The sequence below is a fragment of the Winogradskyella sp. 3972H.M.0a.05 genome, from assembly GCF_040493455.1.
Classification (GTDB): domain Bacteria; phylum Bacteroidota; class Bacteroidia; order Flavobacteriales; family Flavobacteriaceae; genus Microcosmobacter.
This window is the reverse complement of the sequence record NZ_JANFDA010000010.1, coordinates 1-57,671: the sequence shown is the minus strand read 5'-3', so window position 1 is coordinate 57,671 and position 57,671 is coordinate 1. Positions and strand designations below refer to the sequence as shown.

Below are 57,671 nucleotides of genomic sequence, written 5' to 3'. Positions count from 1 at the left end.
AAGCCACTTCAAACTTAAAATCAAAACTCACCAAACAAGAGCAAAATGTATTGGATTTAATTTTGGATAACAAGACCAATAAAGAGATAGCTGAAACCATGTTTGTGAGTGTAAGCACTGTAAAAACACACACCAATAACATTTACAGGAAACTAAACGTACAATCAAGAGACGAAGCTAAAGTATTGTTTAACAATTAGTTAAAAAATTCAACCCAGGTACTAGTACCGATTTCCAACCCTATTTACTGTACTTTTTTGACGAATTAATGTGATGTTTGTTTTCGAATTAATCATTAAAAACATTTAGATTATGAAACGAACAGTAAACACTTTTTTTGCAGTATTATTTGTAAGTGTAATGGGCTTTGTGCAAGCTCAAGATTTAGCTATGGCGGAAAAAATAGCCATCATTGATTTTGAAACCGAAGTTGTAGACTATGGGACTATCGAGCAAGGTTCGGATGGTATGCGAATTTTCGTCTTTACAAATACAGGTGATGCTCCATTAATTATTACAGATGTAAAGACAAGCTGTGGTTGTACTGTACCAAATTATTCTAAAGAGCCTATTCTTCCAGGACAAGTAGGTCAATTAGAGATTAAGTACAATACCAAAAAACTTGGTGCTTTTACCAAAACTGTTACAGTCTTATCTAATGCTAAAGAGGCGAAGAAAGTTCTAAAAATCAAAGGAACAGTAGTCGCAGCAAATTAGACATAAGTTTTAGTTAGTTATTAACCTCTAGGGATTAATGATAATCCTTAGGGGTTCTTTGTTTTATTGTTACCGTAAATAATGTAATTTTGCAGTCTGAATTTTTAGAGAAAAAGAGCATGCAACTTTCAGAACAAGAATTAGTAAGACGCGAAAAACTTAGTAAACTAAGAGAATTAGGCATTAACCCTTATCCTGCAGATTTATTTCCTGTAGATCATACTACCAAACAGGTTAAAGAAAACTTTGAAGAAGGAAAGAAGGTTATCATTGCTGGTCGTCTTATGAGAAAGAAGGTGCAAGGAAAAGCCTCTTTTACCGAATTACAAGATAGCGAAGGCCGTATTCAGGTATATTTTAATAGAGATGAAATTTGCCCAGACGAGGACAAATCAAAATACAATGATCTTTTCAAGAAACTCATCGACCTAGGTGATTTTATTGGTGTTGAAGGTGAGTTGTTTACCACTCAAGTAGGTGAACAAACTGTAATGGTTAAAGATTTTAAATTACTTAGTAAGGCTTTAAAACCATTACCACTACCAAAACAAGATGCAGAGGGTAACACATATGATGAGTTTAACGATCCTGAAATGCGTTACAGACAACGCTATGCGGATTTGGCTGTAAATCCTCATGTTAAGGAAGTCTTTGTAAAACGTACTAAGCTCTTTAATGCGATGCGTCAGTTTTTTAACGATGCTGGTTATTTTGAAGTAGAAACACCAATTCTACAGCCAATTCCTGGTGGAGCGGCTGCACGTCCATTCATAACACATCATAATAGCTTAGATATTCCATTATACATGAGAATTGCCAATGAGCTATATCTGAAAAGATTGATTGTAGGAGGTTTTGATGGTGTCTATGAGTTTTCCAAGAACTTCCGAAACGAAGGTATGGACAGAACCCATAATCCTGAGTTTACTGCAATGGAAATCTATGTAGCTTACAAGGATTATAACTGGATGATGGATTTCTGTGAGCAGCTATTAGAGTATTGTGCCATGGCAGTTAATGGCACCACTAAAGCTACGTTTGGTGAGCATGAAGTTGACTTTAAAGCACCTTATGCTCGTGTAACTATGGCGGATTCTATTAAGCATTTTACTGGATTTGATATTACAGGAAAGTCTGAAGATGAGTTGAGAGCAGCAGCTATAGAGATGGGCATTGAAGTTGATGATTCTATGGGTAAAGGAAAGCTTATCGATGAGATATTTGGTGAAAAATGCGAAGGCAATTACATTCAACCTACATTCATTACAGATTACCCAAAAGAAATGAGTCCTTTGTGCAAGGAACATAGAGACAATCCTGAACTTACTGAGCGTTTTGAGCTTATGGTTTGTGGAAAAGAAATTGCTAATGCTTATTCTGAGTTGAATGACCCGATAGATCAACGTGAGCGTTTCGAAGCGCAAGTAAAACTTGCTGATCGTGGTGATGACGAAGCCATGTTTATTGATCAGGATTTCTTGAGAGCTTTAGAATATGGTATGCCTCCAACATCTGGAATGGGGATAGGCATGGATCGTTTAATCATGTTCCTTACTAATAATCAATCTATTCAAGAAGTATTGTTCTTCCCACAGATGAAGCCAGAGAAGAAAGCTGTAGCAATGACAGATGAAGAAAAGGCTGTATTCAATATCTTAAAGTCAAACTCTCCAATAGACCTCAACGAGTTAAAATCTCAGTCTGGTTTATCTAACAAAAAGTGGGATAAGACCATAAAAGGCTTGACAAAAAACAGTTTGGCCAAGGTCAACAAGACTGAAGAAGGATTATTTGTAGAAATGGTATAGAATTATAATATGCTCAAATACCAACAGATAAAACTAACTTACGTTGTTCCTGTTTATTTAGAGCGCAATCTAGATGTTTTCCATTCGCTTTTGGATGTTTACGGTGCTTATAAACCTGAAGTTTTAAGGCATATACATTTTATCTTTATCAATGACTGTTCTCCAATAAAAATCTCAATACCAGAAGATTGTAAGTTAAATTACACCTTAGCTGAAATCACTACGGATATTAAATGGAATCAGGGTGGTGCTAGAAATTTGGGTGTTCATTTGGCTAGATCTCAAAAGCTTGTAGTTACCGATTTAGATCATGTTTTTCCTGAAGCGGTCTTTAAATTTCTTATAGAATCTAAAGTCCCGGAAAATATTTTCAAGTTCAAAAGAGAACGTGACAATGCAGAGAACAAACCACACTTCAACACGTTCTTCTTAAGTAAAAGCACATATTTCAAAAGCTTGGGAGTTGACGAGGAGTTTTGCGGACATTATGGTTATGAAGATGCTTTCTTTGTGATATTTCAGCAACGCTTGGGCACTAAAGTTTTGACTTATAAGAACAAAACTATTTTTAGTCATGAGCACAAACTATCTGATAAGGCACATCATAAACTTTCGAGAGATTTAAAACCTAAAAAACAACTATATAAAGCTAAGCGTGCTATTCTATTAGATAAAAATAGAGACCCATTTGATGCTCACAGTCGTCTATTCTTGAATTTTGACTGGCATATCGAAAACGAGCAAATTAAGTTGTAATTAAATCGATATACTGAAAACTAAATTTTCCTGAATTAAAACTTCAATTAAAGCCTTCAGGTTATCTGTTGGTATAGAATCTCTGTAGATATCGTTTTGTACGAGATTGGTAAAACACTGTCGTTCGTTGTCTTCCTTAAACTCTAAGAATAGTTCTCTATCTTTAGATTTTATTACAAAACCTTCCGCTTTAGATTCAACGAAATACGCTGGATTAAAAATTAGCTTCTCCCTTCCTTTACTCATTATACCACTTTTTTGAATTAATTTATAAACAGCTTCTAAGGCTCTATTTACAGTTATCGAAGTTAGGCAATTTCGATGCTCACAATTTATAGCAATATTATATTTACAGGTTAGATTGCATTGCCCTGGTTTTCCCCAAATTACTTCACGTTGTTTAGATAGTGCAGACCATGATCCAGGACCAGTCAACCCGTGAAAAGATACAAATGGAATATTAAAAACTCCTGCAAAATGCGTAATCCCTGAATCATTACCTATATGGAATAAGGATCCTTTTAGGCGTTCTTCAACTATATCAAGATTTCCTGTTTCTATCGTTACTCTTTCAAGGTTTTCAAAATGTGAAGATTCTGGGTCTTTTGGACCAAGAATAACAACACATGATAAATTCGAGAACTTTTTTAGAATAATCTCAATCAGTTCTACATATCGCTCCGTAGGCCACCATTTTGGTTTGAAACCAGCTCCAGGGTGTACTGTAAAATATGGCGCATCTGTATTTACCTTAGCCTTAAAGTATGGATATTCTTCATAACTAGTATCCGCATCTTGATGTAATGTCCCGATAAGATCTATGTAATGCTTTAGAGCATGTTGTTTCAACTTATTGTGAGTTGCATAGTCTACAACACCATCATTATTAAAGCGCCTACTTTTGGGATAGTTCCCAAGATTTATTTCTTTATCAAACTGTGATTTATCAATCTGATCTAAATCAGAAATATCTATATAATTAAACCCTTGGACATTTCTCTCAAACACCTTTATCAGACCTTTTGGCAATGCCATGGTAACTTGTTCTGATACCTCTTTTAATTTATTTAGCGCAGGAATTGCTATAAACTGATCTCCAAGACCTCCATAGCTTTTATAAATCAGTACATGTTTAAACCTATTCGCTTTTGGTCTTCCAGTTTTTATTGCCTCAACTACTTTCTCCCAAAAGAAACCAGGTGAATTCCTCATTTCCTCTCTGCCTTTATCAATATCATCTGGATAAAAATCGTATGAAAAAGTCCCTACTCTATCGTTAGATATCATTGTATTACCAGACAAAAAGGCCTCCGCTGCTACTCTACCTGAAGCTTCAGGCATATTTGGTTTAAAAAAGAAATACTCGGATTTAGACAATTCTTCTAGAGCAATCTCATTCGGCACCTTATCCGTTATGGTAATATTATCAGACAAAGTTCTACGAACTCTGTTTTGACCAAATACTTTAAAGTTTAGTTCTGGATGCGCCTTAGCATAGTCTATCAACTGATGACCTCCCTTTATAAAGTTTAAATGCCCTAGAAAAATAACTTCATTCTTATTTTTATCAGGATTGTTTTTTATGGATTCAACATTTATTGGAGGTGGTAACACTATTTTGTTTGAAACCGCTTCACCATAAAGCTTCTTATGATAATCGAAATGCATAGGTGATTGAAACACATTAAGAATAGCATTTGCGAATAAATTCCTGTAATTATGGAAACGATTTGTATCACAACAATTCTTAACTCTTGAAGCTACTAAGCAGTATAACGTTCTCTTAGCGCATAGCCCATAATCGTGTTCCCACTTTACATACGGAAGGTTTTTAGAGATAATGTAATCAATGAGCTCAAACTCATAATTGCAACGAACTAAATTGTTCAGGATAATGACGTCACAATCATTTATGAGAGATTTGGTAGCTTCAAAATCCAGTAAATCATCATATATCACTTCATAGCCTAGTGCAATGCCTTTGTCAATAATCTTCTTATTAGACAGCTCTGCACCACCAATAAAGTTCATTTCTACATCGTGTAAAAATGCAACCTTCATAAAAGAGAAAATTTAGGTAAGTAATCTAATTTTAGTAACCGTCATCGTAGTAACCATCATCATAATATCCATCATCGTAGTAACCATCGTCATAATAACCGTCATCATAGTAACCGTCGTCATAATATCCATCATCGTAGTAACCATCATCATAATATCCATCTGTAAACCCATCATTATTAGAATCATCGGAATCTGTAGAGCAAGAGTTTAAACTAATACCTGTAAGAGCTATAGTAGATGTAGCCAGTAATACTTTACCACCGCTTTTTAAGAAATTTCTTCTGTTCATAGTTACTAATTAGATTTAATGCTAGCACTAATATAGTATTTTTCTTTCATCAACATATTTTTTTTTCACTTTTCCCATGAAAACCTGTGATTTTATCGATTTATGAACTCATATTAGTATGATTTTATTATTTTAGGGCGCTATTGATCAGAAAAAAACCAAATCGATGAAAAAGCTTGGCTTATTTTTATGCATGATGGCATTGATTCTATCTTCTTGTTCTGAAGATGATGATGTCATAACTCCACAATGTACTATACCTTTTAACTTATCAGAAACAGACATCACTTCAAATGCTGCCACATTGCAATGGGATGACTCTAATGACACAGGGTCTTTTAGTATTGAATATGGTGTATCTGGATTTGCTCAAGGTACAGGAACTATTGTAAATAGCTCCGAGGCTATGCTAGCATTATCTGGTTTGACTGCGAATACGACTTACGACTACTATGTGCAAACTACTTGTGATGCTACGAGTATTAGTTTGTGGTCAGATGTTAAAAGCTTTACAACGTTACCAAATCCTGTTATACCTCAGCTTCTGACTAACCTATCAGAATTGAATTTATTTAACGGAGATCTTGCTGACTTGACCCCAAGCATTTATGCTTTTGAATACAAACTAAGCACACCGTTGTTTTCTGATTATGCACACAAGCAACGCATCATGGCGTTACCAATTGGCACAACATTAGAATATGAAGATGATGGGTTACCTATTTTCCCAGAAGGTACATTGATAGCCAAAACATTCTTTTATAACAATGACGAGAGAGACCTATCTCTAGGAAGACAAATTATAGAAACCCGAGTTCTTATATTGAGAGATGGGAATTGGGAAACCGGTGACTACAAATGGAATGCTGAACAGACAGATGCTGTTTTAGATTTTGATGGCAGCACAGTACCAATCACTTGGATCGATGCTGATGGCGACACCAATAACATCTCTTATGAAATTCCTTCTAATACAGATTGTTTCACATGTCATCAAACTTTTGATGCTGTAACACCTATTGGTCCAAAACTAAGAACTTTGAATTTTGATATCGATGGTGTTAATCAATTACAAGACTTTATTGATGCCAATTATATTTCTGGTTTAGCGTCTTCTGAAACTGTATCTTCTTTACCAAACTGGGAAGATGATTCGTTTACTTTAGAGGAAAGAGCTAGAGCTTATTTCGATATACAATGTGCGCATTGCCACATTGATGGAGGCTTCTGTCAATTCCAATCACCACTTCGATTGTCTTACGAAACAGCTTTTAACGATTCGTTTATCTTTCAACAGCGTTTTAGCATAGAGTTCAGAGTAAGCAATTATGAAGAAGGGTTGAGTATGCCTTTTATTGGTACTACAATTTTACACGATGAAGGTGTAGAATTAATGCTAGAGTACATAGATTCTTTAGAATAGAAAGACGTTAAAGTAATATTAAAGTCATTTGGTTCTTCTTTAAGTTGCTGTGATTATACTTAATTTCACGGTCTAACTTTTGAAACCGACAATTTTGAAGACTACTAGTATTAAGCTACTTTTCGTGGCTTGCGCTTTTTTGGCATTCTCATGTTCTACAGCTAAAAAAGCCAACAAAAACAAAACTGCTGCAGCTACAGCAGCTAAAAAACCCGCTAAAAAACCAGGCAAGAATGACATTCAGTCTTATAGCAAAGTAATTACTAAAAACGCTAAAACGGACAAAGGGTTATTTGATGTCCATAAAATAGACGATAAGTATTACTACGAAATCCCAGATACACTTTTTGACCGTGAGATGCTTATGGTAACTCGTATAGCTAAGACTGCGAATGGTATCGGTTTTGGTGGCGGAAAGCAAAACACTCAGGTATTACGCTGGCAGAAAAAAGATAAAAAAGTAATACTAAGAGTTGTATCTCATCAAGTTTATGCAGCAGATTCTTTACCAGTTCACGAAGCTGTTGTAAACTCTAATTTTGAACCTGTTTTATTTACATTCCCAATTAAAGCATTCAGCAAAGATTCAATGAATACAGTTATTGAAGCTTCGCCTTTGTTCAATAAAGATGTAAAAGCACTTGGTTTACCACAATTTAGAAGAACTCAATATAGAGTTACAAGACTAGATGGTGAAAAGTCATTCATCGAGACTGTAAAGAGTTATCCTCAAAATATTGAGGCACGCCATGTAAAAACATACAATGCTGGGCGTCCGCCTTCAAATTCGAGTACAGGAACAATCTCTATTGAAATCAATAACTCAATGGTTCTACTTCCAAAAGAACCTATGAAACGTCGTTATTTCGACGAACGTGTTGGTTGGTTTGCCAGAGGTCAAGTCGATTATGGACAAGAAGATCAGCGTAGTAAAACCTTAACTTATCTAGATCGTTGGAGATTAGAAGTTAAAGATGAAGACATTGAAAAGTTCAAACGTGGAGAGCTTGTTGAACCAAAGAAACAAATTGTATACTATATAGATAGAGCTACACCTGAAAAATGGCGTAAATATATAAAGCAAGGTATTGAAGATTGGCAAGTTGCTTTTGAAGCTGCAGGTTTCAAAAATGCTATTATTGCTAAAGATCCACCTTCTGTTGAAGAAGATCCAGAATGGAGTCCGGAAGACGTACGTTATTCAGTGGTTCGCTACTTAGCATCTCCAATCCCGAATGCTAATGGCCCTCACGTTTCAGATCCAAGATCTGGTGAAATCTTAGAAAGTGATATCAACTGGTATCACAATGTTATGTCTCTATTAAGAGGTTGGTTCTTTGTGCAGACTGCGGCTATAAATCCAGAAGCCAGAAGTCCTGAGTTTAAGGACGAAGTTATGGGACGCTTAATTCGTTTTGTGTCTGCTCACGAAGTTGGCCATACTCTTGGGTTACCTCATAATATGGGAAGTAGTTGTGCTTATCCTGTAGAAAAACTGAGAGACGCAGCCTTTACTAAAGAATATGGTACAGCACCATCAATTATGGATTATGCACGTTTTAACTATGTTGCCCAACCTGGAGATGAAGGTGTTGCTTTAATGCCAAATATTGGTATCTATGACAAACATTCTATCCGTTGGGGATATAGACCTATATTAGAAGCAGCTACTGCTGAAGATGAAAAGCCTATACTTAACAAATGGATCACAGATCATGCAGATGATCCAATGTACAGATTCGGACATCAACAAGCTGGTGACGTTGTTGATCCTAGCTCACAAACTGAAGACCTTGGTGATGATGCTATCTTAGCTAGTGATTATGGTATTAAAAACCTAAAGCGTATTGTACCAAACTTAATTGAATGGACTACAGAAGCTGGTGAAGATTATGACGATCTTGGAGATATGTATGGTCATGTTGTGTCTCAATTCAATCGTTACATGGGACACGTTTCAAACAACATTGGTGGTGTTTATGAGCATTATAAAACAGCTGACCAGGAAGGTGCTGTGTATACACACGTTCCTAAAGAACATCAAAAGAATTGTTTAGAGTTTGTTATCGACAACCTTTTTGAAACTCCAGATTGGTTGATCGATGAAAACATCTTCAACCGTATCCAATTTGCAGGATCAGTTGAGCGTGTACGTAGTACTCAGGCAAGAACTCTGAATAATATTCTTAGCCTTAGTAAAATGGCTCGTATGATTGAAAATGAAACCATGAATGGCAATGATGCTTACAAGCTACTAGACATGATGCGTGATCTTAGAAATGGCGTATGGACTGAATTACGTTCTGGAAGAACTATAGATACTTACAGACGTAACTTACAACGTGCGCACATAGATCGTTTGGCTTACTTAATGACAGCTCCAAACCAATCTGGCAGAAGCCCTAGTCCTTATGTAAAAAGAACCGCGTTGAACACTAGCCAGTCTGATGTAAGAGCTGTGGTTAGAGCAGAACTAAACACGCTTCAGAGAAATGCTAGAGCAGCTATTGGAAGAACAAGTGATCAGATGAGTAAAGTGCATTTGAGAGATATTGTAGAACGTATCGACGCTATTCTTAATCCTAATGGATAAAAATAGATTCTCATAAATGATTAAAAAGGCTTCAAGAAAACTTGAAGCCTTTTTTGTTTACTTTTGGTTTCCATGAGAGACCTCAACGAGAAAGCATTATACTTTTGTCATACCCACCCAAATCTATTCTTGCAAAAACACTGTGCAGGGTGTGGAAGAGGCATGTGTCATACATGCATTCATCATGACGAAAGATTGTGCCCAAGTTGTAATAAAGAATTATATAGATCGAGTTCCCATTACGAAAACAAGAATAGAGTCATCAGAGCTTTAGGTTTTGCTGTTATTGTCTCCTTGGCTGTCCCAGCATATTATCTGTATTATCAGTATTCAATGGATAATAATGAATTTGCAGCAAATTACTTTCTCGTGTTTTTAATTGGATTTTCTTTGGCTGGCATGCACTATATGATGCAAGACACAACATTTATTCAAGATATAAGAAGTATTCCTTTCATCGGATTCAAACTCGGGATAATAGTGCTAATATTACTCATAGTTTCAGGTGTCCCGATATTTTTCTTATTGTATAAAATCGCAATACTAGTAAAACATCATTGGTTTAATAAATCTTCTAAACCTTCGCGATAAATTTCAAAATCAACAAGATTATTATGCTCACCGCCTTCAATAGTAATAAAATTGATATCCTTACTCGAAGCATCCTTTAGTTTTTTACCTGAATTGTATGGCACTACATAATCTTCTGTACCATGAAAAATAGTTATAGGGCAATCTACTTCTTCGAGATATTTATAGGTAGGGATTTTATACTTTAAAAGTGCTTTTACTGGAAATATTGGAAATCTATATTTAGCCACATCAGCAATACTGTAATATGGTGTCTCCAAGATTAACTGACTACACGCATTCTTGGACGCTAGATGTGAAGCGACTCCTGTACCCAATGACCTTCCAAAAATGATAATATCTTCTACGTTAAACAGATTTGCCGCATAATCATAACACAATTGTGCGTCTTCGTACAATGCCTTTTCACTTAGCTTTCCTGTGCTTTTACCATAGGTGCGATAATCCATTACCAAGACATCATAATTAAAGTCTACGAATTGCTCGGTGATTTTTCCCCATCTTGAGAGATCTCCTGCATTTCCATGAAAATAAATAATAATACCCTTTGGGTTTTCAGCTTTAAAATGAATTGCATTGATAACGGCTCCATCTGTAGTATTAAAGTTCAGTTCTTCGAAACTATGATCGAATTCGAACTGATACTGCTGCTCTAAAACCGTTGGTCTAAAGAGTATAGTTTCCTGTATGAAATATAGTGCTGCTCCAAACATAACATAAATTGCGACTAATGAAAGAATTACCTTTTTAAGCCTGTTTTTTGGTTTTCTTTGAGGTGTGAATGACATTAATACTAGTCGTTGAAAGGTCTATTTCCTTATGTTTAGAATTCAAAATATCGTCCAACATCTTATGGTACGATTCAAAATTGTTAAGGTCTTTGTGCCCTCCACCAATGACAGTGTGGAGTTTGGTTAGTTTTGGGTTTATCTGAGATAGTTTTACACTGGTCTTATAAGGAATCAACTTATCATGTGTTCCATGAATAATATGAATTGGACATTGCACATATCGCAACCATTTGTATGTCGGCAAAGGATATTTTATCAACACAGATAATGGCATAAATGGCATATATCTCGCAGTAACTTTAGTGAGACTATAATAAGGTGCATCTAGGATTAACAACTTCGGCTGATTGATCGAAGCTAATTTAGCTGCAAAACCAGATCCCAAAGAACGACCATACACAATAATACGATCTTCGGTGGTTTGCTCTTTTAGTTTGTTATATACCTCTTGAAGGTCTCGCTTAATTGCTTTTTGAGAACGTCTACCTGTACTCTTACCAAATCCTCTATAATCGACCATAACTACATTATAGCCATGCCTTGTAAAATCTACCGCAAATTTCCCCCAACCTTTAATACTTTTTGAATTCCCTTTGAGATATAAAACCACGCCTTTACTTTCTCCTTTTGGGAAGAAACGTAATCCATTGATTATGGCACCATCTCTGGTTTCTAAGTTATACTCTTTTGTTTGCTGATTATCATAGTTGAACTGAAAATCCTTCGGAAGTTTTTCCGGCTTGAACAACATATAATCCTGCAAGTAATACAAGGCTACACTAATAGCAATGTATATTCCGAGAATTAATAGTAATGTGGATAACCAGTAAGGCATAATTTAGAAATGATTTTACAAGATAATTAAATTTACTTATATGGGAATAGCACGAAGTTCATTAGAATCGTGATGAAAAACATTATATAAAAAGCTCTATCCTTAATTCTCTGATTCGTTTTCTCTTGATAAAATCCGTGATAAATAATAAAGAAAATTGCTCCTAAAAGAATTAAAAATGGTATAGTAATTACTATTATTAAACTCCCTCCAAAACCAGCAACTGGAAGAATTTCTAACAGCACAAATGTTAAAAACCCTGAAAGCAGAAGTAGTATACATCTTAGCATATCTGATTTCATATTAAAAATACTTTAAAAAGATATCCGCAAAGGGATCTTGATTTATAACTAAATAATAAAAGAAAGCCCCCAACCATCCATGAAACAACCCAAGCACATATAAGTTCTGTTTTTTAAGATAAATCCATGTATAGAAGAGTGCTAACACAAACGTCCCAGCCATTAACCATACCGAAGGAAAATGAACAACCGAAAAGAGAACTGCAGTTAGGATTAAGATCAAGGGTTTTGATACATTGAAAGCTCTAAGATTTCCTGCAACTAAAGCGATAATTAAAAACTGCTGTATTGTTCCCCAAATAGGATAGCTTATGAGTATTGGCAAAATATGCCAAGTGGTATTAATGCTACCTCTAGCTAAACCTACAATAACAAAGATTACAAGAGATACGATTGCAAAAGGCAATACTAGTTTAAGTACCGAATTGAAATTGTCTGTTCTAAATCCCCAGGCTTTGAGTACTTCTGGATTTCTTCTACTGGTCCAGATTATATAGCCTCCCCAAAACAATATGGCTGCTATAACGAAAGGTAATCGCCAGTTGAGATAATCCATGAATAAGAACTTACCCAAAGCTGTAAGTGTCACAGCAATTAGCTCGAAAGTTCTTAAAGTCTTCGTTTGAGATGTCATATCGATTGTTTTTTTAAAACCTCACAGGCACTAACCAGACCTGTGAGGTTTCAGGTTAACCCAATCATCAAACAAAATAAATCGTGGTAGGGCTGTATTTTGATTTATTTCTTAAGAAATGATTAGTCCGATGATTTTTCTTTTGCAGTTTTATCGATATAAGCAACATCTCTAGTATTCTTTTGCACTGCAATTGCTGCAAAAAGACTTAATGTAAACGACATCCCATAGAATCCTTTTTCACTGAGTAGTAAGTCTGCATTCCAAAGTCCGATGACTAATAATACTATAGCCGCAATGGTTGTAAACCAACTGATACCATAATACATTTCTGTAACTTGTATATCCTCTAGCTTGTCTCTCACTGCCTTCTGAACAGAGATTACAGAAAAGAGTCCAAATAAGAGAATGGTAAAATAGTATCCTTTTTCATTGAGTTCCATATCAGAGTTCCATAATCCAACACAATAAGATATCATACCAATAAACAATGCAGTCCATGAGGCTCCAATAAATGCTGGTGTTGGTTTCTGATCAAAACCATTTTTTTCTTTCTTTTTAGCTTTTACGTTTTGGTCTTCTTTCAAAGACACTGTTGTTTGATAATTCATAACATTTGCTTTAATGATTATGACACAAAGGTTAGCCTTAACGAAAAAACATTCATATCAAATTTTAACAAAAACTGACGATATATTTTAGCTCACATAAAGATTTTATACTATTTTTAAAGTATTAATAGAATAAATAGTGATGATTAAATGACGAGTTTAAATGATATAATCAAGGCTCTTTCTGTTGACGAGCAACAGCGTTTCATTACTTATTTAGAGAAAAAGAACAAGCGACACGATTCCAAAAACATTCAGCTTTTTAAGCTTTTAGCTAAGCAAGAACAGCCCTCTGAAGTCATATATAAGAGTCTCTATAAAAGCGGAAATAAAAACGCCTATCATGCTTTGCGAAAACGGCTCTTATCGAGTCTCATCGACTTTATTGCTAACATCAACTTAGAGGAAGAGAATTCTACTGATATGCATATCATAAAGTACATCTTAGCCTCTAGAACATTTTTAATGCACAAACAATATGGTACAGCTTATAAACTTCTAGATAAGGCTGAAAAGTTATCGTTAGAGCATCAACTCTTTCCACTTCTCAATGAAATTTACCATACAAAGATTCAGTATGCCTATACATTACCAGAATTAGATCTTGATGATTTAGTTTCTAAATTCAACATTAACCAAAAACATCTTTACACCGAGGAACAACTCAATATTGTCTATGCTAAAATCCGCAGAACCCTAGCCAGGATTAAGTATAAAGGAGAGGTCATTAACTTCCAGAAGTTACTAAACAAAACTTTGGAAGAGCATCAAATAAGCATGCACGATTCCATGTCCTTTAAATCCTTGTACCAATTAATGACTATAGCGAGTATATCTGCGCTAATCTCTAAGGACTATCTAGAAATTGAACCTTTTGTCATCAATACGTACCAATCGCTTATTGACCATAAACAAAAAAGTAAGCAATTGTATTATCACCTTCATGTCTTGTACATGATTTCAAATACTTTATTCAGAAATAAAAAATTTGAAACATCTTTAGAGTATTTAAACTTGATGAAACAAGAAATGGTTCAAAATCGAAAAAAATATTTTAATCATTTCAAGCTTAAGTACGATCTTTTATTTGCTTTGAATTTAAACTATTCCAATCAACAACAAGACGCAATCTCTTATCTTGAAGCAGTAATTTCAAAAAAACATCAAGATTTAGAAGCACTTTTGGATATTCACTTGAGCCTAATCACATTTTATTTTCAAAACAATCAATACAAAGAGGCTTATAAATTATTTTCCAAGTTTTACCATACCGATAAATGGTATATTGAAAAAGCAGGTAAAGAGTGGACCATTAAGAAAAGCCTTATTGAAATACTATTACATCTTGAATTAGGTAACATTGATCTTTTTGAATCTCGCTTAAGAAGCTTTAGGAGGTCTTACAGTACATATCTAAAAAGTATTGGTCAAAAACGAGTACTCACGTATCTCAATTTAATAGAAATCTATTATCGAAATCCTGAATCGGTTACATCTGAAGCTTTTATTGAGAAGGTTGAACTTTCTTTTGACTGGATAGAAGCCAAACGCGAAGACATTTTTGTAATGAGCTTCTATGCTTGGTTAAAAAGTAAAATGGAGAAAAGGCATCTATACGATACTACTTTGCACTTGGTACAGCAGCACAGATTGTTAAACTAATTATAAAAACACATCTGCTTTTAAACCATTTGGAGGTAGGATTGTCTTAAACCCAAACATAATTAATCTTATTCCCCAAAAGGAATTACTTAAAACATCATTCAAATGAAAAAATTAATCATTATTGCTATAGCTTTTGTATCACTACAAGCCATAGCTCAAGACCGTCAAAAAGGAAGCAGAGAGGTAAGAAAGGAACGTATTCAAGATTTGACTCCAGAAGAACTCGCTCAATTAAAAACTAAGAAAATGACACTTCATCTAGATCTTGATGAAAGACAACAAAACAAAATCTATGATTTGGTTTTAGAGCAAGTTAAAGTTCGTAAGGCCAAGTTAGAATCGAGAAAGGGTGAAGATAAAAAAGAGCTAACAAAAGAAGAGCGCCTAGAACTTGCTAACGAAAAGCTAGATGCTCAAATCGCTTTCAAAAAGCAAATGAAATCCGTATTATCTGACGAGCAATACGAAAAATTTGAAAAAAGTTTTTCTAGAACTAACAAACGTAAAATGAAGAGTTCTAGGAAAAAACAAAAGCATTAATAACGTTAATCTTTAAAAAGTGTTTGTTTATCGATGAACACTTTTTTTATATTATAATTTTAAAAAAATCCTTACTTTAGACGTTCCAATTATTCTTTTAAACTAAAAATCATGAAAAAAATACTAGCGCTATGTGTTTTTGTACTAGGGTTGGCTTTTACCACTCAAGTATCTGCACAAACTACTGAAATTGAAAAAAAGGCACACATAAAAACTGAGGAGCTGAGAAGAACGGTTAAATTTAATGATGAGCAAAAGGCTCAGGTATATGAAGTTCTTCAGAAATATTATAATTACCTAAACAGACCAAACGCAAACGAAAGTGATTTTGAGATGAGAAAACAAAAAATCACTGCTTTTGTAGATGAGAAACTCAAAGCTGTTCTAAACGAAGATCAATTTGCAAAATTCAAGCAAGTAAAATTATAAAAGAAAAGCGGTTTAAAAACCGCTTTTTTTATTTACAATGACTTTGCCACCTTCCTTACTGCTTCAATCGTAAAGTCTAAATCCTCATACGTAAGCGCATCACAAAGAAACCAGGTTTCAAAAGCACTTGGTGCTATATACACACCCTCTTTTAACATGCCGTGAAAGAATGCTTTAAACGTATCGTTATTTCCAGTAGCTGCTGTTTCAAAATCTTCAATTTTCTTTTCTGAAAAATGCACCGAAATCATTGAACCAAGTCTATTAATGGTATGAGTAATGCCTTGAGTATTTAACACCTCAGAAATTCCTTCGTGGAGATATGCCGTCTTCTCCTCTAATCGTTTAAACACACCAGCATCTTCATTTAATGTATTCAGCATGGCGTACCCAGCAGCCATAGCTAACGGGTTCCCACTCAGAGTTCCAGCTTGATATACTGGACCTAATGGCGCCAAATGACTCATAATGTCATTATTTGCGGCAAAAGCACCTACTGGCAAACCGCCTCCTATAACTTTTCCGAAGCATACAATATCTGCCTTCACATTAAACAATTCTTGCGCGCCTCCTTTTGCTAAACGAAAGCCTGTCATCACTTCATCGAAAATCAACAAAATATTATTCGCGTCACATAACACTCGTAGCTCTTGTAGAAAATTATCTTTTGGCGGAATACAACCCATATTCCCTGCCACTGGCTCGAGAATGATGCATGCAATTTCTCCTTTATTAGCCTCAATCAGTGCTTCCACGTTGTTAATGTCATTATACCTTGCCAATAAGGTATCTTTAGCTGTGCCTTGCGTAACTCCAGGGCTGTTAGGAGTTCCAAATGTAACTGCTCCACTCCCAGCCTGAATTAAAAACGCATCACTATGACCATGGTAGCAGCCAGCAAACTTTATAATCTTATCTTTCTTGGTATAACCTCTAGCCAAACGCACTGCACTCATACAAGCCTCAGTACCCGAATTGACAAAACGAATCTTATCAATGTTTGGCACCATAGAAACTGCCAGTTTAGCTATGTGAGTTTCTAACTCAGTTGGCATTCCGAATGAAGTTCCTGCCTTTGCCTTATCAACTACTGCATCTACAACAGGCTCAAAAGCATGTCCTAATATCATAGGACCCCAAGAATTAATATAGTCTATAAAACGGTTTTCATCTTCATCGTAAACATAAGCGCCTTTTGCACTTTTGGCAAAAATTGGAGTTCCGCCTACAGCCTTAAATGCTCTTACTGGAGAATTGACACCTCCAGGAATGTATTGCTCTGCTTCTTTGAACAAAGCACTGCTTCTCTTATAAATCATCTATTTTTTAATTATTAGAACTTGACCTAAAGCAATGGCAGTTCCAGAAAGATTATTGAGTTGTTGTATGGATTCTATAGTGACACCATATCGTTTCGAAATTGAATACAAAGTATCTCCTTTAATGACTTTGTGCGACACCTCAGTTGGAATTTCTTCTGAAGGAATCTCAGACTTTCCGAGAACCGCTTCATCATATTTGTACAGTTCGTATCGTTCTATAAGGCTTATTAGTTTTTGAGGATATTTTCTATCCGTAGCATAACCAGCTGCTCTTAGTCCTTTAGCCCAAGCCTTGTAATCATTTTTTTTTAGTTTGAATAAGTTTGAATAACGCTTACGAGACGTCAAAAACTTAGAGTGATCTTCGTATGAAGTCTTTGGATCCTTGTATTTCCTAAAACATTCTTGCCGCTTGTCATCATCATGATAAATCTTTTTCCCTTTCCAACCATGACATTTAATCCCAAAATGATTATTAGCCTCTCTTGCCAAACGTCCTCTTCCAGAACCAGATTCCAAAATACCTTGTGCTAAAGTAATACTAGCAGGAATCTTATACCTTCTCATTTCTTCTTGAGCAATGTCGCTAAAGCGTTCAATATATTCTGTAGTAGAATTTGCAGGTTTAACAACTTTTGGCGTCTCCGTTTTAGTCTCAATGACTTTTGGTTCTTCCTTTGTTGTTTTAGTAGTTTGTTCAACTTTAGTATCCTTCTTTTTTGTAACAATACCTTTTTTGGATTTGCAACTTACAACTAGCAATCCAAAACAAACTATGGTAATAATTAGTTTTATTTTATTCATTGATCAATGGTAATCCTTTCTGTTGTAAAACAATATTCATGCCTTTTATGCCTTGCAATCCTCCTGTATGTATCACAAGAATCTTAGATGTTTTAGGGAAATAACCACGCTTCATAAGGTCAAAAATCCCATACATCATTTTCCCAGTATAAATGGGATCAAGCATAATCTTATACTCAGTCCTAAATTCATTAATGAACGAAACTAATTCAGAATTTATTTTGGCATAACCTCCAAAATGATAATCCATTATTAATTCCCAATTGGACTTCACTGCAAATTTACTGATATCTTCACTTAAAAAACTACCTTTTAACGCAGGAAAACCCAGAATTTTTTGGTGTGGTTTAGAACTATTAATAATTCCCGAAATGGTGCCTCCTGTGCCTACTGCACAACAGATAAAATCGAATTGGTCATCGTCTTCAGCAAGTATTTCTTCGCAACCTTTTACTGCGAGATTATTAGTTCCACCTTCAGGGATAAGATAAAAATTTCCAAATTCCTCTTCTAGAGCATTAATAAAAATAGCCTCAGACTTTAATCTATAGTCACTTCGTGATACAAACTTTAAGGTCATGCCACATGCTTTTGCAAAAGAAAGTGTAGGGTTTTTAGCTATTTTATTTTGAAGTTCTTCTCCCCTCACAACACCAATTGTTCTGAACCCAAATTCATTTCCTGCCGCAGCTACAGCGGCAATATGATTTGAAAAAGCACCTCCAAATGTTAATAATGAATTATCACCTTTTTTTGAAGCTTCTTCGAGATTGTATTTCAGCTTTCGATATTTATTTCCTGAAATGTGTGGATGAATTAAATCTTCACGCTTTATAAAAAGCTTATTATCAATCAATTGATTATGCACATCTTTACTTATCAACATTTGAACGAAAAATATTAACTTTTTAACGTTTTTACCACCATATTCATAACATTTTATTAACTTGAAGAATAATGACCCCTACTCTAATCATTTTCAACTACTTATGTAGTATTAATATTACAGTATTAATGCTTAAAGAGTTGGAATATGATAAAAAAATTACCCCGCCATTCTAAGGCATATTATCGTAATAATGTTATCCAAAAGATGTTTCTTTTGGTTCTCCTTTGCTTATCTGTTCATTCCCTTAACGCTCAAATCGATTCTGAAGATTTTGAAGGTGGATGGGGAATCTGGAATGATGGTGGTGGTGACTGTAGAAGAGCCAATAATCTGGAACCAAACTTAAACTTTGCGATAGAGCTTCGAGACAATTCTGGAGCAGCGTCATCAATGACTACAGATAATATTAACCTTACGGGTTACTCTGATGTAACTATCTCATTCAATTACCATGGAGCAAGCATGGAGAATAATGAGGACTTCTTCGTAAGGTTTTCAAACAATGGAGGCACAAACTGGACTACGATTGGCACTTATGTTGTCAACGTAGATTTTACAAATGGCGTTGATGATAGTGCCTCAATCAATATTGATACAGCTACCTACAATTTTACCGCTAACTCTCAATTTAGAATTCAATGCGATGCTAGTGGTAATGGAGATTTAATATATATCGATGATGTTGTTTTAACAGGTACTCCAATTGCTGGACCTGCAAATGACGATTGTGCTAATGCTATTACCTTGCCTGTTAATAACTCTTGTGTTTTCTCTACTTATACTAACCAAGGCGCTACAGATAGTGGAGTTGCTGACCCTGGTTGTGCGAACTATTCTGGTGGTGATGTTTGGTTTACAGTTACAGTTCCTGCAACTGGACAAGTAGATATAGATACGGATGATTCTGGTGTAATAACCGACAGTGGTATGGCTGTATATTCTGGCACCTGTGGAGCACTAACATTGATTGAATGTGACGATGATGGCAGCCCTACTGGGTTTTTGATGTCTTACATTTCGGTTACTGGAAGAACACCCGGAGAGACTTTGTATATACGAGTTTGGGAATATGGCAACGATAATAATGGCACATTCGATATCTGTGTTTCTACGCCTCCAGCCTGTACTGCTCCAGATGCACCTACCAATTTAGTTTTTGGCACACCTGGCAGCAATACTATAGATGGCAGTTTTACAGCTTCTGCTCCTGCCGCTGCTGATAATTATTTGGTCTTAGTAAGCACTTCAAATGTACAACCAACCGTAACCGATGGGACTACTTATAACATTGGCGATACGTTTGGAGCTTATACTGTCGTTGACAATGACGCTAATACAACATTTACAGCAACGGGATTGAACGCCAGCACGCAATATTATTTCTACATCTTTGGATTTAATGATAATGGTTGTGCAGGTGGTCCAACCTATAGCACCACATCACTTAACGGAACTGAAACAACTGATGTTCCAACTATATGTATACCAAACTCAACTGTTACATCCAATTATATAGACGATTTTGCAACCTTAAATGGTACGACAAACATCACCAATAATAACACTGGGTTCTCCGCTGGAGGATATGGCGATTTCACTGCTCAAAGTGTTACTCAAGTAGCAGGTTCTAGCATAGATATTACTGCAAACCTTACTTATGGATTTGGTGGTATGGGAGTTGGTGCTTGGGTAGATTGGAATAATGATTTAGACTTTAATGATCCAGGCGAAACGATCTATCTCTCTAATGCTTACATTACTACTGTAAACTTCAATTATATTATTCCAGGAGCTACTCCTGCTGGATCTTACAGACTTAGAATCTTAGCTGATTATTGGGAAACTACGGTTGACCCTTGTTCATTTGATCCCTTTGGTCCTTCAGGTGAAGCAGAAGATTACACATTAGTGGTAACACCTCTAACATGTACAGATGATCCTATTAATGTCAGTGCGACTACTACGTCATTAACAACAGCAACGCTAAGTTGGACAGATCCTGTGCCAGCACCTGCTAATGGTTATGAGTACATTGTATCTCTTGACAATTCAACGTCAACTCCTGGAGATGATATTACAGGAACTACAACTGGTAATACGGTTAATTTAACTGGTTTAACATCTGGAACCACATATTATGTTTTTGTAAGAAGTGATTGTGGCGGTGGCGACTATGGTATATGGCTCACAACAATATTTGATACCTGTGCTGTGATTTCAAATACACCCAACTCCTGTGAGATGATAATCAGCGAACAAGGTTCAGATCCATTTGCGATTACGCCATTTGATTCTGATCCAAGTTTCACTTTAGATTGTGCAGGTGGTTCCGTGACTTTGGAAACATTTGCTCAGATGAATGAAACGACTAGTTATTCAGTTGAAAAAATTCCATATCAACTAATTCCTCCTATTGGTCTTGGTATAAATAATGAATCCATTCCAAGTGATGATGTTTGGGCTGCTTTGCCAGCAGATATAGAATTCCCATTCTGTTTTTATGACAATGAATACGATTACACCTTAGTAGGTGCTAATGGTATGATTACATTTGATATCGATTACGCACCATTTGGTCTTACTGGATCCAATACTCCTGGAAGTTCTTGTGGATGGCAATTTAGCAACGACCTCCCAAGTACAGTAGGTGCCCTATTTGAACAAACCATATATGGCGTATACCACGATGTCGATCCATTTGGAGAACCTGCTGATGCAATTACTACCAGAGTTCAAGGTGCAGTTGGTTGTAGAAAGTTTATTGCGGAATGGAATGACATCCCGATGTTTGGAGATGCAACCCGAGAGTATAGTGGTATGATTGTTCTGTACGAAACCACTAATATTATTGAAGTATATATTGAAGAAAAAGTAATAGAAAACGGAGATGTTTCCCCTTGGAATGATGGTAATGCCATAGTCGGAGTTCAAGGAGACATTACACCGCTAGCGCCAAATAATGAATATACTGTTGCGCCATGTAGAAATGGATTGGACACCAATTGGGAAACCACTAACGAAGCATGGCGATTTACACCAAGTGGTAATTCTAGGCTTACAACTGTAGAATGGTACAACGGCACTGATACAAGTGGCTCTCCAGACCATACAGGAAACACATATAATGTTAGTGCAGGCGGAACTTATACTGCAGTATCAACCTATACAACTTGTAGTGGTGGAACAGTAACCCTTTCAGATGAAGTTGTAGTTGTGGATAACAGAAAAGTATGGTTAGGAGGCGATACTACTGTAGGTGGCAATATAGATCCTGTAGACTGGATGAATCCTGAAAACTGGACAAACAATACAATTCCTAATGCTACAGATTGCGTTATTATCCCTGTAACTGGTAATGATCCTATTTTATACAATGGCGATGACGGTGATGGCTTAAATATGGCAATCTACGGTAATGCTGTTTTAACAGTAGAAACAGGAGCATCAGTTACCATCCAAGATTATATAAACCTTCAAAGTACCTCTGAAATTTATTTAGAGAATAGTGCTAGTTTGGTACAAGTTGTAGATGGTGCCGCAAACGTCAATAATAATTTTGGTACCGGAATTATAAGAATGGACAGGGAAACCAATGTAAGAAACACTGATTATGTGTATTGGTCTTCTCCAGCTTCTGGGTTTGGTGTTACAAATGTTTATGGTGCCAACACGCCTACTGCATATATTTATGAGTGGACAACAACAATTCCAAATGGGTTTACACCTCCACCAGACAATATTCCTATTTGTTATGGGGATTGGAGCGCATTTGGTGGTACAATGGCCAATGGTAAAGGTTATATCGTAAGAGCACCTAATGGTCATCCTGCTGGACCTTCAATTGCAACGGCTACATTTACTGGTTTACCAAATAATGGTGTTATCACGCAAGCCATTACGAGTGGAAACAATAACATTTCGAACAACAATTTCACGTATAACCCTTACGGTGTAGACGTATTAACAGTTACACCATTTGATGATAACTGGAACTTAATTGGTAACCCTTATCCTTCTGGATTAGATGCTGATAAATTCTTAACAGACAATACCATTATTGAAGGTGCTGTTCATATCTGGACCCATGGCAGTGCACTAGGAACGTACACAGATTCATTCTATGATGATTTCGCTCTCAATTACAATCAGAATGACTATATAACTTATAACCTTACTGGGATTTCAAATCCTAACCCAACATTCAATGGATATGTAGGCGCTGGTCAAGGGTTCTTTGTACTCGCTTTAAATGACAATGAAACTGGTAGTGTGACCTTCAACAATACCATGCGTAGTAAAGATCATGATAATTCAGACTTCTTTAGAACAAGTAGTGATTCTGCTTCATCTCAAAGAAACGACAATACCGAGAAGCATCGAATCTGGCTAAACTTAATTTCCGAAGATCAATTAGCATCAAGTATTCTTGTAGGCTATATTGAAGGCGCTACTTATGAAAAGGACAGGCTCTACGACGCCTATACCTTTGAAACCAATGTGATGAGTTTATATTCTAAGATTGAAGATGAACGAATGATTATTCAAGGTAGACAATTACCTTTCGATGTAAATGATCAAGTTCCACTAGGTATAGACATTCTAGAAGATGGAAATTACACCATTGCAATTAGCGATGTAGATGGTTTGTTTGAAGGTGAAGATGGCCAGAATATTTATCTTGAAGACACCTATACAGGATTTATTCATGACCTTCGCATCAATCCTTATACATTCAATATAGAAGCAGGTATTTACGAAGATAGATTCATATTAAGATATACAGATGATACACTAAGCGTCAATCAGTTTGAAAACGATTCAGACTTAATTATCTACGTAGAAGACAATCTCATTAAGGTGAAGTCTGAGCGCAACTTGATTGAGTCTGTGGTTATTTATGACGTCTTAGGAAGAAGGCTTATTAGTGTTGACAATGTGAATGATCTCAATAAAGTATTTTACAACTTAAGACCAAGTGATGGCGTCCTATTTGTAAAGGCAAGACTTACAGATGGAAGAGAAAAAACCAAAAAGGTTATCTACTAAATTATAGATGCTTTAAGAACGCCCAAAACGATCTTGATTTCAAATAATCAAGGTCGTTTTCGTTTTTATACGCCTCTCTTTCGAAAGAAATATTGCGGTAAGCGATAGACCAATCTTTGTATTGAATTAGCCTTAGAGCAAACTCCAAAAAGTAGAACAGATAAAATGGTAAGATCAACAGCTCTAGCTGTTGTCTTAAATGAATCTTTTCATGATTGATTAAAGTAGCATCACTAATCAAGTACTTTTCCTTCAGAAATACAAAAGGAAATAATGCAATCCCAGTATACCCTTTGGGTACAATATATTTTGAAATAATAACCATTATAGTATTCCTTTCAAATTTCACACCAAATTAAATTATCTTTGTGTATATGAAAAAAATTGTCCCAATTGAAGAAGGCGATTATTACCTAACCCCTGAGGGCTACCGTTGTTTTACAGAACAATATCACCTTAAGCGAGGCTATTGTTGTGAGAGTGGTTGTAGACATTGCCCTTATGGATACAATAAAAAAACCAACACCATTAAAAAACGCTAATGCAAGACGTAACAATAACATTTCAGGAGCAAATTTTAGAAGGTATTCCTGATAGTTTACCGCAACCAAAGGCATATGACTTAGAAATTAATCATGCTCCAAAACGTAAGGATATCCTAACCAATGAAGAAAAAAAATTAGCCTTACAAAATGCGTTACGTTATTTCGACAAGAAACATCACGAAGAATTACTTCCCGAGTTTAAAGATGAATTAGATACTTATGGACGCATTTATATGTACCGTCTTAGACCAGACTATAAAATGTATGCCAGACCAATCGACGAGTATCCTGCTAAATCCAAGCAAGCAGCAGCAATTATGCTGATGATACAAAACAACTTGGATTATGCAGTTGCCCAACATCCTCATGAGTTAATTACTTATGGAGGCAATGGAGGTGTGTTCTCTAATTGGGCGCAGTATCGTTTAGCTATGCAGTACTTAGCCGAAATGACAGATGAGCAAACTTTGGTAATGTATTCTGGTCATCCTCTTGGCTTGTTTCCTTCTCACAAAGATGCACCTAGAGTTGTGGTAACTAATGGCATGATGATTCCTAACTATTCGCAACCTGATGATTGGGAAAAATTCAATGCGCTAGGCGTTACACAATATGGGCAAATGACAGCAGGGAGTTACATGTATATTGGCCCTCAAGGTATTGTTCATGGCACCACAATTACTGTATTAAATGGATTCAGAAAAATAGGAAAATCACCCGAAGGTCATCTATTTGTAACATCAGGATTAGGTGGTATGTCTGGAGCACAACCAAAAGCAGGAAACATTGCAGGTTGTGTAACCGTCTGTGCCGAAGTAAACCCAAAGATTACTCAGATAAGATTAGACCAAGGCTGGATTAACGAAAAGATTACCGATCTGGATGAACTTGTAGTAAGAGTCAATAGAGCTTTAGCTGAAAAAGAAACCGTTTCTATTGCATACTTAGGCAATATTGTTGAAGTATGGGAAAAGTTTGATGAAGCCAATGTCCAAATTGATTTGGGGAGTGATCAAACCTCTCTGCACAATCCTTGGGCTGGTGGTTATTATCCTGTTGGATTATCGTTTGAAAATGCCAATGAGATGATGGCTAATAATCCTGAATTATTTAAGGAAAAAGTTCAGGAAAGCTTAAGACGACATGCAAAAGCTATTAATAAGCATACCGAAAAAGGCACCTATTTCTTTGACTATGGAAATGCTTTCTTACTTGAAGCATCGAGAGCTGGTGCAGATGTTATGTCTGAAAGTCCATCGTTAGGAAGAGAATTTAAGTATCCAAGTTATGTCCAAGATATAATGGGTCCAATGTGTTTCGATTATGGATTTGGGCCATTCCGTTGGGTATGTTGCTCAGGGAAACCTGAAGATTTAGCAAAAACAGATGCTATCGCTTGTGAAGTCTTAGAAACCATAATGAAAAATTCACCTGAAGAAATTCAGCAGCAAATGGCTGATAACATTCAGTGGATTAAAGGTGCTCAAGAAAATAAACTTGTTGTTGGCTCTCAAGCCAGAATTTTATACGCAGATGCCGAAGGCAGAATGAAAATTGCCAAGGCATTCAACGATGCCATAGAACGTGGAGACATAGGCTATGTGGTCCTTGGTCGCGACCATCATGATGTCTCTGGAACCGATTCGCCATATCGTGAAACCTCAAATATTTATGATGGATCTCGCTTCACTGCAGACATGGCTATTCACAACGTTATTGGTGATAGTTTTAGAGGTGCAACCTGGGTCAGTATCCATAATGGAGGTGGCGTTGGATGGGGAGAAGTGATAAATGGAGGATTCGGCATGGTTCTTGATGGTAGTAAAGAAGCCGAAAGGCGTTTAAAATCAATGCTTTTTTGGGATGTAAACAACGGAATTGCAAGAAGAAATTGGGCAAGAAATGAAGGTGCAGTCTTTGCCATTAAGAGAGCGATGGAGGTAGAACCAAATCTAAAAGTTACAATCCCTAACAGTGTTGACAATAATCTTTTGAACTCAATATAACTCAAATACATTGCATATGAAAAAGATGATACAAAAACTGACCTTACTGCTACTAGTGGTTGCAGTGAGTTCTTGTAGCTCTGTAAGAGTTGCTTCAGACTATGACAAGGATGCTGCATTTGGAAACTACAAAACCTTTGCATTCTACAAAACCGGTATTGATAAAGCCGAGATTAGTGATTTGGATAAACGAAGAATCTTAAGAGCTATTGAAAATGAAATGTTCGCCTTAGGATTTACCAAATCTCAAAACCCAGATTTACTAGTAAGCATATTCACCAAGTCTAACCAGCAAGTCAATGTTTGGAATAACAATTGGGGCTGGGGTGGTTTCTGGCCTGGTTGGGGCTGGGGCGGCTGGGGCTGGGGAGGCTGGGGCTGGAATCAGCCGACAGTTTCTACCAAAACCGAAGGCAAACTCTTTATTGATTTAATAGACGCCAATAAAAAAGAATTGGTGTGGCAAGGAATAGGCACAGGATATCTTGTGACAAAAAATGTTGAAAAGAAGGAAGAGCGTATTAGAGAGTTTGTAACTAAGATCATGGAAAAATATCCTCCAGAAGTGGAGTAATAATTATATTTTTAAGTGGGGAAAAAGCATCAACAGTTGTTGATGCTTTTTTATTTGATAATATCTCAGAAACACACTTCTCAACTAAAACCGTATCTTTGCCGACTTTTAGATCGCATAGATATGACCTTAAGACAGAAGACCATTAAAAACTTCACGCAAAACCCAAAGAATGATATTCTTTCTGGGTTAACCGTGGCTTTAGCATTAGTACCCGAAGCCGTTGCATTTGCATTCGTTGCTGGTGTCGATCCTTTAGTAGGACTTTACGGAGCCTTCATGATGGGAATTGTCACTGCGCTTTTTGGCGGTAGACCAGGAATGATTTCTGGTGCAACTGGAGCCATGGCTGTGGTGATGGTGCACTTAATTCAGAAAGGAAATGAAGTCGGATTAGGCTTAGAGACACCTATTGAAAACCTTGGACTCCAATGGCTCTTCATTACGCTACTTTTTGTCGGAGGTATACAAATACTTGCTGGTATTCTTAAACTCGGAAAGTTTGTCCGCCTTATCCCTCATCCAGTAATGATGGGGTTTGTTAATGGATTGGCTATAGTTATATTTCTATCACAATTAGGCTTGTTCAAAGAACGAGTAGGTGATGAATTACAGTACATGTCTGGTACTACATTATGGGTCATGCTTGGATTAGTAGGTCTAACTATGGCTATAATGTTTGGGCTACCAAAGCTTACCAAGAAAATCCCTGCAGCATTGACCGCAATTATTGTTGTCGCTGCTATTACCATCTTCGGAAAATTAGATGTTAGTACAGTTGGTTCTTTTATTGCAGATGGTGGTGGTTCTGGACTAAAAGGTAGTTTACCAACATTCCAAGATCAAATATTTGGTCTGTTTGGAACAATCGCTGGTCATTGGGATGTAATCCTGCCTACAGCATTCATTTTAGCTACCATTGGATTGATTGAGTCTCTTATGACCTTGACACTCGTTGATGAACTTACAGAAACCAGAGGAAGTGGTAATAGAGAATGTGTTGCTCAAGGAGGTGCCAATATTTTGAATGGCCTTTTTGGTGGTATGGGAGGTTGTGCCATGATTGGGCAATCGATTATTAATGTAAACTCTGGTGGTCGCGGTCGCTTATCTGGTACTGTTGCAGCTGTGGCATTACTTTGCTTTGTATTATTTGGAGCACCATTGATAGAACAAATCCCTATTGCTGCTTTAGTTGGCGTTATGTTTATGGTAGTCATCGGTACATTTGCATGGAGTAGTTTTAGGATTCTTCATAAAATTCCTCTAGCTGATGCTTTTGTGTTGATTGCAGTGTCTGCTATCACAGTATGGCAAGACTTGGCTATCGCTGTAATCGCTGGTGTAATTATGTCTGCTCTAGTATTCGCCTGGAAAAATGCTACTATGATTAGAGCAAGAAAACGCATTAAAGATGATGGTACTAAGGTTTATGAAATTTGGGGACCTCTCTTTTTTGGATCTATTCAGAACTTTAATTCAAAGTTCGATGTGAAAAATGATCCTGATACTGTAGAAATAGATTTTATTGAATCTAAAATCAGTGACCACTCAGGTATAGAAGCACTTCGAAATATTGCCAACAAATACATTAATGCTGGTAAAACTGTTAAATTAACACATCTTAGTCCAGATTGTAAAGCCTTATTACTTAAAGCGAATCCAAGATTTAACGAAGTTATAGAGACTTCTGTAGACGATCCAAGATACTACGTGGTAACAAGTCAAATGGACAGTGAAGTATAATTTCTAAATCATAAATTTTTCTAAAAAAGGAAAAAATATTTGCAAATATGACGACTGGTCATTAAGTTTGTTACATGAAACGACGAATAGATAGACAAGATATACTTAATACTGGTTTAGAGATAATGTTCTCTAAAGGCTATAGTGCCACAGGTATTAAAGAGATAACCGATAGTATATCTATTCCTAAAGGATCGTTTTACAATCATTTTGATAGTAAGGAATCGTTTGGTTTAGAAATGGTAGAACGTTATTGCGATAACGGAATAGAATTTCATAAAACCAATTTATTAGATTCTGAACTTTCTCCTCTCAACAGGCTTAAAACTCACTATTCTAAAATGATTGACTTCTCTTTGGGTGTTCAAAAGTGCAAGAATGGTTGTATAATGAGCAATTTTTCCCAAGAGCTAGGTGATGTAAATGAAAGCTTCAGAGTGTTGTTAGATTCAAAATTTTTGGAAATAGAATCTATCATCGCTCAATGTATAGAGCAAGGTCAAGATATAGGCGAAATAAATACAGAGATTGATAGCAAGGCTACAGCAGCTTTCATACTGAATAGTTGGCATGGAGCGCTAATGCGTATGAAAGCTTCTGCTAGCATAAAGCCTTTGAACGATTTCTTCAACTTAGTATTCAATAACATCTTATAATTTTTTTTAATCTAAATATGACGAACGGTCATCATAAATTTTAATACTATGAAACAAACACTCAAAATTTCAAGTTCAATTTTAATCTTCCTCCTCAGCTTTAATGTTTTTGCTCAGAAGAAGGTTCAGAAAATTTCAATGTCTTATACCATCAATGCTCCTGCTTCAAAAGTATGGGAAGTTGTTGGTGATGATTATGCTAATATCTACAAATCGCACCCAAAGGTTATTACTTCAAACTTTATAAATAATAGCACCAGTGCACAATTCGGTTCCGAAAGAGTATGCAACTTCAATGATAAAGGAAGTAAATATATAAAGGAAAGAATCACTGAATACGACTCCGAAAACTATTCGTGTAAAATAGATGTCTATGAAGTAAAAGGTTTTCCTATTAATTCTGAATACACGTATGCCATACAGAGAGTAATTCCTATAGATGATAATACTTCGACTTTTGAAATGGAGTTTCACTATCGTACAAAGCCTGGGCTTCTTGGTGGATTTGCAAAAGGATCTTTTAAGAAAGGCCTTTTACAGTATGCTATGGCTGTAGAGCATTATATATTGACAGGAGAAGAGGTAACAAAAGATAATTTCAAAGCTATCTGGAAAGCTAATAAACATAAATCTTAATTGAGAAATCATCATGGAAACGCAACAATTAAAAAAACCAATCCCTCTAAGAATTATATTTATTCTGAATGGAATTCTAATGTTCTTGCCCTTCTTGTTCTACTATATCGTAACAGTTAAAGGCAAAGACTTTGGTATAGAACCAATGTGGATGATTTATACAGGAATCGGTTATATTTTATCTTTTGGTATTATCGTATATAGCATTTTGAGTAAAAAATATTTGCTCTTTAGATTAGCATTTATACTAACTATTTTAATCTCTATACCAACTCAGGCATATATAGGAATAGTAGTCGCGATTGCATCCTTAGTATTGTCCTTCAACAGTAAAATTGAAAAATACTTCTTGATAAGTTAGAGATATATTTACATCTGAACATTTTTCGCTTCAGGGAATTGCTCAGGTATGATATTCTTATCTTCATCTAACATTTGGCGTAAGTCTATTTCTATCCCCCTTGAGATGGTAGAAATAGGCACGTCATTTGGCATCCCTTCAAATGGGTTCTCTCCCACTCTAGCCATACGTTCCATAATGTGGAATGCCCACGACACAATAGCACAAAATGGCACACCCAACCAAATAAAATACTTTGCTATCCTTGGAAAATTATCTAGTAATTCTGCTCCTATTTCAGCAAACTCTGGAATAATCCCAAATGGTAATAACACTACAAAGGTTCGTGTGAGATAATAAGCCAAACTTGCATATTGTCTTGGATAAGGAAAGTTCTTGATACGCTCCGTTTTACCTTGATGCGTAAACAGTTCTTCGAGCACATTTTCTAACTCTAGAAAGGCAAATTCCCAGATCAGTCCTTTTTCTTTTAACTCTCTAATATGTTTAGATTGCAGATACAAAATAGCGGTTTGCTTATTGCCTTTACTCAGTACATAATCTTCTTCCTCTCTAGATAAATACAACATCAAATTATCTTCCAGAGTCGATATCTCTTCTGGTGTATGAATCGCTTTAGCCCACTCTCTATTGGTCATAGCCTTATGCTGCGCTTCCCAAGATTTACGCTGTCTCATAGCATAACGCAAGGCAGTCATCCAGGCAACATGTCTATAAATAAGAACTCTTTTATGTTCTTTCAGTTCTTCTTCTGAAATCTGAACCTTGGCATGTTCCATGGTCACCATATCCTGAATTTTCATTCCCCAGGTTCTGGATGTGTTTACAATGGCTCCCCAAATTTTTCGTGCTTCCCATATACGTCCATAAGCAGAGTTGTTTTGAAACCCAACCATAAAGGCTACTGCTGTACCAATAAGTGCTACTGGTGTCCATGGCACATTGAGAAAGGTAAATCCTAAGACTTCATATAAAACAGTAATGATTCCAGCATAAAGTAGGTAAATAAGACTTTCCCATCGCGACCATAAGGCCATCTCTAATACAGAATATCGTTTTTTGGTTAGCATGCTTTAAAGAAAATTACATTACAATATCGTTCTTCCATGTGTATGGTTCAGGAATATCTGTATCGTCAATCAATTGACGAATATCGATTTCTATACCTCTACTCAAATCCGTTATTGGCACATCGTTTGGACCACCTTCAAATGGATTTTCAGTATTCTCTCCAATGGCTTCCATGGTATGAAATACCCAAGCTAATAAAGCACTAAAAGGAATAGAAAACCACACAAAATGTCTGGCAATGAACTCTTGAATCATATGTCCCCAAGATGTTCTCGATTGGTGCGCAGCTAGATCTTCCATGATGTGTTTCCCAATTGCTTCAAATCCTTCCATAATTCCGAAAGGCAACATCAAAATGAACAGCCATACAAATATGTAGTTGAGTGTTGCAAACTGTCTAGGATATGGGAAGTTTTTGATACGCTCACTTTTCCCTTGAAGCGTATAAAACTCAACTAGCATGTTCTCCATCTCCATGTGTCGGAAATCTTCGATATAACCTTGCTGTTTTAATTCTCGTAAACGTCTCGACTGAATCCCTAAGATTTGAGATGCTTGATTTCCCTTAGCAAAAAGCTCATCATACTCTTCATCTGAAATATAATCTTTAATAACCTCTTCAATAGGAATAGTATCTTCACAAACCAAAAATTGAGATTCCCTAAATTCTCTGTTAGAGCGTGTTGCTTTAAGATGCATTTCCCAAGGTTTATCCGCTCTAAGCTGATAGCGTAATGCCGTTAACCAAGCCACATGACGATGCACCAACTCTCTATGAATCTTGTGTAGATCTGATTCGGATAATTTCTCATTTGCATGATCATTAGTAATAAAATCCTTGACCATTATCGTCCAAGATCGTGAGGAATTTACAATACCTCCCCAAATCTTGCGCGCTTCCCATAAACGATCATAGGATGCATTGTTTTTGAAACTTACAATAAAGGCTACTGCTGTACCTAAGACACCTAAAGGAAGCCAAGGCACATGCAACCATTTTAGACCTACAACATCAAATAATATTACAGGAATTGCTGATAATGCGAGAAATAAATAAATGTTGCGACGTGTCCATTTTATGACACCTCTCACGGGGAAAATCCGTCTTGTATACATATTGAGCTATTAGATGTCTAAATTTAGAGAAGTTTAGACAAAACTCCAACTTTATGTCTAAGCGTTAGTTCGAATGCGTTCACTGAGCGGCGTCGAAGTGAAACCAAGAATTTTTCCAGTAAAAAATCTCTTGCGATTAGACTACTTCTCGATACAATTTTTCGTATCTCAAAATCACTCGAAGTAACGAATTACCTAGTAATTCAACAAGGCTTCTAACTTAGCTCTAACCTTTTCCGTAGATGGAATCATCGTTTGCTCTAATGTTGAGTTCAAAGGAATTGCTGGCATATTTTCACTACCAATAGTCATCACTGGTGCATCCAAGTATTGGAAGCATTCTTCCTGAATTTTTCCAGCTAAAGCTAATGCAAAGCTATTATTGGATGGTTCCTCAGTGACTACCAGACATTTTCCTGTTTTCTTTACAGACTTCATAATGGTATCTTCATCTAATGGGTGCAGCGTTCTTAAGTCAATAACTTCAACCTGATCTCTCAATCCTTTGGTCGCGTTCATCGCCCAATGCACTCCCATTCCATAGCTCACGATAGTAGCAGTTTCAACTTCTTCCTGTTTCCAGATTTCTTGAAGTAACCAAGCTTTTCCAAATGGTAACACATAATCTTCTGCAGGTTCAATAGAAGTCGCACCTTTAGTTCCTGGTACTTTACTCCAATATAAACCTTTGTGTTCTAAAATCACTACTGGATTCGGATCATAATAAGCAGCTTTCATTAAACCTTTTAAGTCAGCGCCATTGCTTGGGTAAGCTATTTTGATGCCTCTAATATTCGTCACAACACTTTCTACTGAAGATGAATGGTAAGGACCTCCACTACCATAAGCACCAATTGGTACACGTAGAATCATGCTCACTGGCCATTTGCCATTAGACAAATAGCAACTGCGACTTACTTCAGTAAATAACTGATTTAAACCTGGCCATATATAATCTGCAAACTGTACCTCAACAATTGGTTTGAGACCTACTGCACTCATCCCAACAGTTGATCCAACGATAAACGCTTCTTGTATTGGTGTATTGAATACACGATCATCTCCAAACTTCTGAGCCAAGGTAGCTGCTTCTCTAAATACACCTCCTAAACGTCCTCCTACATCTTGTCCGTACAATAAACACTCTTTGTGTTTTCGCATTAACTCTTCAATGGCGAAAAGTGCACAATCCACCATCACTACTTTCTCAGCACCTTCTGGTGAGCGAACTCCTACTTCCTCTGTGATTGGTGTTGGCACAAAATCGTGCGTAAATAAATCTTCAGGTGTTGGGTCTTCGGCTTCTAAAGCTTGTTTGAAGTCGGACTCAACTTTTTCTCTGGCTGAAGCTTCTATTGCTTCGATATCTTTTTCAGAAAATCCATTATCCAATAACTGTTGTTTCAATACTGGATAGGGATCTCTTGAGCGTGCTTCTTCTAAATCGTCTCGGTACCATTCCATTCGTACACCAGACGTATGATGATTTAGTAATGGTACTTTAGCATGTACTAAAAACGGTCTACGCTCTTTTCTAATGGTTTCAATCACTTCTTGAAGTGCTTCGTAGCTTTCAATAAAGTTTGCACCATCAATAGTTATAGCATCCAGACCATGAAATCCTTGAGCGTATTCAAATGCATTTTGTGCTCTGGTTTCTGCTTCATTTGCAGAAATATCCCAACCGTTATCTTGTACTAAATACAAAATTGGCATTTGCTTTAATGCAGCCATCTGAAAGGCTTCTGCAATTTCACCTTCAGTTACTGAGGCATCTCCAAGGGAACATACTGTGATTGGATTTTGTAGAGATTCTTCGCTTTCGCTCTGAATGACATTTGGGTTATCTAGATTTTGTTTTTCTAGATATTGCATTCCCATAGCAACTCCTGTTGCTGGAATGGCTTGCATTCCTGTTGCTGAGGATTGGTGTGGGATTTTAGGCTTATCATCATCCTTAAGGCTTGGATGCGAGTAGTATGTTCTTCCTCCAGAAAACGGATCATCTTTCTTTGCTAATAGTTGCAACATTAAATCATAAGGTTTCATCCCTACAGCCAATAGCATAGCATCATCCCTGTAATATGGAAAGACATAATCTTGAGGTAACAACTGCAACCCTAATGCAGTTTGAATTGTTTCATGCCCTCTGGATGTAGCATGAACATATTTGGAAACTAGTTTGAAGTTTTCTTCATACAATTCAGCCATGGATTTGGCTGTACACAAATTTGAAAACCCTTGTTTTAATATCTCTTTATTCATAATTGTCATTCCTGCGAAGGCAGGAATCTATTTATATTATTTTATTATTCATTTTTGTCTTGACACAAAAACGAATCAAAAAAGTCAAGTTGAAATAAGGAATTTTTCAGCAAAGCTGAAAACTAAAAATAAAATCTAAATTTCCTCCAAGGCTTCAGAAATTCTTAACGATTTGATTTATATATTCTGAATTTCAACATTTATCAATGCTTCGCATTGACTAGACACTATCTCTTAACGACTAATTGCCTACCTGCGTTAGGGATTGGAGCTTGCTACCATGTAGCGCGAAAAGCCCCACCAAATGTTATCTCGACTGCGCTCGATATGACATTTGGTAACGCCCTAAACTAATTCACTTTCAACTTTTATCATCCAATTAAATCGATCTTCTAACTTCCCTGAACGAATACCATTAATGGTATCGAAAATCATTTGTCCCACAGGGCTTTCATCTGAAACATGTATTGTAGAATCCTTATAGCCTATCTCCTGAATCATAGCGATACCAACTGCTGTCCCTGTCCCAAAGGCTTCTTCTAATGTGCCGCTCTTTTCAGCCTCAATAATTTCTTCTATGGTAATTGGGCGTTGCGTTACATTGTATCCTTCATATTCTAAAATTTCGATGACGCTCTTTCTAGTGATTCCATCTAGAATCGCTCCATCCAAGCTAGGTGTGAAAAACGCTCCATCAATCTTGAAAAAGATATTCATTGTACCTACTTCTTGTATGTAGTTAAACTCGTGTGCGTCTAACCACAACACTTGATCGTATCCTTTGGATTTAGCAATTTCGGTCGGTCTGATTGCTGCTGCATAATTCCCTGCTGCTTTGGCTTCTCCTGTACCTCCTTCGGCTGCTCTTATATATTTCGTTTCTGCATACAATCTGATGCGTTTGGTAAAGAAAGGTCCTGCTGGAGAGCAGATGATGATAAACTTATAGCTTGTTGCTGCACGCATTCCTATAAATGGTTCATCGGCATACATAAATGGTCTCAAATACAATGCACTACCTTCTTGGGGTGGAATCCAGTTTTGCTCCATTGCCACTAATTGTTTCAATCCTTCAACAAATAATTCTTCAGGAAAATCTGGCATTCCCATTCGCCTTGCGCTGACATTCAATCTTGCTGCATTCTTTTCTGGCCTAAACAACATTGGTGTTCTATCTTCATCTATTGAAGCCTTCATCCCTTCGAAAATTGCTTGACCATAATGCAAAGCCATCGCCGCAGGATGCGTTGGGATTAATTCTAATGGTTGAATCCTCGGGTTTTGCCATTCTCCATTTTCATAATCGCAAATAAACATGTGATCGGTGAAGGTTCTTCCTAATGGAATATTATCAAAATCGAGCTCATTGACTCTTGATTGACTTACTTGGTTTATGCTAATATTATGTTCCATATCTTTCTTCATGAGATCCTGAAACAAGTTCAGGATGACAAACTTTATACTGTTCTTTTTGAATCAAATTGCTCTAAATAGTCTGCTACCTTGCGTAAAAAGCTTCCTCCTAAATAACCATCTACAACACGATGATCAAAGGAAAGTGACAGATACATCATGCTTCTAATAGCAATTTCATCGCCTTTTTCTGTTTCAATAACTTCTGCTCGTTTTTTAATTATTCCCAATGCAAGGATTGCTACTTCTGGCTGGTTGATAATAGGTGTTCCCATCAAGCTGCCAAAGGTTCCAACATTTGAAATTGTAAATGTGCTGCCTTTGATGTCATCGCCACTTAACTTATTATCTCTGGCTTTGGAAGCAAGAGCATTAACTTCTGAAGCAAGCTGTTTTAGATCTTTAGTGTCTGCGTTTTTCACCACAGGCACTATCAAATTTCCGCTTGGTAAGGCTGTTGCCATCCCAATATTGATATCTTCTTTTACAATGATGTTTGCGCCATCGACAGATACATTAATCATTGGAAAGTCTTTCACAGCACTTGCTACTGCTTCAACAAACAATGGCGTGAATGTCAATTTTTCACCATACTTTTCTTGAAATGCTTGTTTATTGGCATTTCTCCAATTTACCATTTCGGTTAAATCTGCTTCAACATAGGCAGTTACGTGAGGTGAAGTGTGTTTTGAATACACCATATGATCTGCTATCATCTGGCGCATACGATCCATTTCTACAATCTTACCTGTGCCTTTATCTAAGTTTAGCTGTGGTATACGATATGCTGTTGGATCTTGTACAACAGGTTGCGCAAACTGATATGGCCTTCCTTCATTGATATAATTGAACACATCACTTTTTCGTAATCTGCCTTCTTTTCCTGTAGCAGGTATTCTGGCGAGTTCTTCAAAACTGATATGATGTTCTTTTGCTATTGAAATAATTAATGGTGAGAAGAACGTATTGTCTGAAACTGTAAAACTTGATGCACTAACATTTGCCTGCGGCTGAAGTTTAGGTCTTTTTGAAACACTTTTTTTCTTTTGTGATCTCTCGACTGCGCTCGAGGTGGCAACTGCTTCATTTGTTTCTTTTGAAGTTGAAGTACCTTCTGTAGCTTCTAATATGGCTATCACTTCTCCAACTGGCACTACATCCTTAGCTTGAAACAGAGTCTTTATTAGTGTCCCTGATGATGGTGCTGGCACTTCATTATCTACTTTATCTGTAGCTACTTCCAATAACACATCACCTTCTTCAAAAGATTCGCCTTCATTAATTAACCAATTAATAATTGTACCTTCTGTAATGCTCTCGCCCATTTTGGGCATTTTTAATTCAACTTTCGACATTCTCTTTATTTTTTGTCATTGCAAAAACGAGGGACGCGGTAATCTTTTGGTGAGATTCCTCGACTGCGCTCGGAATGACAAGCTTTTATTTTTTAGATTCCTGCTTTTGCAGGAAATAATCACGCAATGTTGCATACGTGTTTTCTTGAATGGTTCTATCTTTTGGAACCTCTCTCAATGGTTCTACTTCTCTTAAAGTGTCATGACACTCTTTTGGTAATTGCTGATACAACTGTGTACCTTTTGTTTTCCAAGCAATCATATCATCAGTTACTTCCTTGATTACTTTCGCTGGATTGCCAACAACTAAACTCCTTTTCGGGATAATAGTTTCTGCTTTTACAAATGCCATAGCACCTACTATGCTTTCATCTCCAATCTCGGCATCATCCATAATCACAGTATTCATTCCAACTAAAACATTGCGTCCAATATTAGCACCATGGATAATGGCTCCATGACCAATATGTGCGCTTTCTTTTAATGTAATGGACTTCCCAGGAAACATATGTACTGTACAGTTTTCTTGCACATTGACACCATCTTCCAAAATGATTTGTCCCCAGTCTCCTCTTATAGCTGCGCCTGGTCCAATGTAACAGTCTTTACCAATGATAACATTGCCTGTTACTGCAGCTAATGGATGTACAAAACTACTTTCGTGTACTACTGGTATGTATCCGTTAAATGAATAAATCATCTTTTTTCTTTTTTATTGTTCATTTTACCTTGATGCAAAATGAACCAAAACATCAAGTTGAAATAAGGAATTTTTCAGCTCAGCTGAAAACCAAAAATAAAATCTAAATTTCCTCCAAGGCTTCGAAAATTCTTAACGATTTGATTTTTATATTCTGAATTTCAACATTTATTTCAATGCTTCGCATTGATTATCTACTTAAATCGCTTCAACGTTTCTTTCGTGAAATCACTCAATACTAATCGTCCACTAATTTGTGCACGTTCTGCAAGTAACGTATCCCAATCCTCTGTCCCTTTCCAAAACATTTGCTTCATTTCTTTCATGGCGTCTGGATTGTAATTACATAAGTTTTCTGCAAAGGCTTTTACAGCTTCATCTAGTTCTTCTGTGCTTTCAAACACTTGGGTGAATAATCCTTTTTGTTTCGCCCATTCTGCTGGATAAAATGAATTTGCATCAATCGCTATCTGAGACATTCCGCTAAGACCAAGCTTACGTTCCACTGCTGGCCCAACTACAAAAGGCCCTATACCAACATTGAGTTCACTCAGTTTAATCGCAGCAAACTTAGTTGCCATACAGTAATCTGTCGCTGAAGCTAAACCTACGCCTCCTCCTACGGTTTTCCCTTGAATGCGCCCAATGATAAACTTTGGACATTTGCGCATTGCATTAATCACATTTGCAAACCCAGAAAAGAACACACGTCCTGTTTCAGCATCATTGATATTGATTAATTCTTTAAAGCTTGCTCCTGCACAAAAGGTTCTATCTCCTCCACTCTTTAGTACAATAACTTTGATATCATCATTGTTACCTGCATCGGTTATGGTTTGCGCTAATTCAGCTAGTATGTCTCCTGGCAAGGAGTTGTGAGCAGGATGAAAAAATTCAATAGTTCCTACTCCGTTTTCTATAGTTTGTTTTACGTATGGTTGTGTCATCTTTATATTTACTTGTCATTGCGAGGACGAAGGACGTGGCAATCTTTAGTGAGATTCCTCGACTGCGCTCGGAATGACATTTAACTTTATATTAATCCAAATTGTTCAAAATGGTGATTGTAATGTTTACGGTGGAATAAATTCCATTCGTATCTGTTTAGGTGTCCGAAAACGATATTTTTTTGTGTTTCTTCTGGATGTTCTTTAAAATAAGTTTCAAAACGATCATAAGCTTCTAAAAGCTTTTGTTTGGCTTCATCAAGACTTTCATAGCTCAATGTTTTCAATTCTTCTTCTAAACGCTCTGGTGCACCAAAATTTCTAGGCATTTTATTATAGTTATACAGAGTATTGTGAACTTTCTCCAATATCTTTTCTGGTGTACCAATCTCTATATCTTGAATCTCACCTGAAGATATTCTAGTTGAATATTCCAAATGCTCAATCATGTGCTGCGGCGTCATATTGCCCCAAAGTGGTTTGGTATCTTCTGACAACTTATTTAAGTATCCTTCAATACTTTGTCTGTTGATCTCAACAAAGGTTTCCTGCTTTTTTTGAACCATCGTTAAAATAGTCGCAACAGCTACCAAAGGACTATCCTTATCACTTTTTTGACTATCAGGTCTATTTTCAAAATTGGCATCAAATACTTCGACATGCCATTTTACAATTCCGCTTGGATGCTCTGCGCTAGCAACATCTCTATCTACTTTTTCTTTACATGTTAATCGCACATAAATAGTATCGTTATGATACAATGGTCTCAAAAATCTTATACTATCTAAACCATAGTTTGCGGCTACTGGGCCTTTATTTGGATACACAAATAATCCTGCTGCTGCAGAAATAATGAAGTAACCATGTGCAGTTCGCTTCTCAAATATGCTTCCATCTAAAGAGGTGATATCTGTGTGCGCATAGAAATGATCCCAAGTGACATTAGCAAAGTTTATGATGTCAGTATCTGTGATTGTGCGCTTATGTGTTTTGAGAGACATTCCTGGTTCAATATCTTCCCAATGGTATTTGAATGGATGCTGCTCTGCCTCTTTATATTTTGCATTTTGCTGATAAATACCTGTAATTTCGGTAATGGTTGTTGGTGAGCCTTGAATTGCTGTACGCTGTAAATAATGCTTTATTCCTCGCATTCCACCCATTTCTTCACCTCCTCCAGCTCGTCCTGGACCTCCATGCACCAAATATGGTAATGGTGAACCATGACCTGTACTTTCTTTAGCACTTTCTCTATTCAACACTAAAATACGACCATGATGACTCGCAGCATTTACAACATATTCTTTGGCGATCTTATCATCAAACGTCGCGATAGAAGATACTAATGACCCTTTACCCATTTGAGCTAGCTTAACGGCTTCATCTATTGTCTTGTAAGGCATAATTGTACTTACAGGACCAAAGGCTTCACGCTCGTGAACTGCTGTATTTTCAAAAGGATTGTCTGTTCTTAATAAAATTGGACTAATAAAAGCGCCTTTCTTGGCATCAGCTCCAATAGTTTCTATTTTATCTAAGTTACCGTAAACTATCTCTGCTTCTTTAGCAATGTCTTTTACAGAATTACGAACTGCTTCTACTTGCTGTTTACTAATTAAAGACCCCATTCTCACTTCTTTAAGTCTTGGGTCTCCAATGGTAACTTTATCTAATGCTTTCCCTAGTGCAATTTGAACATCTTCTACTAAGTTCTCTGGAACTATAATACGACGAATAGCTGTACATTTTTGTCCAGCTTTCACTGTCATTTCTTTTCGAACTTCTTTTACAAACAAATCAAATTCTGGTGTTCCAGGCACTGCATCTTCTCCAAGGATAGATGCATTTAACGAGTCTGCTTCCATAGTAAATGGTACAGCTTCCTGAATAATTCTAGGGTGTGCTTTCAACAGGCGTCCAGTTGCTGCAGAACCTGTAAATGTAACTACATCCTGAGATTCTACAGTATCTAAAATATTTCTGACGGTGCCATTAATAATTTGCAAAGCGCCTTCTGGCAATATTCCTGATTCGATAATTGCTCGGGCTACTGCTTCAGCTAAATATGATGATGAAGGTGCTGGTAACACTACTGCAGGTACTCCTGCCATCCAGTTTACTGCACACTTTTCTAACATTCCCCAAACTGGAAAATTAAAGGCATTGATATGAACTGCGACACCTTTCTTTGGCACCATGATATGATGTGCCATAAAACGTCCACCACGAGACAAGTCTATTGGATCGCCTTCTACATGGTAGGGTTGATTTGGAAAAAGCTTTCGAAGTGATGCGTTAGCGAATAGGTTTCCAAAACCGCCTTCGATATCAATCCAACTATCAACTTTGGTTGCTCCGGTTCTATAACTTAAGTCGTAGAATTCATTCTTACGCTTTGTAAGGTATAATGCTAATTTTTTTAGCATATTACCTCGTTCTTGAAACGTCATTTTACGGAGTTCTTCTCCTCCTTTTGTCCTTCCATACTGAAGAATTTCTGGAACATCTAACCCTTCTATAGCCACATTGGAAATTACTTCCCCAGTAATGGCGTCATAAATAGGAGCGCCTTCGTCTTTTCCTTCTGTCCATTGCCCTTGAACGTAATGTTGTATTTTTTTCATAATAACTTCTTATGCCATTATTCTTAATATTCTACCATTGATTTTCCCTTCAACACATTTCACATAACCATCTACAATTTTATGCATTGGTACTGGTGTGTTTCCAGGGAAATAATCTTTATATTTTTCGTAAGAGTCTTCAACCAAATCCGAACAAACTGCATTGACTCTAATATTGTCTAATTCTAAAACCACAGCTTTCACAAAACTGTGAACGGCACCGTTAACCATCGCTGCACTTGTCGTCATATCTACTGGGTCATCAGCCAAAATTCCTGTTGATAAGGTTATTGAGCCTCCTTTATTTAAAAACTCCTTACCAATTCTCACAGTATTGACTTGCCCCATTAGCTTACTCTTAATGCCTATGTAAAAGTCATCTTCGGAAAGGTTATCGAACTTATCCCATTTGGCGTCTCCTGCTATACAAACAATGGCATCAATCTTTCCTGTTTTTTCGAACATTGCTTTAATTGAGTTCGAATCTGAAAAATCTACTGTAACATCACCAGAATTTCGTCCTGCGATTAGTACATCATGTTTTTCAGCCAATCTCTGACTTACCTTTTTGCCAATGGTTCCGTTACCTCCTATGATTAGTATTTTCATACACATGCCTGCGAAAGCAGGTATCTTATCAATTATTTACTTTTTTATGGATTCCGCATCAAGTGCGGAATGACAAATAGTTTGTATGAGACTCCTGCTTACACAGGAATTATACTCGCTCTATTATTGCTGCATAGCCTTGTCCAACGCCTACACACATTGTTATTAAGGCGTAGCGCTTTTGCTGTTCATGTAATTCTAAAGCTGCTGAATAGGCAATTCTTGCTCCTGTTACACCTAGTGGATGACCTATTGCTATAGAACCTCCATTTGGGTTCAATCTTGGGTCATCATCTGCTAATCCCCAAGCTCTTGTACAAGCTAAGGCTTGTGCTGCAAAGGCTTCATTAAGCTCTATAATATCCATATCGTCCATCGTGAGTCCTGCCTTTTCTAATGCTTTATTGGAAGCTTGCACAGGTCCTATCCCCATGATTCTAGGCTCTACACCTACTACTGCTGAGCTTACAATTCGCGCCAGAGGTTTCAGGTTATATTGTTTTACTGCATCTTCTGATGCTATAATCGTCGCTGCTGCACCATCATTCAATCCTGATGAATTCCCTGCTGTTACACTTCCGCCTTCTTTCTTGAAAGCTGGTCTTAGTTTAGCCAATACTTCTTTTGAGGTGTTTGGCTTTACAAACTCGTCTTTAGAAAAAATGATTGGATCTTTTTTTCGTTGCGGTATTTCAACTGACACAATCTCCTTGTCTAAGCGACCGTTTTCTTGTGCTTTTGCAGCCTTCATCTGACTCCAATACGCAAAAGCATCTTGGTCTTCTCTTGAAATATTGTATAGTTCAACTAAATTTTCTGCGGTATTTCCCATACCATCCGTGCCATACATCTCATGCATTTTCTTATTCACAAAACGCCATCCAAAACTAGAATCATACATCTTAGAATCGTTTCCAAATGCACTTGATGGCTTGGCAATAACATAAGGTCCACGTGTCATATTCTCCACACCTCCTGATATAAATAGATCACCATCACCTGCTTTTATAGCTCTATTCGCTTGTATAATTGCTGATAGTCCAGAGCTACAAAGTCTGTTTACTGTCTCACCTGGAACTGTAAATGGCAACCCTGCCAATAATAAGGACATTCTTGCGACATTGCGGTTGTCTTCTCCTGCTTGATTAGCGCAACCCATGATAACATCATCATAGGCTTCTTTTGGGATGTCGGTATTACGTTCAACTAGCTCCTTGATCACCAAAGCTCCTAAATCATCTGTTCTCACGGCTGATAATGTCCCTTTGTAATTTCCTATTGGCGTTCTTACGCCGTCAATGATATATGCTTCTTTCATAATAAATGCCCACGAAAGTGGGTATCTTTTTAATTTTTCCTTTTATGGATTCCGCATCAAGTGCGGAATGACAAATGATTTACCCTTCCCAATCTTTTTGTGTTCTATAAACAACACCTTTAAATAGGGCTACTAATTCTTCTCCTCGTTTTACTTCAACAACATTAAATCCTAGCTTATTATTTACTTTTTCAATCACACATTCAGCAACTAAATAATCCCCTTCTTCTAAAGCCTCGATATGATTGATACTTGTTTCTATAGATACTGCGTATTTACCATGTGTATTAGCTGTGAACCCAAAAGCTGTATCTGCCAATGAATAGCTAATACCACCATGTGCATAATTCATGCTATTGAGCATCTCTCTTCGAACTGTCATTGCGACTTTGACTCTACCTACTTCACATTCCAATATCTCAACACCTAACCATTGGCTAAAGGCATCTTGACTTAACATTTTGTATGGAATATCTGCTCCTTTCATAGTTTAATTTTCCTCAATATGAATATCTCTATATTCTTATTCATTTTTGTCTTGACACAAAAACGAATCAAAAAAGTCAAGTTGAAATAAGGAATTTTTCAGTTAAGCTGAAAACCAAAAATAAAATCTAAATTTCCTCCAAGGTTTCGGAAATTCTTAACGATTTGATTTTTATATTCTACATTTCAACGATTTTTCAATGCTTTGCATTGACTGTATTTAAAAGAACTTTGTGTTCTCTCTATTCATTTTTCTTAGCAATGGGCTACAACGGTATCTGTCTTCATGATATTCGTCATATAACTCGTCTAATTTATTCACACACCAATCGATTCCTTTCTCGTCTGCCCAAGCTAATAAACCTTTAGGGTAATTAACCCCTTTGGTCATGGCATTATCAATATCTTCTGCTGAAGCAATGTTCATGAATAAAGCATCTGCTGCTTCGTTGATGAGCATTACCAATACTCTATCGAAAATATATTGAGAAAGAGATGTCTCGACTGCGCTCGACATGACAGACGGTTCTATTTTTTTTCCATTTTCGTCATAGTCGTAATAACCTTTTCCAGATTTTCTACCTAAATAACCAGCTTCTGATAAACGTTTTTGGGTAAATGATGGTCTATATCTTGGATCGTAATAAAACGCTTCAAATACTGTTTCAGTGACAGTATAATTCACATCGTTACCAATGAAATCCATCAACTCAAAAGGTCCCATTCGAAAGCCTCCCACAGTTTTCATAGCATTGTCTATAGTAGCAAAATCAGCTAATCCTTCTTCATAAATCCTAAGTGACTCTCCATAGAAAGGTCTAGCCACACGATTCACAATAAAACCAGGTGTGTCTTTGGCTACTGCTACAACTTTTTTCCAATCTGAAATTGTTGCAACTGACTTATCTAAAACTTCTTGCGACGTTTGCACTGCTGGAATAACCTCAACTAACTTCATTAATGGTGCTGGGTTAAAGAAGTGAATCCCAATGCATCGTTCAGGTTTTTCTAACGATGAAGCAATTGATGCTATAGATAAGCTTGACGTATTTGAGGCAATGATACAATCTTCAGAAACGTAGGTTTCTAGCTCTGAAAATACTTTTTGTTTGATGTCAAGATTCTCAATAATGGCTTCTATGATTAAGTTTGAATCTGATAAATCTTTTAAATTTCCAACATAGCTAATATTGCCTTGTATTCTAGATTTTTCAGCCTCATCTATTCTGCCTTTTTCAATCAATCTCAACAAAATCTTTTCGAGACCTGCTTTGGCTTTATCTAAAGCGGCTTGATTGGTGTCGTATAACTTAACCTTACAACCAGCAGTAGCAGCTACTTGTGCTATTCCGCTTCCCATGGTTCCTGAACCTATAATTCCTACGTTCATTATCGTCCTTTAAAATTTGGTTGACGTTTTTCTACAAATGCACTAACGCCTTCTGTATAGTCTTCAGAGTTTGCACATTCTATTTGATATTTTGATTCTAGAGCCAATTGTGCATCTAGATCATTAGTCATGGATTCGTTAAATGTTTTCTTGATCAACCCTAATGCTTTTGTGGGCATCTTGGATAACTTAGTTGCTAACTTTTGAATGGTGTCATCAAACTCGTCTGCTGAAACATACTTGTAAATCATACCCAAGCGTTCGGCCTCTTCTGCTGAAACCTTATCTCCTAGCATGGCTAAAGCCGATGCTTTTTGAAAACCTATCAATCGTGGTAAAAAGAAGGTTCCGGCGCTATCTGGAATCAATCCTATTTTACTAAATGCTTGTATGAAACTTGCATGTTCATTAGCTACAATAACATCGCAAGCCAAGGCTATATTAGCTCCCGCTCCTGCAGCAACTCCATTGACAGCTGCAATCACAGGTTTTTCAATAGTCCTGATTTGCTTGATGATTGGATTGTAGTGTTCTTCTAAAATCTTTTTGAATCCCGGATTTAATTCTGGTGATGTTACTTCTTTTAAATCCTGACCTGCACAAAACGCTTTTCCGTTTCCTGTTAGAACAATTGCTCTAACGTCTTCATTAGTTTTACAACTTTCAATTGTATCTATTAGTCTTAAAGCCATTTCACGATTAAAACTATTAAATACTTCTGGTCTGTTCAGCGTTATGTACGCTATATTGTTTTCAATCTTTAATTCAATTGAATTGTTGCTCATACCTTTGTTTTTTTTCTGTCTTGATGAGATCCTGAATCAAGTTCAGGATGACAACAAATTATCTATTTCAAACATTTGAAATAATCGAATGGTTCCTGGCAATCTTCGCATTTAAATAATGCTTTGCATGCTGTAGAACCAAACTGACTTACCAATTGGGTTTGTGTTGAACCACAATTGGTACATTTTACTATTCTTTTATTGCCTAATAAGGCTTCTTTATCAGCATCTGGCTCTAGAGGTGGTGCTATTCCATAGTCCTCTAATGCTTTTCTCCCTTTTTCAGTTATCCAATCTGTGGTCCAAGCTGGTGATAACACCAACTGGACTTTTGTGCTATACCCTGCTTTATTCAAAGCTGTTTTAATATCGTCTCCAATAACATCCATTGCAGGGCAACCACTATAAGTAGGTGTTATTTTGACTTGCACTTCTTTTCCCGAAACTTTAGCAGAACGTACTACTCCCATTTCCAATATTGAAAGCACAGGAATTTCGGGATCTGAGACTTTCTCTAATATTGGAATCAATTCTTCATCTATATGTGCCAGTTCTATTACCATTTTCATTCATGGTCACTTCGAGAGCCTCAGTGACCAACAACTATTTACCATTCCATATTTGGATAGGTTCGTTGCATGTACTGTAAATCAGCGAGCAAATACCCTAAATGTTCTGTATGTATTCCTTCTTTGCCTCCTTTTTGGAACCATTTGGATTCTGGAATTTCCAGAGTTGCCTCTTTTAATAATTCTGAAACTTGATTGTTATAAATCTCTTTAAGCTTCATTGTGTCAACACCAATGCCTTCTTCAATCATAGCCTGATCTGCTTCTGTTTGATGAAACAACTCATCTGTATATGCCCACAAGGTATTTAGAGCATCTTGCGCTCTTCTATGACTTTCTTCTGTTCCGTCTCCTAATCGCTTTAACCAGTCTGATGAAAAACGCTCATGATAGCTAACTTCTTTAATAGCTTTCTTTGCTATTGCCGATAGGGTTTCATCGTTACTGTGTTGTAGTTCATTAAGAAATAACAAGTGATAGGCATCAAATAAATACTGCCTAGTTATGGTATATGCAAAATCAGTATTTGGTTGTTCTACCAATAACACATTTACATATTCTCGCTCTCTACGAAGCATAGCAATATCATCTTCTGATCTACCATCATCTGCAACTTGAGCGGCATATTGATAATAGCTCCTGACTTGCCCAAATAAATCTAAAGAGATATTAGTGCAGGCAATGTCTGTTTCCAAACTTGGTCCATGTCCGCATAGCTCTCCTAACCGTTGCCCCAAAACGAGACAATTATCTGCTATACCTAATATGTATTTATATAAATTTTCGTTCATAATATTAAACTCACATTAATGAGATCCTGAAACAAGTTCAGGATGACAAATGAATGGTTCGTTACATATGTTTTACTTCGTCTGGTAAATCATAAAATGTTGGGTGACGGTATATTTTGTCCTGAGCAGGCTCAAACAACTCCCCATTATTTTCTGGATTTGATGCTGTTATATGCTTGGATTCTACTACCCAAATACTGACACCTTCATTTCTTCTCGTATATACATCGCGAGCATTCTCTAAAGCCATTTCAGCATCTGCCGCATGAAGGCTTCCGAAGTGACGATGTTCTAATCCGTTTTTACTTCTTACGAATATTTCCCAAAGAGGCCATTTTTTATTCATTTTAAACCGCTTTATTAAGTTTTCTTTTTTGTTTCTTTTCGGCATGCGCCATTGCTGCATCCCTCACCCAAGTTCCGCGTTCCCAAGCTCCTACTCTAGCATTCATGCGTGATGTATTGCATGGTCCATGACCTTTGACTACTTGCCAAAACTCATCCCAATCGATTTCGCCAAAATCGTAATGCCCAGTTTCTTCATTCCACTTTAAATCTGGATCTGGAACTGTAATTCCTAAGATGTCTGCCTGAGGTACTGTTTGGTCTATAAACTGTTGACGTAATTCGTCGTTGGTTTTACGTTTTAGCTTCCATTTCATGGATTGCGCAGTATGTACAGACACATCGTCTGTTGGACCAAGCATCATTAATGATGGCCACCACCAACGGTTTAACGCGTCTTGAGCCATTTCTTTTTGCTCTGGTGTTCCGTTGCACAATTTGAGCATGATCTCATATCCTTGTCTTTGATGGAAACTCTCTTCTTTACATACTCTGACCATAGCTCTGGCATAAGGCCCGAAAGAGGTATTACATAATGGCACTTGATTGATAATAGCAGCGCCATCTACTAACCAACCAATAGCTCCTATATCTGCCCAAGTTAATGTTGGGTAATTGAAAATACTTGAATATTTTGCTTTGCCTGAATGCAATTGATCGTACAACTCGTCTCTAGAAATTCCTAAAGTTTCGCAAGCACTATACAAGTAAAGTCCGTGACCTGCTTCGTCCTGAACTTTTGCCAATAGTGCAACTTTACGACGCAGAGATGGTGCTCTGGTGATCCAGTTTCCTTCCGGTAACATTCCTACGATTTCTGAATGTGCATGCTGCGAAATTTGCCTAATATGCGTTTTGCGATATTTCTCAGGCATCCAGTCTTTTGGCTCAATTTTCTCATCACGTTCTATACGTGCTTCGAATTCTACTTCCAGGTGTTTTATTTGTTCTTCACTCATAATTATAAGCTATTTGCTCACAGCTCTAAGCTATAGGCATTTTATACATCAAAGTCTACAACTACTTTTTCTGAAGTTGGTACTGCTTGGCAACTCAACACGAAGTCTTGAGCAACCTCATCTTCTTCTAAAGCATAATTTATTTTCATCTCTACACTCCCTTCAAGAACTTTACACTTGCAGGTACTGCATACGCCTCCTTTACATGCGAATGGCAAATCTGCTCCTGCTGCTAGAGCTCCATCTAGAATATTATCGAAATCTTCATCCATGGTGAAATGGAATTCTTTTCCTCCATCAACAATAGTAACTTCAGTTCCTTCTGCTCTTTGTTCTAGTACTTCTGCTATATGTAATTTTGAAGCTTCAGAATCTCCAGAGAAGAATAATTCATAGTGTATTCTACTTCTGTCTAATCCTGCTGCTTCAAGTTCATCTCTAATGAGGAAAATCATCTCTTGAGGCCCACATATAAAGCAATGTGCTGTATCTGGAATATCAATAAATGTTTTGGTAAGAATTTGAAGCTTTTCCTTATCGAATCGTCCATTGAGGAACGCAATATCTCTTTGTTCTTTGGTTAAAAAATAGAATACATGAAACCTCTCAAAATATATATTTTTTAACTGCTCAATTTCTTCTTTAAAGATAATGGATTTGGTAGTACGATTCAAGTAAAACAACTTAAATGTAGCGTCTGGCTCAGACTCTAAATGCGTTTTTATAATGGAGAGCATTGGAGTGATACCACTACCTGCAGCAAATGCTATATAATTCTTGGGAGTCGATGGATCTACTTCTACAAAGAAATTACCAGTTGGTTCCATCAATTCGATTGAATCTCCTGTTTTCAGTTTATTATTCGCATAGGTTGAAAATACACCACCAGGGATCTGCTTAATTGCCACTTTCCATTCATTGTCTAATGGACTTGTACATAAAGAATAAGATCTACGGACATCTTCACCATCAATAATCTTTCGTAAGGTAAGGTGTTGCCCTTGCGTAAACTTGAAATTATCTTGAAGATGCTCTGGAATATCAAAGTCTACAACAACTGTATCCTTTGTCTCCTTATAAATGTCTTTAATTTTTACTTCGTGAAAGTCTGCCATTCTTAAAAATTAAATCAAACTAACACTTGTTAGTTTGATTGACAAATTTACGAAATTATTGTCAATTATTTATTAACGCCATTAATTAGCACTTTACTAAGGCTTTGGGCAAGTTCTTCTGGCACCAAATCTTCTTTCTTTGGAATCCATAAATACAGCGAACGTAAGGTAGATAGGATGGAAAATAGCATGGTATCTGGATTTTCATCAATGATTTCTCCAGACTTAATACCATTCTTTATAATTTCTCTAAAATTGTCTTCATAATTATGACGTAGCTGCAAATAATAGTCTAATTGTTCTTCGAGATGCATCCAATCATTATTTAGTGATGCCATGCCATAGGTATTGTTCGAGGTAATCTCTACATGAAGCGCAATAACTTGCTTTAATTTTTCAATGGTTTTATGGTTAGAAGAGCGAATGTTTGCCATACCTTCTGTAAACTCTTCAGCAATAGAGATGATAATCTCTTTTAGTATGTCTTGTTTAGAGCTTATATGATTGTATAGGCTTGCGGCCTTTATTCCCATTTCTGATGCTAAATCGCGCATAGTCACAGCACTATATCCTTTTTCTTTGAAAAGTTTAGCTGCAGTTCTAATAATTTCTTGCTTGCGTGTTTCTGGTTGAGAATTCAAGGCTATAATTTAAGTTTAAATACATCTAGTTTATCCAAACCGTCAATTGGTTGCTCATTGTATTGCAATGTCCAACCCATAGAGCTGGTAAGAATATAGAATTTTGAAAGTTCACTGATGAGTCTATTCTTAGCATTAGACTTTAGTGTAGAGTTTTCAACTTTTTCGAGTAAGGTTGTTTTAACGGTTTCCTTTATTTGATTATAATCTTCAGCTTCAAACGGGTTCAAAAAATCTGATTGCAAATCGTAATATTCCAAATCTGGGCTTATGGAAATTTCTTCTTTCGGGATTGTTTTCAGCCGTAAAATCTTATTGGCCTCATCTATTTCATATTCAAGCTTGCTAAGATCGTATGCTATTGACACATCAGCATTAACTACAACGAGTGCTTTTTTATCTGCTGAATAAAAATCGCCTAAAATTTCTTTGGAGTTTTCATAATTAAAAACCTCGCTAAAATGACCTTCGGTAACAACGAGTTTTCCAACATTTTTGATTTGTTCTTGGATAAGTGCCGAATGCTCTTTGAAGATTGTGGTCTCTTCCTTATCCGAGCAGTGCCTGAATACCAGAAGTACAATAAGGGTTAGTATAACACCAAGTAAAACCTTTCGCATATGCTAATTTAAAGAAAAAACATTAGTCTCTTTCTTCCACGAAAGTCTGACTAATGTTTCTCTTTCCCAATATTGATTAATAGCACTGTAAAATTACTATTAAACAAACTGTATGATGTTACCTAAATATGAACTTAGCATTAAAAAAAAATGCTTGAGAGTCATATTACTTTTTTAGTTCTAACTTTTCTGCGAAATAATCACAAAAATCTTGCATAGTGGCAGACATTTTTTCGTCTTGAGTTGCTCTATGAAATGTTTTGCTCATAGCCACAAGGGTTTGATGAAAAAATATCTTCATCTCATCTACTGGCATATCTTTGGTCCATAAATCTATTCTGAGCATTTCCTTTGCCTTACTATCCCAAACTGAAAGCATCATGGCTTTAGCTTCTTGGTCTTTAATTCCACCATCTTCAGCAGTCCAGCTAAGGTATTCTGGCACTCTATTTTCATCCAATTCTACATTGAGCTCTATCTTCGATGTTAGTGTTTTTGACATTATCTACGTGGTTTATATTTGGTGTTATCAAAAATTTCTTTGGCTTCTTTTTGCATCATATCCATTAGTTCAACATCATTGTCTTCCATATATTTCCTAACAATTTGCCAACCTATATACTGTCCCAATCGCCCTGGAGATTCGTTATCTATTTCAAGATAAAACTTGGAAAATGGTGCTGGATTGATAAACCTGCTTGGAAGTTTGCTATCTGTGCTAAACAACAACTCGCGCTCAACAAAATAACTCCAGACTTCGTTTTCATTAGCTTCCGACCAGGCAAGCTGCTCTTCAGTATATCCAATCTTTTCTGCATCACTTTTAAACGGCACTACAGCATCCTTGAAATAGTGTAGTTTTCCGAAGTATATCATTTCATCGAGCAAAGTTCGCTTCGTCGCTTGGTAAGCATAACGTTTAGCATATTCTTCTGCAAGGTCTACTACTATTCGTTCTCTATTAAAATTTTGCGATAAAAACCCTGCTATATTACCGTAGAATTTATGATCCTTGCCTAGATAATTATCTAATGCTATTAAAACAATGGTATCTGTAACAAAAACCTTTTCTCTATACCTTACATCATTGGTTAAAGTGACCACTCTAGGTTCTTTAAAGAATCTATCATAGTATTTTAGATGCTGAAACAATTGTTCTATATCTTGTTCTACATCTTTGAATTCGGCAAATGTCTTTAAAACCTCATATCTCAATTCTTTCTGTAGTGAATCATTCATCTGTTCTATCCAGATAGAATCATTGAATCGTTCTGGGAAAAAGAATGGGAACGCTTCTTTTAGTTTTGGCAAGTCTTCTGGTTTTGCATCGTCAAAGGCTTTTTCGAAGCGCTCCACAAAAAAGTCTACATCTATCTTAGCAATATCACCTTGAAGTTTAGACTCTTTCTTGCAAGCGACCACAGAAAAAAGTATGCATAAAATCAATAATAACTTCTTCATTAAAACTTGATGTTTCTTTAATTTTTATTCCTTGAAGGTTTCCGTTATTTTTGTCTGCAAAGGTACACTTCTTACTCTTAAAAACGTATTAAAATGCAAACTGAAAAAGTAATCGATCATATTGTTAGCTGGCTCAAGGACTATGCTACAAACGCTAGAGTTAATGGTTTTGTTGTTGGTGTTTCTGGAGGGATAGATTCTGCTGTCACCTCTTCACTATGTGCAGAAACTGGATTAAAAGTATTGTGCATAGAAATGCCAATACACCAAGCTGCTAGTCATGTTACCAGAGCTCAAGAGCATATTTCTCAACTCAAACAACGCTATCCCAATGTTGATGATACGAGAGTTGATCTCACGCCTGTTTTTGAAGAGTTTAGAACTGAAGTATCATTGGATGGCAAACAAGAAGTAGTTGATATGGCATTGGCGAATACTAGAGCTAGACTAAGAATGACTACTTTGTATTATCATGCTGGTTTATTAGGTCTTTTGGTCGCTGGCACTGGTAATAAGGTTGAAGATTTTGGAGTTGGGTTTTATACCAAATATGGAGATGGTGGTGTTGATCTTAGTCCAATTGCAGATTTGCTGAAATCTGAAGTCTATGCCATAGGCGAAGCCTTAAAAGTACCTGAGTCGATCATGAAAGCTACGCCTAGTGATGGACTATTTGGTGATGCCAGAAGTGACGAAGATCAGATTGGCGCTTCATACCCAGAATTGGAATGGGCTATGCAAATGCAAGATGAAGGTAAAACCGAAAATGATTTTGATGGAAGGCAGCGAGAAGTCTTCAAAATATACATGGATTATAATAGGAGAAATCAGCATAAAATGATACCAATTCCTATCTGTCAGATTCCTAAGGATTTGAAATAATCTTTGAGATTTTGCCATGAAATTTGACACCATGTTGAATTTTTCCTTAATTTTGCAACGAATCTCCACACTTTTTAACTTAATCTTTCATTAAGTAATACACTCTTGTGTTAGGCTAAATTTATATCATTATGATTAACGTTTTAGTTGTAGATTCTCATCCTATTGTGCGAACAGGTTTAAAATGTTTACTGGATACCGTTGATGGTATCAGTGTAGTAGGCAGCCTTACTACCGGTATTGAAATTTTCGAATTTGTAAGACGCAATAAAGTAGACATTATTGTTTCCGAAATTGACCTCCCTGAGCTGAATGGCATTACTGCTTTACGAGCTATAAAAAAGGAGTATAGAGACATCAATGTCATTATTCTAAGCCACCAACCAGAAGAAATCTACGCAATTAGCACACTCAAAGCAGGCGCTTCTGCATATTTATCTAAAAAAGTTAGCACTGATACCATCATTGAAGCTGTTAAAAAAGTAAGTCAAGGAGAGGTTTACTTGAGTGAGGCTATCAGTAAAACTATGAGGTATAATGATACCAAAATGACCAAGAGCAGGTTATTTAAACGCTTATCTACTCGTGAAGTTGAAGTATTGAAGCTTTTATCGTCTGGAAAGAAAAACAAAGAAATCGCTCAGGAATTAGAGATTAACGAAAAAACTGTGAGCACATACAAAGCTAGACTTTACAAAAAGCTTAATGTAACTAATCTTGTAGATCTCATTCACCAAGCTCAGCACCACGAGTTAACTTAATTAGCTACCTATAACTTTTCCTAATTTTCTAGATAGTAGCATCTTTAGTCCAAGATAATCCTTTACGTCTTCTAGGATAGCTTTATTGTCTGCATTTCCATTTTGGCTTTCGGACTGATATTCTTCTACCTTTTTATCAATTAAAAAGCAACGTAGGCTCAAAATTGTTTGGTTGACTAATTGCGCTATAGTATGCTTCTTTTCTTTGGTAATGATATTTTTAGTATCCCATTTATGCAAGCTATATTTTTCGTCGTCCATAAGTATAGAAGTCACTTCATTAGCAAGGCTTTGGTCCAAACTGTTCATGAAGGTTCTAGTCGAAAAATCTTCATCTCTGTGAAGTGTGTCGATCAAAGTGTAATAAAGGTTTTTGAACATTTCATTAGTAAACTGCATTTCGTCTTCCTGAAGATCGAGATATACTTTTTCAAAAACTTTAGCTCTATGCGAAACAGGCTCTAGCTCCAAATCACCAGTAGCTTCATTTTCTTTAAGCACCAAGTCTTCGAACTCTTCTGTAGTGTTTCCATATAACAGCAGAATCTCAATTATTTTTCGCTCCAGTTCATACTGAACATCAACCTTTGGACGTGGTTGTTCCTTTTGTCGAATGACATCAAAGGCTTTTTGTTCTTTTTTGAAATTCTTATTGGCTTCCTGAAAGGTTTTCTTATCGATTTGCGCCAATGTACTAAAGAGCACATCCTCGCTGATATCCATAATTTTTGAACACTCCTGAATGTAGATTTCCTTCTTTATCTGATCCGGAATCTTAGCAATGCTATTTACAATCTCTCTTATAGTTTCAGCTTTCTTAATAGGATCATTATTAGCTTCCTTTACCAATAACGATGCTTTGAACTGAATGAAATCTTTAGCGTTAGATTCTAGATATAGCGTTAGCTCTTCAAGTGTGTTATTTTTCGCGAAACTATCAGGATCTTCTCCTTCTGGAAAGGTACAGACCTTTACGTTCATGCCTTGCTCCAGAATTAAATCAATACCACGAATGGAAGCTCTAATACCTGCTGCATCGCCATCAAAAAGTACAGTAATGTTTTTGGTCAATCGATTCACCAATCGAATCTGTTCAGGAGTTAATGCTGTACCCGATGAGGCTACAACATTCTTCAAACCTCTTTGATAAAGCTGTATAACATCTGTATAGCCTTCAACCAAATAACAATTATCTTCTTTAGCTATGCTCTGCTTGGCAAAATAAATTCCATATAAGATTTTGCTCTTATGGTAAATATCACTTTCTGGAGAATTAAGATATTTTGCCGCTTTTTTATCGTTGCCTAGAATTCGTCCTCCAAATCCAAGCACTCGTCCACTCATACTGTGAATAGGAAACATCACACGACCTTTGAAACGATCAAACTTTCTGTCTTCTTTTACAATAGTCAGCCCTGTTTTTTCTAAAAACTCTAGTTGATAACCTTTCTCTAAAGCTTCATCTGTAAAGGCTTGCCATTCATCTAAAGAATATCCTAGATTGAACTTTTTAATGGTTTCATTCGTAAAACCGCGTTCCTTAAAATAACTCAATCCAATAGCTTGACCTTTTTCAGTTTTATGAAGTATCTTTTGAAAATACTCATTCGCAAACGTATTGACCAAATACAAACTCTCTCTAGCGTTAGCCTGCTCCTTCTGCTCGTCGGTTTGCTCAGTTTCTTCGATTTCAATATTGTATTTTTTAGCTAGATACTTTATCGCTTCAGGATATGTGAAGTGCTCATGCTCCATAAGGAAGGTCACTGCATTCCCTCCTTTTCCACTGGAAAAATCTTTCCAAATTTGCTTTACAGGGGATACCATAAAGCTTGGCGTACGCTCATCGCTAAATGGGCTTAGACCTTTAAAGTTGGAGCCTGCTTTTTTGAGCTGAACAAAATCACCAATAACCTCCTCTACTCGAGCAGTTTCAAAGACTTTGGCTATGGTGGATTGTGAAATCAAACTGTGTTATTTTGACAAGACTGTAAATTTACTATAATCTTATTGTTTTTGAAATTTTAAGCTAAGCAATGATTCATGAAAAAAATGTTCATTAAAATTAGTAACTTATAATCATCCCAATTGATGTAAATGAAGCTCAATTATTTCTTTATTATTTTCATATTAACTTGTAGCTGTAATACTCAAGACAAGATGCAAACAGTTCAAAAGCAAATTATCGAAGATTATATTCATGCGTACAACACTTTAGATGTTGATGGCATGATCAAAAATTTAGCTGAACATGTCGTCTTCGAAAATGTTTCTAACGGAACTGTCGACTTAAGAACTGAAGGCAAAGCTAATTTTAAAGCCCAAGCTGAATCTGCGAAACAGTATTTTACTAAGCGACAACAAACTATTACATCTTGGGAATTCAAGAACCAAAACGTAATCATTAATATAGACTACAACGCCATCTTAGCAATAGACTTGCCAAATGGCCTAAAAGCTGGAGACACCCTAGAGTTGAAAGGAACTTCTGAGTTTGAATTCGAGGATGATAAAATTGTCAAGATTGTAGACAAGAGTTAATCAAAAAACTAAACCTCCTTATCTTTACAATAAGGAGGCTGACATTGCTGAAGTTACCCCTTTAACTAACAACAGCTATGTACGTTAATTGTTAGCATTACAGCCTAAGAGATAATCTTTGCTTTAATCAATTATTGTTTTACCAATCTTGATGTTTGGGTTGATGCATTCTGTCCATACATCTTTAATAGGTATACAGCCGATTCCAGTTCTGCTATGGAAATCTCTTCGAACTTATTTGTCACGGTCTTTACCAATTGCCCATTCAAGCTGT

Annotated in this window: 55 protein-coding genes (1 of these 55 running past the window's edge); 21 read left to right on the top strand and 34 right to left on the bottom strand. The window is 36.5% G+C overall.

What is annotated here, in order from left to right:
- From NCE97_RS15360 to NCE97_RS15345, 4 genes are all read left to right on the top strand, one after another.
- Window positions 1-200: the end of a response regulator transcription factor gene (locus NCE97_RS15360; protein WP_353780169.1), read on the top strand. The gene continues 856 nt to the left of window position 1, outside the view; only the last 200 of its 1,056 coding nucleotides appear in the window; the start codon falls outside the window, past its left edge; it ends in the stop codon at window positions 198-200.
- Window positions 201-312: 112 nt separating this feature from the next.
- Entirely contained in the window at window positions 313-717 is a 405-nt protein-coding gene (locus NCE97_RS15355; protein WP_353780168.1) for a DUF1573 domain-containing protein, read from the top strand.
- A 119-nt stretch (window positions 718-836) separates the two neighbouring features.
- Window positions 837-2,525, top strand: coding sequence for a lysine--tRNA ligase (gene lysS, locus NCE97_RS15350; protein WP_353780167.1), 1,689 nt, complete (start codon window positions 837-839; stop codon window positions 2,523-2,525).
- Between the two features lie 9 nt (window positions 2,526-2,534).
- Window positions 2,535-3,281 carry a glycosyltransferase family protein gene (locus NCE97_RS15345; protein ID WP_353780166.1) on the top strand — a complete coding sequence of 249 codons (747 nt, stop codon included), beginning with the start codon at window positions 2,535-2,537 and terminating at the stop codon, window positions 3,279-3,281.
- Here the strand turns inward: NCE97_RS15345 and NCE97_RS15340 are convergent, their stop codons facing one another.
- Both NCE97_RS15340 and NCE97_RS15335 read right to left on the bottom strand, forming a co-directional pair.
- Window positions 3,282-5,342: a glycosyltransferase family 9 protein gene (locus NCE97_RS15340; protein WP_353780165.1), complete on the bottom strand. Its 2,061-nt coding sequence runs from the start codon at window positions 5,340-5,342 to the stop codon at window positions 3,282-3,284.
- A 31-nt stretch (window positions 5,343-5,373) separates the two neighbouring features.
- Complete coding sequence (locus NCE97_RS15335; RefSeq protein ID WP_353780164.1) at window positions 5,374-5,634, bottom strand: hypothetical protein; 261 nt, start codon at window positions 5,632-5,634, stop codon at window positions 5,374-5,376.
- A 166-nt stretch (window positions 5,635-5,800) separates the two neighbouring features.
- Between NCE97_RS15335 and NCE97_RS15330 the strand changes: the two genes are divergently transcribed.
- From NCE97_RS15330 to NCE97_RS15320, 3 genes are all read left to right on the top strand, one after another.
- Window positions 5,801-7,057: a fibronectin type III domain-containing protein gene (locus tag NCE97_RS15330; RefSeq protein ID WP_353780163.1), complete on the top strand. Its 1,257-nt coding sequence runs from the start codon at window positions 5,801-5,803 to the stop codon at window positions 7,055-7,057.
- Window positions 7,058-7,148: 91 nt separating this feature from the next.
- Entirely contained in the window at window positions 7,149-9,650 is a 2,502-nt protein-coding gene (locus NCE97_RS15325; protein WP_353780186.1) for a zinc-dependent metalloprotease, read from the top strand.
- Window positions 9,651-9,722: 72 nt separating this feature from the next.
- Window positions 9,723-10,241, top strand: a complete 519-nt coding sequence (locus NCE97_RS15320) for a hypothetical protein (RefSeq protein ID WP_353780162.1) — start codon at window positions 9,723-9,725, stop codon at window positions 10,239-10,241.
- On the opposite strand, the gene NCE97_RS15315 is transcribed toward NCE97_RS15320, so the two are convergent.
- The 4 genes from NCE97_RS15315 to yiaA form a co-directional block, all read right to left on the bottom strand.
- Window positions 10,205-11,029: an alpha/beta hydrolase gene (locus NCE97_RS15315; protein ID WP_353780161.1), complete on the bottom strand. Its 825-nt coding sequence runs from the start codon at window positions 11,027-11,029 to the stop codon at window positions 10,205-10,207. The two genes, NCE97_RS15320 and NCE97_RS15315, sit on opposite strands and share 37 nt — an antisense overlap.
- A complete protein-coding gene (locus NCE97_RS15310; protein WP_353780160.1) occupies window positions 10,989-11,867 on the bottom strand; it encodes an alpha/beta hydrolase in 879 nt (292 codons plus the stop codon). Before NCE97_RS15310 ends, NCE97_RS15315 begins: the two co-directional genes overlap by 41 nt.
- Before the next feature lie 303 nt (window positions 11,868-12,170).
- Window positions 12,171-12,803 (bottom strand): CPBP family glutamic-type intramembrane protease, encoded by a 633-nt coding sequence (locus NCE97_RS15305; protein ID WP_353780159.1) that lies wholly within the window; start codon window positions 12,801-12,803, stop codon window positions 12,171-12,173.
- A gap of 122 nt (window positions 12,804-12,925) precedes the next feature.
- Window positions 12,926-13,414, bottom strand: coding sequence for an inner membrane protein YiaA (gene yiaA / locus NCE97_RS15300; RefSeq protein WP_353780158.1), 489 nt, complete (start codon window positions 13,412-13,414; stop codon window positions 12,926-12,928).
- A gap of 150 nt (window positions 13,415-13,564) precedes the next feature.
- Here yiaA and NCE97_RS15295 point away from each other — a divergent pair, with 150 nt between their 5' ends.
- From NCE97_RS15295 to NCE97_RS15285, 3 genes are all read left to right on the top strand, one after another.
- Window positions 13,565-15,076 (top strand): hypothetical protein, encoded by a 1,512-nt coding sequence (locus NCE97_RS15295; RefSeq protein ID WP_353780157.1) that lies wholly within the window; start codon window positions 13,565-13,567, stop codon window positions 15,074-15,076.
- Window positions 15,077-15,181: 105 nt separating this feature from the next.
- Window positions 15,182-15,619, top strand: a complete 438-nt coding sequence (locus NCE97_RS15290; protein WP_353780156.1) for a DUF4890 domain-containing protein — start codon at window positions 15,182-15,184, stop codon at window positions 15,617-15,619.
- A 111-nt stretch (window positions 15,620-15,730) separates the two neighbouring features.
- On the top strand, window positions 15,731-16,048 hold the full coding sequence (locus NCE97_RS15285) for a hypothetical protein (protein ID WP_353780155.1): 318 nt from the start codon (window positions 15,731-15,733) through the stop codon (window positions 16,046-16,048).
- A 32-nt stretch (window positions 16,049-16,080) separates the two neighbouring features.
- Here the strand turns inward: NCE97_RS15285 and hemL are convergent, their stop codons facing one another.
- From hemL to NCE97_RS15270, 3 genes are read right to left on the bottom strand one after another with little or no spacing between them, the layout of a single operon-like run.
- Entirely contained in the window at window positions 16,081-17,367 is a 1,287-nt protein-coding gene (hemL, locus tag NCE97_RS15280; protein WP_353780154.1) for a glutamate-1-semialdehyde 2,1-aminomutase, read from the bottom strand.
- Entirely contained in the window at window positions 17,368-18,174 is an 807-nt protein-coding gene (locus NCE97_RS15275; protein WP_353780153.1) for a glucosaminidase domain-containing protein, read from the bottom strand.
- Complete coding sequence (locus NCE97_RS15270) at window positions 18,167-19,060, bottom strand: 1-aminocyclopropane-1-carboxylate deaminase/D-cysteine desulfhydrase (RefSeq protein WP_353780152.1); 894 nt, start codon at window positions 19,058-19,060, stop codon at window positions 18,167-18,169. The genes NCE97_RS15275 and NCE97_RS15270 overlap by 8 nt, the downstream gene beginning before the upstream one ends.
- A 147-nt stretch (window positions 19,061-19,207) precedes the next feature.
- On the opposite strand from NCE97_RS15270, the gene NCE97_RS15265 reads away from it, so the two are divergent.
- A complete protein-coding gene (locus NCE97_RS15265) occupies window positions 19,208-24,109 on the top strand; it encodes a RemA C-terminal-like gliding motility protein (protein ID WP_353780151.1) in 4,902 nt (1,633 codons plus the stop codon).
- Window position 24,110: 1 nt separating this feature from the next.
- On the opposite strand, the gene NCE97_RS15260 is transcribed toward NCE97_RS15265, so the two are convergent.
- Window positions 24,111-24,434 carry a hypothetical protein gene (locus tag NCE97_RS15260; RefSeq protein WP_353780150.1) on the bottom strand — a complete coding sequence of 108 codons (324 nt, stop codon included), beginning with the start codon at window positions 24,432-24,434 and terminating at the stop codon, window positions 24,111-24,113.
- A 49-nt stretch (window positions 24,435-24,483) separates the two neighbouring features.
- On the opposite strand from NCE97_RS15260, the gene NCE97_RS15255 reads away from it, so the two are divergent.
- From NCE97_RS15255 to NCE97_RS15225, 7 genes are all read left to right on the top strand, one after another.
- Window positions 24,484-24,651 carry a C1orf53 family protein gene (locus NCE97_RS15255; RefSeq protein WP_353780149.1) on the top strand — a complete coding sequence of 56 codons (168 nt, stop codon included), beginning with the start codon at window positions 24,484-24,486 and terminating at the stop codon, window positions 24,649-24,651.
- 14 nt (window positions 24,652-24,665) lie between these two features.
- A complete protein-coding gene (gene hutU, locus NCE97_RS15250; RefSeq protein ID WP_353780185.1) occupies window positions 24,666-26,660 on the top strand; it encodes a urocanate hydratase in 1,995 nt (664 codons plus the stop codon).
- A 16-nt stretch (window positions 26,661-26,676) separates the two neighbouring features.
- Window positions 26,677-27,234 carry a DUF4136 domain-containing protein gene (locus NCE97_RS15245; RefSeq protein ID WP_353780148.1) on the top strand — a complete coding sequence of 186 codons (558 nt, stop codon included), beginning with the start codon at window positions 26,677-26,679 and terminating at the stop codon, window positions 27,232-27,234.
- Between the two features lie 123 nt (window positions 27,235-27,357).
- Window positions 27,358-28,980 (top strand): SulP family inorganic anion transporter, encoded by a 1,623-nt coding sequence (locus tag NCE97_RS15240; RefSeq protein ID WP_353780147.1) that lies wholly within the window; start codon window positions 27,358-27,360, stop codon window positions 28,978-28,980.
- A gap of 74 nt (window positions 28,981-29,054) precedes the next feature.
- Window positions 29,055-29,636, top strand: a complete 582-nt coding sequence (locus tag NCE97_RS15235) for a TetR/AcrR family transcriptional regulator (RefSeq protein ID WP_353780146.1) — start codon at window positions 29,055-29,057, stop codon at window positions 29,634-29,636.
- A gap of 48 nt (window positions 29,637-29,684) precedes the next feature.
- Window positions 29,685-30,272, top strand: coding sequence for an SRPBCC family protein (locus NCE97_RS15230; protein ID WP_353780145.1), 588 nt, complete (start codon window positions 29,685-29,687; stop codon window positions 30,270-30,272).
- Window positions 30,273-30,285: 13 nt separating this feature from the next.
- Window positions 30,286-30,633: a hypothetical protein gene (locus NCE97_RS15225; RefSeq protein WP_353780144.1), complete on the top strand. Its 348-nt coding sequence runs from the start codon at window positions 30,286-30,288 to the stop codon at window positions 30,631-30,633.
- Window positions 30,634-30,641: 8 nt separating this feature from the next.
- Here the strand turns inward: NCE97_RS15225 and NCE97_RS15220 are convergent, their stop codons facing one another.
- The 22 genes from NCE97_RS15220 to gldB all read right to left on the bottom strand — a co-directional run bounded on the left by NCE97_RS15220 (window position 30,642) and on the right by gldB (window position 53,213).
- The gene (locus NCE97_RS15220; protein ID WP_353780143.1) at window positions 30,642-31,703 is read right to left on the bottom strand and encodes a bestrophin family protein; all 1,062 of its coding nucleotides are present in this window, start codon (window positions 31,701-31,703) and stop codon (window positions 30,642-30,644) included.
- Window positions 31,704-31,716: 13 nt separating this feature from the next.
- Window positions 31,717-32,820: a bestrophin family protein gene (locus NCE97_RS15215; protein ID WP_353780142.1), complete on the bottom strand. Its 1,104-nt coding sequence runs from the start codon at window positions 32,818-32,820 to the stop codon at window positions 31,717-31,719.
- 195 nt (window positions 32,821-33,015) lie between these two features.
- Complete coding sequence (locus tag NCE97_RS15210; RefSeq protein ID WP_353780141.1) at window positions 33,016-35,085, bottom strand: alpha-ketoacid dehydrogenase subunit alpha/beta; 2,070 nt, start codon at window positions 35,083-35,085, stop codon at window positions 33,016-33,018.
- A gap of 345 nt (window positions 35,086-35,430) precedes the next feature.
- A complete protein-coding gene (locus NCE97_RS15205) occupies window positions 35,431-36,510 on the bottom strand; it encodes a branched-chain amino acid aminotransferase (RefSeq protein ID WP_353780140.1) in 1,080 nt (359 codons plus the stop codon).
- 32 nt (window positions 36,511-36,542) lie between these two features.
- Complete coding sequence (locus NCE97_RS15200; protein WP_353780139.1) at window positions 36,543-37,853, bottom strand: dihydrolipoamide acetyltransferase family protein; 1,311 nt, start codon at window positions 37,851-37,853, stop codon at window positions 36,543-36,545.
- Between the two features lie 85 nt (window positions 37,854-37,938).
- Window positions 37,939-38,553, bottom strand: a complete 615-nt coding sequence (locus NCE97_RS15195) for an acyltransferase (RefSeq protein ID WP_353780138.1) — start codon at window positions 38,551-38,553, stop codon at window positions 37,939-37,941.
- A gap of 194 nt (window positions 38,554-38,747) precedes the next feature.
- Window positions 38,748-39,500: an enoyl-CoA hydratase/isomerase family protein gene (locus NCE97_RS15190; protein ID WP_353780137.1), complete on the bottom strand. Its 753-nt coding sequence runs from the start codon at window positions 39,498-39,500 to the stop codon at window positions 38,748-38,750.
- 86 nt (window positions 39,501-39,586) lie between these two features.
- Window positions 39,587-42,124, bottom strand: coding sequence for a phenylacetic acid degradation bifunctional protein PaaZ (gene paaZ, locus NCE97_RS15185; protein ID WP_353780136.1), 2,538 nt, complete (start codon window positions 42,122-42,124; stop codon window positions 39,587-39,589).
- Window positions 42,125-42,133: 9 nt separating this feature from the next.
- The gene (locus NCE97_RS15180; protein WP_353780135.1) at window positions 42,134-42,733 is read right to left on the bottom strand and encodes a short chain dehydrogenase; all 600 of its coding nucleotides are present in this window, start codon (window positions 42,731-42,733) and stop codon (window positions 42,134-42,136) included.
- Between the two features lie 109 nt (window positions 42,734-42,842).
- Window positions 42,843-44,051: a 3-oxoadipyl-CoA thiolase gene (gene pcaF / locus NCE97_RS15175; RefSeq protein ID WP_353780134.1), complete on the bottom strand. Its 1,209-nt coding sequence runs from the start codon at window positions 44,049-44,051 to the stop codon at window positions 42,843-42,845.
- A 79-nt stretch (window positions 44,052-44,130) separates the two neighbouring features.
- Complete coding sequence (locus NCE97_RS15170) at window positions 44,131-44,538, bottom strand: PaaI family thioesterase (protein WP_353780133.1); 408 nt, start codon at window positions 44,536-44,538, stop codon at window positions 44,131-44,133.
- Between the two features lie 219 nt (window positions 44,539-44,757).
- On the bottom strand, window positions 44,758-45,927 hold the full coding sequence (locus NCE97_RS15165; RefSeq protein WP_353780132.1) for a 3-hydroxyacyl-CoA dehydrogenase NAD-binding domain-containing protein: 1,170 nt from the start codon (window positions 45,925-45,927) through the stop codon (window positions 44,758-44,760).
- On the bottom strand, window positions 45,927-46,712 hold the full coding sequence (locus NCE97_RS15160) for an enoyl-CoA hydratase-related protein (protein WP_353780131.1): 786 nt from the start codon (window positions 46,710-46,712) through the stop codon (window positions 45,927-45,929). Before NCE97_RS15160 ends, NCE97_RS15165 begins: the two co-directional genes overlap by 1 nt.
- A 62-nt stretch (window positions 46,713-46,774) precedes the next feature.
- Window positions 46,775-47,275 carry a 1,2-phenylacetyl-CoA epoxidase subunit PaaD gene (paaD, locus tag NCE97_RS15155; RefSeq protein ID WP_353780184.1) on the bottom strand — a complete coding sequence of 167 codons (501 nt, stop codon included), beginning with the start codon at window positions 47,273-47,275 and terminating at the stop codon, window positions 46,775-46,777.
- A gap of 44 nt (window positions 47,276-47,319) precedes the next feature.
- On the bottom strand, window positions 47,320-48,072 hold the full coding sequence (gene paaC, locus NCE97_RS15150) for a 1,2-phenylacetyl-CoA epoxidase subunit PaaC (protein WP_353780130.1): 753 nt from the start codon (window positions 48,070-48,072) through the stop codon (window positions 47,320-47,322).
- Window positions 48,073-48,133: 61 nt separating this feature from the next.
- A complete protein-coding gene (gene paaB, locus NCE97_RS15145; protein ID WP_353780129.1) occupies window positions 48,134-48,418 on the bottom strand; it encodes a 1,2-phenylacetyl-CoA epoxidase subunit PaaB in 285 nt (94 codons plus the stop codon).
- 1 nt (window position 48,419) lies between these two features.
- The gene (gene paaA, locus NCE97_RS15140; RefSeq protein ID WP_353780128.1) at window positions 48,420-49,376 is read right to left on the bottom strand and encodes a 1,2-phenylacetyl-CoA epoxidase subunit PaaA; all 957 of its coding nucleotides are present in this window, start codon (window positions 49,374-49,376) and stop codon (window positions 48,420-48,422) included.
- A gap of 41 nt (window positions 49,377-49,417) precedes the next feature.
- Window positions 49,418-50,491 carry a 1,2-phenylacetyl-CoA epoxidase subunit PaaE gene (paaE, locus tag NCE97_RS15135; RefSeq protein ID WP_353780127.1) on the bottom strand — a complete coding sequence of 358 codons (1,074 nt, stop codon included), beginning with the start codon at window positions 50,489-50,491 and terminating at the stop codon, window positions 49,418-49,420.
- A 65-nt stretch (window positions 50,492-50,556) separates the two neighbouring features.
- A complete protein-coding gene (locus NCE97_RS15130; protein WP_353780126.1) occupies window positions 50,557-51,132 on the bottom strand; it encodes a TetR/AcrR family transcriptional regulator in 576 nt (191 codons plus the stop codon).
- 2 nt (window positions 51,133-51,134) lie between these two features.
- Entirely contained in the window at window positions 51,135-51,752 is a 618-nt protein-coding gene (locus NCE97_RS15125) for a DUF4230 domain-containing protein (protein ID WP_353780125.1), read from the bottom strand.
- A gap of 166 nt (window positions 51,753-51,918) precedes the next feature.
- Window positions 51,919-52,254 carry a gliding motility protein GldC gene (gene gldC / locus NCE97_RS15120; RefSeq protein ID WP_353780124.1) on the bottom strand — a complete coding sequence of 112 codons (336 nt, stop codon included), beginning with the start codon at window positions 52,252-52,254 and terminating at the stop codon, window positions 51,919-51,921.
- Window positions 52,254-53,213, bottom strand: a complete 960-nt coding sequence (gene gldB / locus NCE97_RS15115) for a gliding motility lipoprotein GldB (RefSeq protein WP_353780123.1) — start codon at window positions 53,211-53,213, stop codon at window positions 52,254-52,256. The genes gldC and gldB overlap by 1 nt, the downstream gene beginning before the upstream one ends.
- 93 nt (window positions 53,214-53,306) lie before the next feature.
- On the opposite strand from gldB, the gene nadE reads away from it, so the two are divergent.
- Together nadE and NCE97_RS15105 are read left to right on the top strand one after the other, a co-directional pair.
- Window positions 53,307-54,095 (top strand): NAD(+) synthase, encoded by a 789-nt coding sequence (nadE, locus tag NCE97_RS15110; protein WP_353780122.1) that lies wholly within the window; start codon window positions 53,307-53,309, stop codon window positions 54,093-54,095.
- A gap of 131 nt (window positions 54,096-54,226) precedes the next feature.
- Window positions 54,227-54,856: a response regulator gene (locus NCE97_RS15105; RefSeq protein WP_353780121.1), complete on the top strand. Its 630-nt coding sequence runs from the start codon at window positions 54,227-54,229 to the stop codon at window positions 54,854-54,856.
- Here NCE97_RS15105 and dnaG read toward each other — a convergent pair whose 3' ends face one another.
- Entirely contained in the window at window positions 54,857-56,824 is a 1,968-nt protein-coding gene (gene dnaG / locus NCE97_RS15100) for a DNA primase (RefSeq protein ID WP_353780120.1), read from the bottom strand.
- A 192-nt stretch (window positions 56,825-57,016) separates the two neighbouring features.
- On the opposite strand from dnaG, the gene NCE97_RS15095 reads away from it, so the two are divergent.
- The gene (locus NCE97_RS15095; RefSeq protein WP_353780119.1) at window positions 57,017-57,397 is read left to right on the top strand and encodes a nuclear transport factor 2 family protein; all 381 of its coding nucleotides are present in this window, start codon (window positions 57,017-57,019) and stop codon (window positions 57,395-57,397) included.
- A gap of 131 nt (window positions 57,398-57,528) precedes the next feature.
- On the opposite strand, the gene NCE97_RS15090 is transcribed toward NCE97_RS15095, so the two are convergent.
- The gene (locus NCE97_RS15090) at window positions 57,529-57,666 is read right to left on the bottom strand and encodes a T9SS type A sorting domain-containing protein (protein WP_353780183.1); all 138 of its coding nucleotides are present in this window, start codon (window positions 57,664-57,666) and stop codon (window positions 57,529-57,531) included.
- Window positions 57,667-57,671 lie beyond the last annotated feature (5 nt).

Excerpts from the sequence above, each read along its gene's own strand:
- NCE97_RS15355 (WP_353780168.1), top strand. The coding sequence starts at position 313 with ATGAAACGAACAGTAAACACTTTTTTTGCAGTATTATTTGTAAGTGTA.
- lysS (WP_353780167.1), top strand. The coding sequence starts at position 837 with ATGCAACTTTCAGAACAAGAATTAGTAAGACGCGAAAAACTTAGTAAA.
- NCE97_RS15345 (WP_353780166.1), top strand. The coding sequence starts at position 2,535 with ATGCTCAAATACCAACAGATAAAACTAACTTACGTTGTTCCTGTTTAT.
- NCE97_RS15340 (WP_353780165.1), bottom strand. The coding sequence starts at position 5,342 with ATGAAGGTTGCATTTTTACACGATGTAGAAATGAACTTTATTGGTGGT.
- NCE97_RS15335 (WP_353780164.1), bottom strand. The coding sequence starts at position 5,634 with ATGAACAGAAGAAATTTCTTAAAAAGCGGTGGTAAAGTATTACTGGCT.
- NCE97_RS15330 (WP_353780163.1), top strand. The coding sequence starts at position 5,801 with ATGAAAAAGCTTGGCTTATTTTTATGCATGATGGCATTGATTCTATCT.
- NCE97_RS15320 (WP_353780162.1), top strand. The coding sequence starts at position 9,723 with ATGAGAGACCTCAACGAGAAAGCATTATACTTTTGTCATACCCACCCA.
- NCE97_RS15315 (WP_353780161.1), bottom strand. The coding sequence starts at position 11,029 with ATGTCATTCACACCTCAAAGAAAACCAAAAAACAGGCTTAAAAAGGTA.
- NCE97_RS15310 (WP_353780160.1), bottom strand. The coding sequence starts at position 11,867 with ATGCCTTACTGGTTATCCACATTACTATTAATTCTCGGAATATACATT.
- NCE97_RS15305 (WP_353780159.1), bottom strand. The coding sequence starts at position 12,803 with ATGACATCTCAAACGAAGACTTTAAGAACTTTCGAGCTAATTGCTGTG.
- yiaA (WP_353780158.1), bottom strand. The coding sequence starts at position 13,414 with ATGAATTATCAAACAACAGTGTCTTTGAAAGAAGACCAAAACGTAAAA.
- NCE97_RS15295 (WP_353780157.1), top strand. The coding sequence starts at position 13,565 with ATGACGAGTTTAAATGATATAATCAAGGCTCTTTCTGTTGACGAGCAA.
- NCE97_RS15290 (WP_353780156.1), top strand. The coding sequence starts at position 15,182 with ATGAAAAAATTAATCATTATTGCTATAGCTTTTGTATCACTACAAGCC.
- NCE97_RS15285 (WP_353780155.1), top strand. The coding sequence starts at position 15,731 with ATGAAAAAAATACTAGCGCTATGTGTTTTTGTACTAGGGTTGGCTTTT.
- hemL (WP_353780154.1), bottom strand. The coding sequence starts at position 17,367 with ATGATTTATAAGAGAAGCAGTGCTTTGTTCAAAGAAGCAGAGCAATAC.
- NCE97_RS15275 (WP_353780153.1), bottom strand. The coding sequence starts at position 18,174 with ATGAATAAAATAAAACTAATTATTACCATAGTTTGTTTTGGATTGCTA.
- NCE97_RS15270 (WP_353780152.1), bottom strand. The coding sequence starts at position 19,060 with ATGTTGATAAGTAAAGATGTGCATAATCAATTGATTGATAATAAGCTT.
- NCE97_RS15265 (WP_353780151.1), top strand. The coding sequence starts at position 19,208 with ATGATAAAAAAATTACCCCGCCATTCTAAGGCATATTATCGTAATAAT.
- NCE97_RS15260 (WP_353780150.1), bottom strand. The coding sequence starts at position 24,434 with ATGGTTATTATTTCAAAATATATTGTACCCAAAGGGTATACTGGGATT.
- NCE97_RS15255 (WP_353780149.1), top strand. The coding sequence starts at position 24,484 with ATGAAAAAAATTGTCCCAATTGAAGAAGGCGATTATTACCTAACCCCT.
- NCE97_RS15245 (WP_353780148.1), top strand. The coding sequence starts at position 26,677 with ATGAAAAAGATGATACAAAAACTGACCTTACTGCTACTAGTGGTTGCA.
- NCE97_RS15240 (WP_353780147.1), top strand. The coding sequence starts at position 27,358 with ATGACCTTAAGACAGAAGACCATTAAAAACTTCACGCAAAACCCAAAG.
- NCE97_RS15235 (WP_353780146.1), top strand. The coding sequence starts at position 29,055 with ATGAAACGACGAATAGATAGACAAGATATACTTAATACTGGTTTAGAG.
- NCE97_RS15230 (WP_353780145.1), top strand. The coding sequence starts at position 29,685 with ATGAAACAAACACTCAAAATTTCAAGTTCAATTTTAATCTTCCTCCTC.
- NCE97_RS15225 (WP_353780144.1), top strand. The coding sequence starts at position 30,286 with ATGGAAACGCAACAATTAAAAAAACCAATCCCTCTAAGAATTATATTT.
- NCE97_RS15220 (WP_353780143.1), bottom strand. The coding sequence starts at position 31,703 with ATGCTAACCAAAAAACGATATTCTGTATTAGAGATGGCCTTATGGTCG.
- NCE97_RS15215 (WP_353780142.1), bottom strand. The coding sequence starts at position 32,820 with ATGTATACAAGACGGATTTTCCCCGTGAGAGGTGTCATAAAATGGACA.
- NCE97_RS15210 (WP_353780141.1), bottom strand. The coding sequence starts at position 35,085 with ATGAATAAAGAGATATTAAAACAAGGGTTTTCAAATTTGTGTACAGCC.
- NCE97_RS15205 (WP_353780140.1), bottom strand. The coding sequence starts at position 36,510 with ATGAAGAAAGATATGGAACATAATATTAGCATAAACCAAGTAAGTCAA.
- NCE97_RS15200 (WP_353780139.1), bottom strand. The coding sequence starts at position 37,853 with ATGTCGAAAGTTGAATTAAAAATGCCCAAAATGGGCGAGAGCATTACA.
- NCE97_RS15195 (WP_353780138.1), bottom strand. The coding sequence starts at position 38,553 with ATGATTTATTCATTTAACGGATACATACCAGTAGTACACGAAAGTAGT.
- NCE97_RS15190 (WP_353780137.1), bottom strand. The coding sequence starts at position 39,500 with ATGACACAACCATACGTAAAACAAACTATAGAAAACGGAGTAGGAACT.
- paaZ (WP_353780136.1), bottom strand. The coding sequence starts at position 42,124 with ATGAAAAAAATACAACATTACGTTCAAGGGCAATGGACAGAAGGAAAA.
- NCE97_RS15180 (WP_353780135.1), bottom strand. The coding sequence starts at position 42,733 with ATGAAAATACTAATCATAGGAGGTAACGGAACCATTGGCAAAAAGGTA.
- pcaF (WP_353780134.1), bottom strand. The coding sequence starts at position 44,051 with ATGAAAGAAGCATATATCATTGACGGCGTAAGAACGCCAATAGGAAAT.
- NCE97_RS15170 (WP_353780133.1), bottom strand. The coding sequence starts at position 44,538 with ATGAAAGGAGCAGATATTCCATACAAAATGTTAAGTCAAGATGCCTTT.
- NCE97_RS15165 (WP_353780132.1), bottom strand. The coding sequence starts at position 45,927 with ATGAACGTAGGAATTATAGGTTCAGGAACCATGGGAAGCGGAATAGCA.
- NCE97_RS15160 (WP_353780131.1), bottom strand. The coding sequence starts at position 46,712 with ATGAGCAACAATTCAATTGAATTAAAGATTGAAAACAATATAGCGTAC.
- paaD (WP_353780184.1), bottom strand. The coding sequence starts at position 47,275 with ATGGTAATAGAACTGGCACATATAGATGAAGAATTGATTCCAATATTA.
- paaC (WP_353780130.1), bottom strand. The coding sequence starts at position 48,072 with ATGAACGAAAATTTATATAAATACATATTAGGTATAGCAGATAATTGT.
- paaB (WP_353780129.1), bottom strand. The coding sequence starts at position 48,418 with ATGAATAAAAAATGGCCTCTTTGGGAAATATTCGTAAGAAGTAAAAAC.
- paaA (WP_353780128.1), bottom strand. The coding sequence starts at position 49,376 with ATGAGTGAAGAACAAATAAAACACCTGGAAGTAGAATTCGAAGCACGT.
- paaE (WP_353780127.1), bottom strand. The coding sequence starts at position 50,491 with ATGGCAGACTTTCACGAAGTAAAAATTAAAGACATTTATAAGGAGACA.
- NCE97_RS15125 (WP_353780125.1), bottom strand. The coding sequence starts at position 51,752 with ATGCGAAAGGTTTTACTTGGTGTTATACTAACCCTTATTGTACTTCTG.
- gldC (WP_353780124.1), bottom strand. The coding sequence starts at position 52,254 with ATGTCAAAAACACTAACATCGAAGATAGAGCTCAATGTAGAATTGGAT.
- gldB (WP_353780123.1), bottom strand. The coding sequence starts at position 53,213 with ATGAAGAAGTTATTATTGATTTTATGCATACTTTTTTCTGTGGTCGCT.
- nadE (WP_353780122.1), top strand. The coding sequence starts at position 53,307 with ATGCAAACTGAAAAAGTAATCGATCATATTGTTAGCTGGCTCAAGGAC.
- NCE97_RS15105 (WP_353780121.1), top strand. The coding sequence starts at position 54,227 with ATGATTAACGTTTTAGTTGTAGATTCTCATCCTATTGTGCGAACAGGT.
- NCE97_RS15095 (WP_353780119.1), top strand. The coding sequence starts at position 57,017 with ATGCAAACAGTTCAAAAGCAAATTATCGAAGATTATATTCATGCGTAC.